General features: G+C 67.7%; 54 protein-coding genes and 2 tRNA genes (1 of these 56 cut by a window edge). 25 read left to right on the top strand and 31 right to left on the bottom strand.

The features are described 5' to 3' along the window. Positions 1 to 159 precede the first annotated feature (159 nt). A complete protein-coding gene (locus AC3A56_RS08505; RefSeq protein ID WP_487770038.1) occupies positions 160 to 1,407 on the bottom strand; it encodes an MFS transporter in 1,248 nt (415 codons plus the stop codon). 243 nt (positions 1,408 to 1,650) lie between these two features. On the opposite strand from AC3A56_RS08505, the gene ppk1 reads away from it, so the two are divergent. From ppk1 to AC3A56_RS08520, 3 genes are all read left to right on the top strand, one after another. Continuing rightward, complete coding sequence (ppk1, locus tag AC3A56_RS08510; protein WP_487770287.1) at positions 1,651 to 3,813, top strand: polyphosphate kinase 1; 2,163 nt, start codon at positions 1,651 to 1,653, stop codon at positions 3,811 to 3,813. A gap of 83 nt (positions 3,814 to 3,896) precedes the next feature. Next, positions 3,897 to 4,934, top strand: coding sequence for an alpha/beta hydrolase (locus AC3A56_RS08515; RefSeq protein ID WP_487770039.1), 1,038 nt, complete (start codon positions 3,897 to 3,899; stop codon positions 4,932 to 4,934). Continuing rightward, positions 4,931 to 5,134 carry a hypothetical protein gene (locus AC3A56_RS08520; protein ID WP_204108890.1) on the top strand — a complete coding sequence of 68 codons (204 nt, stop codon included), beginning with the start codon at positions 4,931 to 4,933 and terminating at the stop codon, positions 5,132 to 5,134. The genes AC3A56_RS08515 and AC3A56_RS08520 overlap by 4 nt, the downstream gene beginning before the upstream one ends. Positions 5,135 to 5,188: 54 nt before the next feature. Here AC3A56_RS08520 and AC3A56_RS08525 read toward each other — a convergent pair. Together AC3A56_RS08525 and AC3A56_RS08530 are read right to left on the bottom strand one after the other, a co-directional pair. Next, positions 5,189 to 5,264: transfer RNA gene (locus AC3A56_RS08525), tRNA-Ala, on the bottom strand. Between the two features lie 177 nt (positions 5,265 to 5,441). Further along, positions 5,442 to 6,557 (bottom strand): ribonuclease D, encoded by a 1,116-nt coding sequence (locus AC3A56_RS08530; RefSeq protein WP_487770040.1) that lies wholly within the window; start codon positions 6,555 to 6,557, stop codon positions 5,442 to 5,444. A 109-nt stretch (positions 6,558 to 6,666) separates the two neighbouring features. Here AC3A56_RS08530 and AC3A56_RS08535 point away from each other — a divergent pair, with 109 nt between their 5' ends. Next, positions 6,667 to 8,604, top strand: coding sequence for an SUMF1/EgtB/PvdO family nonheme iron enzyme (locus AC3A56_RS08535; protein WP_487770041.1), 1,938 nt, complete (start codon positions 6,667 to 6,669; stop codon positions 8,602 to 8,604). Between the two features lie 39 nt (positions 8,605 to 8,643). Here the strand turns inward: AC3A56_RS08535 and AC3A56_RS08540 are convergent. The 22 genes from AC3A56_RS08540 to AC3A56_RS08645 form a co-directional block, all read right to left on the bottom strand. Beyond that, positions 8,644 to 8,729: transfer RNA gene (locus AC3A56_RS08540), tRNA-Leu, on the bottom strand. Between the two features lie 27 nt (positions 8,730 to 8,756). Further along, positions 8,757 to 9,338, bottom strand: a complete 582-nt coding sequence (locus tag AC3A56_RS08545; protein WP_056714687.1) for a cysteine dioxygenase family protein — start codon at positions 9,336 to 9,338, stop codon at positions 8,757 to 8,759. Between the two features lie 47 nt (positions 9,339 to 9,385). Continuing rightward, on the bottom strand, positions 9,386 to 10,510 hold the full coding sequence (metX, locus tag AC3A56_RS08550; protein ID WP_487770042.1) for a homoserine O-acetyltransferase MetX: 1,125 nt from the start codon (positions 10,508 to 10,510) through the stop codon (positions 9,386 to 9,388). Between the two features lie 2 nt (positions 10,511 to 10,512). Next, the gene (locus AC3A56_RS08555) at positions 10,513 to 11,565 is read right to left on the bottom strand and encodes a tetratricopeptide repeat protein (protein ID WP_487770043.1); all 1,053 of its coding nucleotides are present in this window, start codon (positions 11,563 to 11,565) and stop codon (positions 10,513 to 10,515) included. Further along, on the bottom strand, positions 11,562 to 12,008 hold the full coding sequence (locus AC3A56_RS08560) for a cytochrome c-type biogenesis protein (protein ID WP_487770044.1): 447 nt from the start codon (positions 12,006 to 12,008) through the stop codon (positions 11,562 to 11,564). The genes AC3A56_RS08555 and AC3A56_RS08560 overlap by 4 nt, the downstream gene beginning before the upstream one ends. Then, positions 12,008 to 12,550 (bottom strand): DsbE family thiol:disulfide interchange protein, encoded by a 543-nt coding sequence (locus tag AC3A56_RS08565; RefSeq protein WP_487770045.1) that lies wholly within the window; start codon positions 12,548 to 12,550, stop codon positions 12,008 to 12,010. Before AC3A56_RS08565 ends, AC3A56_RS08560 begins: the two co-directional genes overlap by 1 nt. After that, positions 12,547 to 14,532: a heme lyase CcmF/NrfE family subunit gene (locus AC3A56_RS08570; protein ID WP_487770046.1), complete on the bottom strand. Its 1,986-nt coding sequence runs from the start codon at positions 14,530 to 14,532 to the stop codon at positions 12,547 to 12,549. The genes AC3A56_RS08565 and AC3A56_RS08570 overlap by 4 nt, the downstream gene beginning before the upstream one ends. Continuing rightward, the gene (gene ccmE, locus AC3A56_RS08575) at positions 14,529 to 15,014 is read right to left on the bottom strand and encodes a cytochrome c maturation protein CcmE (protein ID WP_200946173.1); all 486 of its coding nucleotides are present in this window, start codon (positions 15,012 to 15,014) and stop codon (positions 14,529 to 14,531) included. Before ccmE ends, AC3A56_RS08570 begins: the two co-directional genes overlap by 4 nt. 24 nt (positions 15,015 to 15,038) lie before the next feature. Beyond that, positions 15,039 to 15,245: a heme exporter protein CcmD gene (gene ccmD, locus AC3A56_RS08580; RefSeq protein ID WP_056766166.1), complete on the bottom strand. Its 207-nt coding sequence runs from the start codon at positions 15,243 to 15,245 to the stop codon at positions 15,039 to 15,041. Further along, complete coding sequence (locus AC3A56_RS08585; protein ID WP_487770047.1) at positions 15,242 to 16,000, bottom strand: heme ABC transporter permease; 759 nt, start codon at positions 15,998 to 16,000, stop codon at positions 15,242 to 15,244. Before AC3A56_RS08585 ends, ccmD begins: the two co-directional genes overlap by 4 nt. Before the next feature lie 9 nt (positions 16,001 to 16,009). After that, entirely contained in the window at positions 16,010 to 16,699 is a 690-nt protein-coding gene (ccmB, locus tag AC3A56_RS08590; RefSeq protein WP_487770048.1) for a heme exporter protein CcmB, read from the bottom strand. After that, positions 16,692 to 17,327, bottom strand: a complete 636-nt coding sequence (ccmA, locus tag AC3A56_RS08595) for a cytochrome c biogenesis heme-transporting ATPase CcmA (protein WP_056714660.1) — start codon at positions 17,325 to 17,327, stop codon at positions 16,692 to 16,694. The genes ccmB and ccmA overlap by 8 nt, the downstream gene beginning before the upstream one ends. Positions 17,328 to 17,386: 59 nt before the next feature. Next, on the bottom strand, positions 17,387 to 17,794 hold the full coding sequence (locus tag AC3A56_RS08600; RefSeq protein ID WP_056766159.1) for a DUF3293 domain-containing protein: 408 nt from the start codon (positions 17,792 to 17,794) through the stop codon (positions 17,387 to 17,389). After that, a complete protein-coding gene (locus tag AC3A56_RS08605; protein WP_487770049.1) occupies positions 17,787 to 19,190 on the bottom strand; it encodes an FAD-dependent oxidoreductase in 1,404 nt (467 codons plus the stop codon). Before AC3A56_RS08605 ends, AC3A56_RS08600 begins: the two co-directional genes overlap by 8 nt. 144 nt (positions 19,191 to 19,334) lie before the next feature. Then, positions 19,335 to 20,885 (bottom strand): M4 family metallopeptidase, encoded by a 1,551-nt coding sequence (locus AC3A56_RS08610; RefSeq protein WP_487770050.1) that lies wholly within the window; start codon positions 20,883 to 20,885, stop codon positions 19,335 to 19,337. A 230-nt stretch (positions 20,886 to 21,115) separates the two neighbouring features. Beyond that, on the bottom strand, positions 21,116 to 21,877 hold the full coding sequence (gene phbB / locus AC3A56_RS08615; RefSeq protein ID WP_487770051.1) for an acetoacetyl-CoA reductase: 762 nt from the start codon (positions 21,875 to 21,877) through the stop codon (positions 21,116 to 21,118). A 124-nt stretch (positions 21,878 to 22,001) separates the two neighbouring features. Beyond that, positions 22,002 to 22,499 (bottom strand): polyhydroxyalkanoate synthesis repressor PhaR, encoded by a 498-nt coding sequence (phaR, locus tag AC3A56_RS08620; protein ID WP_204108878.1) that lies wholly within the window; start codon positions 22,497 to 22,499, stop codon positions 22,002 to 22,004. 88 nt (positions 22,500 to 22,587) lie between these two features. Then, positions 22,588 to 24,141, bottom strand: coding sequence for a DHA2 family efflux MFS transporter permease subunit (locus AC3A56_RS08625; protein ID WP_056714642.1), 1,554 nt, complete (start codon positions 24,139 to 24,141; stop codon positions 22,588 to 22,590). Between the two features lie 14 nt (positions 24,142 to 24,155). Continuing rightward, a complete protein-coding gene (locus tag AC3A56_RS08630; protein ID WP_487770052.1) occupies positions 24,156 to 25,352 on the bottom strand; it encodes an EmrA/EmrK family multidrug efflux transporter periplasmic adaptor subunit in 1,197 nt (398 codons plus the stop codon). Then, the gene (locus AC3A56_RS08635) at positions 25,339 to 26,817 is read right to left on the bottom strand and encodes an efflux transporter outer membrane subunit (protein WP_487770053.1); all 1,479 of its coding nucleotides are present in this window, start codon (positions 26,815 to 26,817) and stop codon (positions 25,339 to 25,341) included. Before AC3A56_RS08635 ends, AC3A56_RS08630 begins: the two co-directional genes overlap by 14 nt. A gap of 11 nt (positions 26,818 to 26,828) precedes the next feature. Next, on the bottom strand, positions 26,829 to 27,353 hold the full coding sequence (locus AC3A56_RS08640) for a MarR family winged helix-turn-helix transcriptional regulator (protein WP_487770054.1): 525 nt from the start codon (positions 27,351 to 27,353) through the stop codon (positions 26,829 to 26,831). 66 nt (positions 27,354 to 27,419) lie between these two features. Continuing rightward, positions 27,420 to 28,187, bottom strand: coding sequence for a TatD family hydrolase (locus tag AC3A56_RS08645; RefSeq protein WP_487770055.1), 768 nt, complete (start codon positions 28,185 to 28,187; stop codon positions 27,420 to 27,422). Positions 28,188 to 28,362: 175 nt separating this feature from the next. Between AC3A56_RS08645 and AC3A56_RS08650 the strand changes: the two genes are divergently transcribed. Together AC3A56_RS08650 and AC3A56_RS08655 are read left to right on the top strand one after the other, a co-directional pair. Next, positions 28,363 to 28,950: a glycine zipper 2TM domain-containing protein gene (locus tag AC3A56_RS08650; RefSeq protein WP_056766146.1), complete on the top strand. Its 588-nt coding sequence runs from the start codon at positions 28,363 to 28,365 to the stop codon at positions 28,948 to 28,950. A gap of 35 nt (positions 28,951 to 28,985) precedes the next feature. Next, positions 28,986 to 29,483: an outer membrane lipoprotein gene (locus AC3A56_RS08655; protein ID WP_487770056.1), complete on the top strand. Its 498-nt coding sequence runs from the start codon at positions 28,986 to 28,988 to the stop codon at positions 29,481 to 29,483. A 119-nt stretch (positions 29,484 to 29,602) separates the two neighbouring features. Here the strand turns inward: AC3A56_RS08655 and AC3A56_RS08660 are convergent, their stop codons facing one another. Together AC3A56_RS08660 and ygfZ are read right to left on the bottom strand one after the other, a co-directional pair. Then, positions 29,603 to 30,037 (bottom strand): cell wall hydrolase, encoded by a 435-nt coding sequence (locus AC3A56_RS08660; protein WP_056718289.1) that lies wholly within the window; start codon positions 30,035 to 30,037, stop codon positions 29,603 to 29,605. 473 nt (positions 30,038 to 30,510) lie between these two features. Beyond that, positions 30,511 to 31,323: a CAF17-like 4Fe-4S cluster assembly/insertion protein YgfZ gene (gene ygfZ, locus AC3A56_RS08665; protein WP_487770057.1), complete on the bottom strand. Its 813-nt coding sequence runs from the start codon at positions 31,321 to 31,323 to the stop codon at positions 30,511 to 30,513. 119 nt (positions 31,324 to 31,442) lie between these two features. On the opposite strand from ygfZ, the gene AC3A56_RS08670 reads away from it, so the two are divergent. From AC3A56_RS08670 to lpxK, 14 genes are all read left to right on the top strand, one after another. Further along, complete coding sequence (locus tag AC3A56_RS08670; RefSeq protein ID WP_007808051.1) at positions 31,443 to 31,610, top strand: DUF1674 domain-containing protein; 168 nt, start codon at positions 31,443 to 31,445, stop codon at positions 31,608 to 31,610. Between the two features lie 86 nt (positions 31,611 to 31,696). Then, a complete protein-coding gene (gene sdhC, locus AC3A56_RS08675; RefSeq protein WP_204108870.1) occupies positions 31,697 to 32,092 on the top strand; it encodes a succinate dehydrogenase, cytochrome b556 subunit in 396 nt (131 codons plus the stop codon). Beyond that, on the top strand, positions 32,089 to 32,493 hold the full coding sequence (sdhD, locus tag AC3A56_RS08680) for a succinate dehydrogenase, hydrophobic membrane anchor protein (protein ID WP_040673274.1): 405 nt from the start codon (positions 32,089 to 32,091) through the stop codon (positions 32,491 to 32,493). Before sdhC ends, sdhD begins: the two co-directional genes overlap by 4 nt. A 19-nt stretch (positions 32,494 to 32,512) precedes the next feature. Next, entirely contained in the window at positions 32,513 to 34,300 is a 1,788-nt protein-coding gene (gene sdhA, locus AC3A56_RS08685) for a succinate dehydrogenase flavoprotein subunit (RefSeq protein ID WP_056718292.1), read from the top strand. 96 nt (positions 34,301 to 34,396) lie between these two features. Further along, positions 34,397 to 35,179 carry a succinate dehydrogenase iron-sulfur subunit gene (locus AC3A56_RS08690; protein WP_007808046.1) on the top strand — a complete coding sequence of 261 codons (783 nt, stop codon included), beginning with the start codon at positions 34,397 to 34,399 and terminating at the stop codon, positions 35,177 to 35,179. A 102-nt stretch (positions 35,180 to 35,281) separates the two neighbouring features. Further along, positions 35,282 to 35,530, top strand: coding sequence for an FAD assembly factor SdhE (locus AC3A56_RS08695; RefSeq protein ID WP_056718294.1), 249 nt, complete (start codon positions 35,282 to 35,284; stop codon positions 35,528 to 35,530). Next, positions 35,502 to 35,939, top strand: a complete 438-nt coding sequence (locus AC3A56_RS08700; RefSeq protein ID WP_007808041.1) for a protein YgfX — start codon at positions 35,502 to 35,504, stop codon at positions 35,937 to 35,939. Before AC3A56_RS08695 ends, AC3A56_RS08700 begins: the two co-directional genes overlap by 29 nt. Before the next feature lie 98 nt (positions 35,940 to 36,037). Continuing rightward, the gene (locus AC3A56_RS08705; RefSeq protein WP_007808039.1) at positions 36,038 to 37,279 is read left to right on the top strand and encodes a lipoprotein-releasing ABC transporter permease subunit; all 1,242 of its coding nucleotides are present in this window, start codon (positions 36,038 to 36,040) and stop codon (positions 37,277 to 37,279) included. Beyond that, positions 37,272 to 37,985 carry a lipoprotein-releasing ABC transporter ATP-binding protein LolD gene (gene lolD, locus AC3A56_RS08710; protein ID WP_425480512.1) on the top strand — a complete coding sequence of 238 codons (714 nt, stop codon included), beginning with the start codon at positions 37,272 to 37,274 and terminating at the stop codon, positions 37,983 to 37,985. The genes AC3A56_RS08705 and lolD overlap by 8 nt, the downstream gene beginning before the upstream one ends. 92 nt (positions 37,986 to 38,077) lie before the next feature. Next, on the top strand, positions 38,078 to 40,378 hold the full coding sequence (locus AC3A56_RS08715) for a DNA internalization-related competence protein ComEC/Rec2 (RefSeq protein ID WP_487770058.1): 2,301 nt from the start codon (positions 38,078 to 38,080) through the stop codon (positions 40,376 to 40,378). Positions 40,379 to 40,477: 99 nt separating this feature from the next. Further along, the gene (locus tag AC3A56_RS08720) at positions 40,478 to 41,143 is read left to right on the top strand and encodes a MotA/TolQ/ExbB proton channel family protein (RefSeq protein ID WP_007808032.1); all 666 of its coding nucleotides are present in this window, start codon (positions 40,478 to 40,480) and stop codon (positions 41,141 to 41,143) included. A 10-nt stretch (positions 41,144 to 41,153) separates the two neighbouring features. Then, positions 41,154 to 41,585: an ExbD/TolR family protein gene (locus AC3A56_RS08725; RefSeq protein WP_350015516.1), complete on the top strand. Its 432-nt coding sequence runs from the start codon at positions 41,154 to 41,156 to the stop codon at positions 41,583 to 41,585. Beyond that, on the top strand, positions 41,582 to 43,366 hold the full coding sequence (msbA, locus tag AC3A56_RS08730) for a lipid A export permease/ATP-binding protein MsbA (RefSeq protein WP_350015515.1): 1,785 nt from the start codon (positions 41,582 to 41,584) through the stop codon (positions 43,364 to 43,366). Before AC3A56_RS08725 ends, msbA begins: the two co-directional genes overlap by 4 nt. Before the next feature lie 9 nt (positions 43,367 to 43,375). Next, positions 43,376 to 44,362: a tetraacyldisaccharide 4'-kinase gene (gene lpxK, locus AC3A56_RS08735; RefSeq protein ID WP_487770059.1), complete on the top strand. Its 987-nt coding sequence runs from the start codon at positions 43,376 to 43,378 to the stop codon at positions 44,360 to 44,362. Here the strand turns inward: lpxK and hutI are convergent. From hutI to AC3A56_RS08750, 3 genes are all read right to left on the bottom strand, one after another. Beyond that, positions 44,348 to 45,577, bottom strand: coding sequence for an imidazolonepropionase (hutI, locus tag AC3A56_RS08740; protein WP_487770060.1), 1,230 nt, complete (start codon positions 45,575 to 45,577; stop codon positions 44,348 to 44,350). The two genes, lpxK and hutI, sit on opposite strands and share 15 nt — an antisense overlap. A 45-nt stretch (positions 45,578 to 45,622) precedes the next feature. After that, entirely contained in the window at positions 45,623 to 47,116 is a 1,494-nt protein-coding gene (locus AC3A56_RS08745; protein WP_487770061.1) for a chloride channel protein, read from the bottom strand. Positions 47,117 to 47,313: 197 nt separating this feature from the next. Continuing rightward, positions 47,314 to 48,873: a bifunctional GNAT family N-acetyltransferase/carbon-nitrogen hydrolase family protein gene (locus AC3A56_RS08750; protein WP_056766122.1), complete on the bottom strand. Its 1,560-nt coding sequence runs from the start codon at positions 48,871 to 48,873 to the stop codon at positions 47,314 to 47,316. A gap of 85 nt (positions 48,874 to 48,958) precedes the next feature. Here AC3A56_RS08750 and AC3A56_RS08755 point away from each other — a divergent pair, with 85 nt between their 5' ends. From AC3A56_RS08755 to AC3A56_RS08770, 4 genes are all read left to right on the top strand, one after another. Further along, complete coding sequence (locus tag AC3A56_RS08755) at positions 48,959 to 50,329, top strand: formimidoylglutamate deiminase (RefSeq protein WP_487770062.1); 1,371 nt, start codon at positions 48,959 to 48,961, stop codon at positions 50,327 to 50,329. A 107-nt stretch (positions 50,330 to 50,436) separates the two neighbouring features. Continuing rightward, the gene (locus AC3A56_RS08760) at positions 50,437 to 50,625 is read left to right on the top strand and encodes a hypothetical protein (protein WP_157599276.1); all 189 of its coding nucleotides are present in this window, start codon (positions 50,437 to 50,439) and stop codon (positions 50,623 to 50,625) included. A 96-nt stretch (positions 50,626 to 50,721) separates the two neighbouring features. Further along, a complete protein-coding gene (locus AC3A56_RS08765) occupies positions 50,722 to 51,708 on the top strand; it encodes a multidrug resistance efflux transporter family protein (RefSeq protein ID WP_487770063.1) in 987 nt (328 codons plus the stop codon). A gap of 48 nt (positions 51,709 to 51,756) precedes the next feature. Further along, positions 51,757 to 53,010 carry an MFS transporter gene (locus tag AC3A56_RS08770; RefSeq protein WP_487770064.1) on the top strand — a complete coding sequence of 418 codons (1,254 nt, stop codon included), beginning with the start codon at positions 51,757 to 51,759 and terminating at the stop codon, positions 53,008 to 53,010. A gap of 137 nt (positions 53,011 to 53,147) precedes the next feature. Here the strand turns inward: AC3A56_RS08770 and AC3A56_RS08775 are convergent, their stop codons facing one another. Then, complete coding sequence (locus AC3A56_RS08775; protein ID WP_487770065.1) at positions 53,148 to 54,431, bottom strand: alkaline phosphatase family protein; 1,284 nt, start codon at positions 54,429 to 54,431, stop codon at positions 53,148 to 53,150. Between the two features lie 52 nt (positions 54,432 to 54,483). On the opposite strand from AC3A56_RS08775, the gene AC3A56_RS08780 reads away from it, so the two are divergent. Continuing rightward, on the top strand, positions 54,484 to 54,856 hold the 5' portion of the coding sequence (locus AC3A56_RS08780) for a hypothetical protein (RefSeq protein ID WP_487770066.1). 47 nt of this gene lie beyond the right edge of the window; only the first 373 of its 420 coding nucleotides appear in the window; it begins with the start codon at positions 54,484 to 54,486; its stop codon lies off the right edge, out of view.

Raw genomic sequence — 54,856 nt, forward strand, 5'->3', positions numbered from 1 at the left:
TGGTTACTTTTCTCTTGGCCACGCAAGAGAAAAGTGACTCGGTCGCCGAAGGCGATCGACCGCTCTGCACTTGAGCTCTTGCTTCAGAAAATGAGGCTTATCCACTGCACGGAGGACGAACAGCTCTCCCGCTTTGAGCCAAAGCGCCCCGCGCGCGCATCAATCGCGAACCCGCTTCTCGATATTCGGCAGAAACACCGTGATCAGCCCCATCAGCGGCAGATACGCGCACAGGCCATAGACATATTCGATGCCGTGCGCGTCGGCCAGGCCACCGAGTATCGCGGCGCCGATGCCGCCCATGCCGAAGGCGAAGCCGAAAAACAGTCCCGAGATCATGCCGACGCGCCCGGGAATCAGCTCCTGCGCGTAGACCAGGATCGCCGAGAACGCCGAGGCCAGGATCAGGCCGATCACCACCGTGAGCACACCCGTCCACATCAGGTTCGCGTGGGGCAGCAACAGGGTGAACGGGGCCACACCGAGGATCGACACCCAGATCACCCACTTGCGTCCCACGCGGTCGCCCACCGGTCCGCCGATCAGCGAACCGGCGGCGACGGCGAACAGGAACACGAACAGGTGCACCTGGGCGCTCTGCACCGACACGCCGAACTTGTGGATCAGGTAGAAGGTGTAATAGCTGCTGAGGCTGGCCAGATAGAAATACTTGGAGAAGATCAGCAGGCCCAGGATCGCCAGCGCGCCGATGATCTGGTTGCGCGACAGGGTGATCACGTCCAGATGCCGCGATGGCGACTTGCTGCGTGCCACGTGATGGCGGCCGTACCAGCGCCCCACCTGCAGCAGCACCACGATGGCGAGCAGCGCGGCCAGCGAGAACCACGCCACGCTGCCGCGCCCGTGCGGCACGATGATCCACGCCGCCAGCAGCGGACCCAGCGACGAGCCGGTATTGCCGCCGACCTGGAACAGCGACTGCGCCAGGCCATGTCGACCACCGGAAGCCATCCGCGCCACCCGCGACGATTCCGGATGGAACACCGACGAACCGGTGCCGACCAGGGCCACGGCCAGCAGCAGCACGGGGAAATTCGGCGCGACCGCCAGCAACAGCAGGCCGCACAGGGTGAAGCCCATGCCGACCGGCAGCGAGTAAGGCATCGGTCGCTTGTCGGTGACCATGCCCACCAGCGGCTGCAGCAGCGAGGCGGTGAGCTGGAAGGTCAGGGTGATCAGGCCGACCTGGGCGAAGCTCAGGTGGAAGCTTCCCTTCAACAACGGATAGATCGCCAGGATCAGCGACTGGATCATGTCGTTGAGCATGTGCGCGAAGCTGATTCCGCCGAGCACGGCGAACTGGGTGGGTTCGCTGGCGGGGATGGAAGTCGTGGATGCGGGGATCGCGGAAGGGGAGAGCGGAGCGCTTTCGACGCGGGTCTGCATGGGCGGTGTTTGACTGGGTGGGGTACGACGCGGGGAGGCCCTACGTTAGGACAGTGGCGGCGAACCCGCATGTGCCAGGGGTACGGCGTCGTGCTTCCACCGGGCCGACTTGTCATCTGACCGTCAGGCGCGTGCGGCAGACTGAGCCGGGGATGACCCGTCGCGGCCGTCGTCACCCGGGCCTTGCCCCTGCCGCGCTACGATGTCCCGACGTATTCCTGCATGAGCCAAGCCGGTGTCACCATGAACAGCCGCCTGATCCACGAGAGCTCGCCGCCCGGCACCGCGACGCCGGCCGCCAACGATGCCTCGACGGCGATCGCGCCGGCGGTGGACCTCGGCGATCCCCGGCTGTTCATCCACCGCGAGTTGTCGCAGCTGCAGTTCAACATCCGCGTGCTGGACCAGGCGCTGGACGAGCGCACGCCGCTGCTGGAAAGGCTGAAGTTCCTGCTGATCTTCTCGCGCAATATGGACGAGTTCTTCGAGATCCGGGTGGCCGGGCTGAAGGGCCAGGTGGCGCTGGATCACGAGCTGATCGGCCCGGACGGGATTCCGCCGAAGCGTGCGCTATTGATGATCAGCGAGATCGCGCACCGGCAGATCGAGCGGCAGTACGCGATCCTCAACGAGCGCATCCTGCCGGAACTGGCCGCGCAAGGCATCCGCATCGTGCGGCGCCAGCAGTGGACGCAGAAGCAGAAGCTGTGGGTGCGCCGCCATTTCCGGGCGGAGGTGGCGCCGCTGGTGACGCCGATCGGACTGGACCCGACTCATCCGTTCCCGCTGCTGGTCAACAAGAGCCTCAACTTCATCGTGCGGCTGGATGGTGTCGATGCGTTCGGCCGCGACTCCGGCCTGGCCGTGGTGCCGGCGCCGCGCGTGTTGCCGCGGCTGATCCAGATGCCGGCGGAGATCTGCGAGGGCGGCGACAACTACGTGCTGCTGTCCTCGATCATCCATGCCCACGTGGACGAGCTGTTCCCCGGCATGGACGTGCTCGGCTGCTACCAGTTCCGGCTGACCCGCAACGCCGACCTCACGCTGGACCCGGAGGACGTCGAGGACCTGGCGCTGGCCTTGCGCGGCGAACTCTATTCGCGTCGCTTCGGCGATGCGGTGCGGCTGGAAGTCGCCGACAACTGTCCCAGGGACCTGGCCGAGCACCTGCTCAGGCAGTTCGGCCTGACCGAGTCGGAGCTGTACGAAGTGAATGGCCCGGTGAACCTGGCGCGGTTGTTCCGCATTGCCAGCCACGTGAACTACCCGCGCCTGCAGTACCCGCCGTTCACGCCTGCGCTGCCGAAGGAATTGCGCCACACCGACGACCTGTTCCAGGTGATCGGCAAGCAGGACGTGCTGCTGCTGCACCCGTACGAGTCGTTCGCGCCGGTGGTGGATCTGCTGCGCCAGGCCTCGGCCGACCCGCAGGTGCTGACGATCAAGCAGACGCTGTACCGCACCAACGCGAATTCCGAAATCGTCGACGCGCTGGTCGACGCGGCCCGCGCGGGCAAGGAAGTCACCGCGGTGGTCGAGCTGCGTGCGCGTTTCGACGAGGAGTCGAACCTGAGCCTGGCCTCGCGCCTGCAGCAGGCTGGCGCGATGGTGATCTACGGCGTGGTCGGCATCAAGACGCACGCGAAGATGATGCTGGTCCAGCGCCGCGAAGGCCGCGAGCTGGTGCGTTATGCCCACCTTGGCACCGGCAACTACCACAGCGGCAATGCGCGGCTGTACACCGACTACAGCCTGCTCACCTCCGACGAGGCGTTGTGCGAGGACGTGCACAAGCTGTTCAGCGAACTGACCGGCATGGGCACCGTGCTGCACATGAAGAAGCTGCTGCATGCGCCATTCACGCTGAAGCCCCGGCTGCTGGAAATGATCGCCGGTGAAGCGGCGCACGCCGCGGCAGGCCGGCCGGCGCGGATCATCCTCAAGCTCAACGCGCTGACCGAACCGAACGTCATCCGGGCGCTGTACCAGGCTGGCATGGCCGGCGTGCAGGTCGACCTGATCGTGCGCGGCATCTGCAGCCTGCGGCCGGGCATCGAGGGCGTGTCGGAGAACATCCGGGTGCGTTCGATCATCGGCCGCTTCCTCGAACACAGCCGCGTGTACTGGTTTGCCAACGACGGCGAGCCGCGACTGTATCTCTCCAGCGCGGACCTGATGGAGCGCAACCTCGATCGCCGCGTGGAGACGGCGTTCCCGATCGAGGGCAAGCGTATGCAACAGCGCATCCACGAGACACTGGAACTGTGCCTGGCCGACAACGTGGGCGCCTCCGTGTTGCAGGCCGACGGCGAATACCTGCGCCTGCCGCCGGCCGCGGGCGAACCCGTGCGCGACATGCAGGCCGGGTTGCTGGAGAAGATCTGCGGGGCTGTCACCGGCCGTTGACGCGCCCATCGCCGGCTTGTCCACCGTTTCCGTTCCATCGCGTTGCAGGAGTGTTTCGTCACCGACCTGCTGCGGGGTGCGCGATGTACCGACTGCCTTTCGGATGGATGCCTGCCATCGCCGCCGCGGCGCTGATCCTGCTCAGCGCCAGCCCGCCGGCCACAGCCGGCAACCTGCGTGATGCGCTGATGCAACGACGCGCGACGGCCGGGGCGTCCGTCCCGGTCGCGCTGCCGGCAGGCACCCGCGTGATCCACGACGTGGCCTACGGCGGCGACTCGCGCCAGCGCTTCGACGTCTACGCACCGCCGCATGCCCGGCGCGCACCGGTGATCCTGATGGTGCACGGCGGCGGCTGGCGTCGCGGCGACAAGGTGATGGCGAACGTGGTGGCGAACAAGCTCGCGCGCTGGTTGCCGCGCGGCTTCATCGTCATCTCGGTGAACTACCGCATGCGCCCGGATACCGCACCGCTGCAGCAGGCTACCGACGTGGCCCGCGCCCTGGCCAGCGCGCAACAGCAGGCACCGCAGTGGGGCGGCGATGCGCAACGCTTCATCCTGATGGGCCATTCTGCCGGCGCCCACCTGGTCGCCCTGATCGGCGCCGAACCCGGGCTGGCGCGGGCGCAGGGTGCGCAACCCTGGCTGGGCACGATCTCCCTGGATGGCGGCAGCCTGGACGTGGTGCAGACCATGCAGTCGCGCCATCTTCCATTGTTCGACGAGGCGTTCGGTGCCGATCACGCCGAGTGGCGCGCCGCGTCGCCCCTGCAGCGCCTGCGCGGCCGCATCGCGCCGTTCCTTGCCGTGTGCTCCAGCCGGCGGGTCGATTCGTGCGCGCAGTCGCACGCCTTCGTCGACAAGGCGCGCTCGTTCGGCAGCCACGCCAGCGTGCTGGAAGAAGACTTGTCCCATGCCGAGATCAACCGCCAATTGGGCCTGCCTTCGGATTACACGCTGGCCGTCGAGAGCTTCATGGCCACGCTCGATCCCGCGGTCGCGCGTCTGCTGGACGACCGCGCAGCGCGCGCCGCCGCGTTGCCGGTGATCATTGCTGAGTACACGGGTCGCCGGAGTACGATGCATCGGCACGGGATGAACGGTGGGGAGCTGCCTTGAACGCCTCGACGCTGTGGTGGGGTCTGCTGTTCGGCTCGATCGGGCTGGGCTTCTTCGTCTACGGCAGAAAGCAGCGCGCGATCGTGCCGCTGGTCTGCGGCATCGCCCTGATGGTGTTTCCGTATTTCGTCAGCGGTACCGCGTGGCTGATCATCGTCGGCGTGGTGTTGGTCGCGATTCCCCGGTTCGTCAGCCTGTGAGGCGAACGCCCAAGAAAAAAGCCCGCGGAAGCCGCGGGCTTTTCTGCAAATCCGTGGTGGAGCGGATGGGGATCGAACCCACGACCTCCACGATGCGAACGTGGCGCTCTCCCAGCTGAGCTACCGCCCCACGGAAGCCGCGAATATTAGCAGCGTGGGTGGGGTTCGCCAAGACCCCGGCTGGCGGATGGTGAAGCGCGGCGATCCATCGACCCTGTGCCGGAGGGGCTTGCGCGGACGGGTGAGCCTTTCGACTTCGCGCTGCGCGCCTGCGTCCCGGTCGAACGACGGACCAGGACGCAGGCGCTCAGTCCGGCAGCAGCCCGGGCAGGTCGTCGTGCAGCACCTCGCGGCGCCAGCCTTCGAGGAAGTCCGGCCATTCGGCGGTGACCACGTATTCCTCCAGCACCTTGCGCGGGCACAGCAGGCCGGGCGGCAGGTCTAGTTCGCCGGCGCGGATGTCGACCAGCTGCTTCATCTCGCCCAGCGCCTTCTTTGCCGCGCCCTGTGGGTGGGCCGGGATTTTTGCGGTCGTCGCGATTTCCTCGGCACTGACGGTGGGCGCAATCAGCTCGAACAGTTCGCTGCGTTGCGCCGAGCGCAGGGCGCGCTGGCCGCGGCTGCGCTGTTCCAGGTCGGCCAGATGGGTCGGCGGCAACTCGGCCAGGTTCAGTGCGAGATTGTCGTCGAGCAGCCAGGGGCGCGGCACGTCGAGTCGACGCGCGCTGCGGTCGCGCCACAGCAGCAGGCGGCGCAGCAGGGCCTGGCGTTCGGGTGACCATTCGGCAGCGCCACGCAGCGCACGTTGCGGCTGCGGGTCGCCGTCACGATGGCTGGCGCGCTGCTTCAGGCGGGCACAGTCTTCGGCGTGCCACGCGCTGCGGTCGCGCTGGCGCAGGCGTTCGTTCAATTGTTCGTGGATGGTTTTCAGATAGACCACGTCCAGCGCGGCATAGCTGCGCTGCGACGCGGTCAACGGACGCTGCAGCCAATCCGAGCGAGTCTCGCCCTTGTCCAGTTCGTCGCCGGCCAGTTCGGCCACCAGCGCCCGATAGCTGATGCCCAGGCCCATGCCGACAAAGGCGGCGGCGATCTGGGTGTCGAACAGTGTGTGCGGGCCATCGGGCAGCAGCGGCGAGAGGGTTTCCAGATCCTCGCTGGCACTGTGCATGATGGTGACGGCCGGACCAGCGCCCAGCAGCGGCTGCAACGCCGGGCCGATGTCGAAGGCCAGCGGGTCGACCAGGGCGTAGCGACCGTTCCAGCCCAGTTGCAGCAGGGCCAGCTGCGGATAGAACGTATTGCGCCGCATGAACTCGGTGTCCAGGCCCACGGCGGCGTCTGCCGGTATCGTGGCCAGCCATGCCTGCAGCGCGTCGAGCGTGTCGATCCAGTCGGCGGCAGGGGTTTCGGGCAATGACATCGGTACTCCTTGGAAGGCGGCGCGGTCACTCGCGCGGATTGCCCTGTCGGCGGTTTGTGCCTATGGTGAGCAGCGCACGATAACAGGCCGCGCCCAAGGACGCCCATCCATGCCGAACAACGCCAACCTGCAGCGTCAGCGTTTTCTCGGTGGTGCGCTGGGGGTGATCGTGCTGGGGTTTGCGCTGACCTATCACTTTTTTCCGCGCCTGTTCCACGTCGATCCGACCCAGGCGCCGCGGCGTTCGATGTCGCTGGGCACCGCGACGCCGGGCAGCGGCCTGCAGCCGGAGCGCGCAACGGCGATCAGCGAACTCAATGCCGGGCCGCCGCTGACCCTGGCGCCGGCCGCGGTGATCGCCGCGCGCAACAGCGCCAAGGCCGACCTGCCCAAACAGCTCAGCGCCGACCCGCCCGAAGTGGTGGCCCTGCTCGACAAGGCCACCAGGGCGCTGCATGCGGGCGCGCTGGCCGGCGGCGAGGACAGCGCTGCGGCCCTGTTCGAGCAGGCGTTGAAGCAGAAGCCCGACAGCCGCCGCGCCGTGCAGGGTCTGTTCGACGTGCGCGCGCGCCTGGTGGCGGAGATCGACCAGGACATCGCGGTGGGTGACGTGGACGCCGCGCATGACCTGCTCGACGCCTTGCGCACGCTGCCCAACGCCGAAGCCGAAGTGGCGCAACTGGAAACCGGCCTGCAGACGCTGGAGAAGGTGCGCCCGATGCTGGCCCGGGCAGCGGGCCTGCTGCAGCAGGGCAAGGCCGACCGCCCCGATGGTGGCAGCGCGCTGGACCTGTATCGCGACGTGCAGAAGCTGGACCCGCAGAATGCCGTTGCCGAGCAGGGCATCCTGCAGGTGCAGCGCGCCGTGCTGGACCGGGCGCTGGCGGCGGTGGCGCAGAACGATTTCGCCGGCGCCGACCGCGAACTGGCCAGGGCGCAACAGATCCGTCCAGGTACCCAGCAGATGCGCGACGTGCACCAGCGCGTGGACGACATGCGCGAGCAGCGTGCCCGCGGAATACTTGCCCAGGCGCATACCGCGCTGGATGCCGGCAACGTGACCCTGGCCATCAAGCTGGCCGGGCAGGTCCGCGCGATCGATCCGGACCTGACAGGGCTGCCGGCGCTCGACGAGCAACTGGTTAACGCGCGTCTCTACGCCAGCTACAAGCCCGGCCAGGCCTTTGCCGACCATTATGTCGACCTGCCGGGCAAGGCGCCCACCATGGTGGTGATTCCCACCGGCAGTTTCATGATGGGTGCATCGGCCAGCGACAGCGATCGGCTCGCCTCGTCCCAACCGCAACATGCGGTGACCATCGCCACCGGTTTCGCGATGGCGCGCAGCGCGGTGACGGTGGCCCAGTTCCGCGAGTTCGTGCGTGCCAGTGGCTACGTGCCCGATTCGATCCGGCTGGGTGGCGCCAGCGTGTACGACGAGCGCAGCGGCGTCCTGCGCGACGACAGCACCGCCACCTGGGAAGACGATTACGCCGGTCGCAAGGCCGAGGACAACCTGCCGGTGGTGAACGTGTCGTGGGCCGACGCCACGGCTTACGCGGCGTGGCTGCAGCAACGCACCGGCAAGACCTATCGACTGCCCAGCGAAGCGGAGTTCGAGTACGCGCTGCGCGGTGGCACGAAGACACGTTACTGGTGGGGCGACGGGGTGCCGTCGCACCCGGTGGAGAACCTGACCGGCTCCGCCGACCGCTCACGCAGTGGCCGACGCTGGAGCAACGCCTTCCGCGGCTATCGCGACGGCCACTGGGGGCCGGCGCCGGTGATGAGCTTCGCCGCCAACCCGTTCGGCCTGTTCGACATCGACGGCAACGTTTCCGAATGGGTGGTCGACTGCTGGCACGACAGCTACCTGCGTGCGCCCACCGACGGCAGTGCCTGGGTCAACCCCGGCTGCCGCGCCCACGTGCTGCGCGGCGGTTCCTGGGGCAGTTCGCCCGAACAGGTCGAATCGGCCTACCGCCAGGGCGCCAACGGCGACGCCCGCAGCGCTCGCGTGGGCTTCCGCGTGGTGCGCGAGCTGTAGGCATGAAAAACCCCGCGCGAGGCGGGGTTCTTCGAAAGCTGGTACCGGTGAGAGGACTCGAACCTCCACTGTGTCACCACAAGCGGATTTTGAGTCCGCCGCGTCTACCATTCCGCCACACCGGCATGTGTGAGCGGGGGATTATGCCGGGTTCAGTGCACGCGGTCGAGTCCCAGCTGGCGCACGTCGCGTCCGTACCAGCGGTCCTCGGGCAGGGGCTGGAACACCGAACAGCGGACCATCGGGCCGGAATAGATGTGCAGGCTGACGGTGACCGCGTCGTCGCTGGGGTTGCGGATGCTGTGGTATTCGTGCGGCGGGATCAGGCTGCCGGCCGAGCCGGCGCCGGCCTGGATCGAACCGACCGGCTGGAAGCAGTAGCGCTTGTCGTCGTGTTCCAGCAATTCGTATTGCACGATCTCCAGCGCACCGTTCCACACGCCCTCGACGCACCACATGCCGTCGTGGTCGTGGATCGGCGTGCCCTGGCCCGGGCCCCAGGTCATCGCCACCACGCAGTAGCCGTGCTCTTCGCTGCGGTACAGCTCGCGCCGCGCGTAGTGTTCGGCATTCGCCTCGAACACGCATTCCGGCAGGGTCACCGACTTGTCGCGGATCATCCTGCACAGGCTGTTGCGCAGGCTGTCGGTGAGCTCGTGGGTGGTCGACTTGGCCACGGCGGCGTCGATGGCGTCGATCAGGGTGCGGCTGCCGGGGAAATCCAGGGTAAGCATGGCGTTCTCGGGGAATGCGGGAGCTGTGTAGCTTAGCAGCGCGGCGATCAGCCGGCCGCCAGCCGGTTCAGGAAGCCGCCGATGGCGTGGCTGTAGTTTTCGATGTCGACCAGGAACGCGTCGTGGCCTTGCGGCGAATCCAGCGCCACGAACTCGACCCGGGCACCAGCGGCGTGCAGGCCTTCGGCGATCTGTTCCTGCTGCTGCAGCGGAAACAGGATGTCGGTGCTGACGCCGATCACCATGGCCTGTTCGACGTGGATGCGCTTGAGTCCTTCGTGCACGCTGCCGTGGCCGTATTCGGCGATGTCGAACCAGTCGCTGGCGCGCGACAGGTACAGGTAGCAGTTCGGGTCGAAGTTGCGCACGAAGCGCCGGGCGTGGCCTTCGAGGTAGGACTCCACCTGGAACTCGCGGCCGAACGGTTCGTCCTCGCGCTGCTCCGGATCGAGCCTGATGCGGGCGAAGCGGCCGTTCCACTCCATCGCCGAGCGATAGGTGATCACGCCGAGCTTGCGCGCGATGCTCATGCCCAAGTCGGGATAACTGCCGCCCTCCGTGGCATGGATGTCGTAGCGGCCGTCGTTGAACTGCGGATCGAGCCGGATCGCCTCGCGCTGCAGCGAGCGGATCGCGATCGCGAACGGCTGCGCCTGGGGCGCGGTGTCCACGCTGATGTGGGTGCGCACGCTGCCCGGGTGCAGCAGCATGTAGGCCAGCGCGCTCATGCCGCCCATCGAGCAGCCGATCAGGCAGGCCAGTTGCGTGATGCCCAGGCTGTCGACCACGGCGTGCGCCGCGTTGGCCACGTCTTCCAGCGCCAGTTCGGGGAAGCTCAGCCGATAGGCTTCGCCGGTGGCCGGGTCGTTCGAGGCGGGGCAGGTGGAGCCCTTGTCGCTCCCCAGCGAGTTCACGCAGATCACGAACCAGCGCCCGGTGTCGATCGCCTTGCCGGGGCCGGCCATGTCCTGCCACCAGCCGGGCGTCGGGTCCTCGTCGCATGAGGTCATGTGTGCGCTGGGCGACAGGCCGGTCAGCACCAGCACGGCATTGTCGCGGGCCGCGTTCAGCGTGCCCCAGGTTTCGTAGGCGACGTGCGCGCCGTGCAGTTCGCCGCCGCGCTTCATCGGGAAGGGCGAGGACAGGGCGAGGTAACGGCGCGCGTCGCCCATCGTCAATGCACCTTGTCGATGCTGATCTTGATCGGCGTCGTGCTGTCCACCGCGACCACCCCGGCGTCGCCTTCCAGGTCGCCGGGCCGGGCCTCGGGCTGGCCGCCGTGGCTGATCCGCGCGCCGACGAAGACCCGCGCAACCGAGGACAGCTTGAACGCCGGCGTCATCGCCATCGCGTCGGTCAGCGTGACCGTGGCGGGCAGGCTGGCGGGATCGAGTTTCGCCACCGCCAGCGGCATCGGCGGGCCATCCGGCGAGCGGGCGTAGACGAACAGCACGTCGCCCGCGGCCAGCTTGCCTTTCAGCGCCGGCGCCAGCGCGACCTGCACCTGCAGCGCGGCGCCTTGCGGGGCGCTGGCGGCGGCGCTCGACGATGCGCCGGCCGGTGCGCCGCCGGCGCGGGCATCGGCCACGGCGATCTGTTCGGCGACGGATTTGGCCACGTTCGAGCCCGGTTCCAGCTGCGGTTGCAGCAAACGCCAGGTGGCGGCGGCGTCGCGGTAGTCGCCGTTCTGGAAATCGCTGATGCCGAGCAGCCACAGGCCGCGCTGGCTGTCCGGATGCAGCTTCACCGCCTGCACGAGAAGCTCGCGCGCGCGACCCTCGATGCGATGGTCGGCCCGCGTCATCGAATCATTTTCGGCCCAGCCGATCATCGCCTCGGCGTTGTTCGGGTCCAGTTTCAGTGCGTGCCCGAAGGCGTCGCGCGCATCCGCCGGCTGGCGCAGCATGCTGCTGGTCTGGGCCAGCAGCATCCAGCCCTGCAGGTCGTCCGGTTGTTGTTGCAGATGGGTGCGCAGTTCGGTCAGCGCCTGGTCCATGGTCAGCGAGGGCGGTGCCTGCTTGCTGGCCGGGTTCAACGCGTTGGGCGTGCCCACCAGCAGGTACAGCGTGCCGGTGCCCAGCGGCAACACCAGGGCGATCAGCAGGGCCAGCGCGAACACGCTGCGCGGGCGGCCGGCTTCACGGCCCTGGCGCAGCAGCGGCAACAGCAACAAGGCCAGCGCCGCCGCGACCATCGCGGCGGCAATCACGACAAAAGCGATCTTCACCAGTCGTCCCCGGAATCGGTTGGTGTTTCATCCATGGTGCGGGCGGCACGACTGCGCTGGCGGATCAGCACCAGCACCACGCCGGCGCCGCCCAGCAGGATCAGCAGCGGGCCGAACCACAGCAACGAAGTGCCGACGGTCAGCGGCGGGTCGTACAGCACGAACTCGGAGTAGCGGGCGACCAGGTATTGCCTGATCTCGTCGTCGCTCTTGCCTTCCTGCATCATCCTGAAAATCTGGTTGCGCAGGTCGCGGGCGATCGGCGCGTTGGAGTCGGCCAGCGTCTCGTTCTGGCACATCGGGCAGCGCAGCTGATGGGTGAGGTGCTGGAAGCGCAGTTCCTGCGCGTGATCCTTGAACGGCATCGGCTCGATCGCCTGCGCGTAAGCGAAGCCGCCCACCAGCAGCGAAGCGACGAGGAACACCCGCAGCAACCGGCGCATCACGGCGCCTCCTTCAGCATCGCCGCGATCGCCGGCTTCAGTTCCTTCGCCATCACCTCGGCCGTGATCGGGCCGATGTGCTTGTAGCGGATCACGCCCTTCGCATCGATCAGGAAGCTTTCCGGCGCGCCGTACACGCCGAAGTCGATCGCGGTGTTGCCCGGTTCGTCGGCGATCAGCAGGGCGTACGGATTGCCGTGCTTGGCCAGCCAGTTCTTCGCGTCCGCCGGCGGGTCCTTGTAGTTGTAGCCGACCAGCTGCACGCCCAGGGTCGGCGCCTCGGCGCTCAGCACCGGGTGCTCCACGCCGCATTCGATGCACCAGCTGGCGAACACGTTGAGCAGGTAGGGCTTGCCCAGCAGGTCGGCCTTGCTGACCTTCTGCGCCGGCTCGTACAGCTTGGGCAGGTTGAACTCCGGCGCCGGCTTGTTCAGCAGCGGCGTGGGGATCGCGTTCGGATCGTGCTGGGTGTTCCACCAGATGCCGAAGCCGAACAGGCCGACCAGCAGCATGAAGCCGATGAAAGGAAGCAGGCGGTTCATGCGCGGCTTTCCCCGACCTGCAGCGTGGCGCCGGCATCGACGACGCCTTCAGCCTTCGCCGCCCGCTTGAGGCGGAAGCGCTTGTCGGTGGCGCAGACCACGCCGCCCAGCATCATCAGCAGGCCGCCACCCCAGATCCAGCGGATGAACGGCTTGGTGTAGAGCCGCAGCGCCCACGCGCCTTCGAGGTTGTTCGCGTCCATCGGCTCGCCCAGCGCCACGTAGAGATCGCGGGTGACGCCGGCATCGACGGCTGATTCGGTCTGTACCTGGCCACGCGGGTAGGTGCGTTTCTGCGGGTGCATCACGGCGATCTGTTTGTCGCCCCGGGTGACCGTGACGGTACCCTGGTCGGCGGTCCAGTTCGGGCCGGTGGTGTGGTGCACGCCGTCGAAGCGGAAATCGTAGCTGCCGATGTGCTGGGTTTCGCCGGGCGCCATGCGCACGTCGCGCGTCACGCTGAGCGATTCGGACAGCAGCACGCCGATCACGAAGATGCCCACGCCCAGATGCGCCAGCAGCATGCCGGCCATCTCGCCCGGATAGCGCCGGCCACGCGGTGCCTCACGCCAGCGCTTGAGCGTATACAGCAGCACGCCGACGACCACCCACACGCCTGCGGCGACGCCGACGATCGCCTTGAGGTTGCCGTCGACCAGGAAGGCCGCGACGATCGCGCAGGCCAGCGCGGCGACGAGCACCCGCAGCAGCAGTCCCTTCAGCACCGGCGCGTCGCCCTTGCCCCAGCGCAGGAACGGGCCGAACGGCATCAGCAGCACCACCGGCGCCATCAGCAGCGGAAACAGGAAGCCGAAGTAGGGCGGGCCCACCGAGATCCGGCCCAGGTTCAGCGCATCGCCGATCAGCGGGAACAGCGTGCCCAGCAGCACCATCGCCGCCGCCACGGCAAACATCAGGTTGCCGATCAGCAACACCGTTTCGCGCGACACCACGTTGAACGCCTTGCCGCCCAGCACCTTCGGTGCACGCAGCGCGTACAGCAGCAGCGAGCCGCCGACCACGATGGTGAGGAAGGCCAGGATGAACACGCCGCGGCGCGGATCGGAGGCGAACGCATGCACCGAAGTGAGCACGCCCGAGCGGACCAGGAAGGTGCCGAGCAGGGACAGCGAGAACGCGAAGATCGACAGCAGGATGGTCCATGCACGCAGCGAGCCCCGCTTCTCGGTGACCGCCTGCGCATGGATCAGCGCGGCGCCGACCAGCCACGGCATGAAGCTGGCGTTCTCCACCGGGTCCCAGAACCACCAGCCGCCCCAGCCCAGTTCGGCATACGCCCACCAGCTGCCGGCGACGATGCCGCAGGTGAGGAAGGCCCAGGCCATGTTGGTCCACGGCCGCGCCCAGCGCACCCAGGCCTGTTCCAGCTCGCCGCCGAGCAGGGCGGCGATCGAGAACGCGAACGCCACCGAGAAGCCGACGTAGCCCATGTACAGCATCGGCGGGTGGAAGGTCATGCCCGGGTCCTGCAGCACCGGGTTCAGGTCCGCGCCGTCGCCCGGCATCGGCAACAGCCGTCCAAACGGGTTCGACGTGAAGATGATGAAGGCGAGGAAGCCGACCGCGATCAGGCCCATCACCGCGATCACCCGCGAAGCGAACACCTCAGGCAGCTTCTGGCTCAGCGCCACCAGGGCGATCGTCCACACGTTGAGGATCAGGATCCACAGCAGCAGCGAGCCCTCGTGCGCGCCCCATACCGCGGCGATGCGGTAATACCACGGCAGCGCCAGGTTCGAATTGTCGGCCACGTACTGCACCGAGAAGTCGAAGCGCAGGAACGCCCAGGCCAGGATGCCGAACGCCATCGCCACGAACACCGCCTGACCGGCCGCGGCCGGGCGCGCCACCGCCATCAGCGCACGATTGCCGCGCCACGCGCCGACGAGCGGCAGGATGCTCTGCGCCAGCGCCAGCAGCAGGGCGAGGATCAGCGCGAGTTGGCCGAGTTCGGGGGTCATGGCTTGGGGTTTCCTTGCATGGCGTCCTGAGCTGCAGCGCCTTCTTCGACCTTCTTGCCTTCGTGCGCCTTGGCCATCGCGTCCTTCAGCTCCTTCGGCATGTACGTCTCGTCATGCTTGGCCAGCACTTCGGTGGCGACGAAGCGGGCGTTGTCCATGTGGCCGGTGGCGATCACCGACTGGTTGTCGCGGAACAGGTCGGGCAGGATGCCGGTGTACTCCACCGGCATCGCGCCGCCGGCGTCGACCACGGTGAAGGTGACCTTGAGCGAGTCGCTGGCGCGCTGGATCGAGCCGGCCTTGACCATGCCGCCGAGGCGGAAGGTCTTGTAGCTGGCCGCCTCGCCCGACTGCACCTGGCTCGGCGTCAGCAGGTAGTTCATGTTGTTCTGCAGCGCCAGCACGACCAGCACGGCGGCGACGACGGCCGCGGCGAGGATCGACAGCACGATGGTGAGTCGGCGCTTGCGGGTGGGGTTCATGGGCATGGTCAAAAACCGCCCCGGTCAGGGGGATGCTGGAGTGGAAGGGGGTTTGCGTTCCTGACGCACGCTCTGACGCGCCAGCCGTGCGCGAAGTTCCCGCAGCACACGGTGGCGGCGCAGGCGCGGCGCGACGGTGTCGGCAATCAGCACGACGAAGAACAGCGCATAGGCCGGCCACACATAGGCGGCGTAACCGCCCATCGCCAGGAAATGCTGCAGGGCGTTCATCGGTCGGCCTCGCTTTCGGCGATCTGGCGCACCCAGTCCTTGCCGCCTTCCAGCTCGAGCAGGTCGGTGCGCACGCGGCGGAACAGGCTGGCGGCGTAGTAGCACTTGGTGGCCAGCATCATCGTCAGCAGCGGCCACAGCATGTCCCAGGACATGGTGGATTTGCCGAACACGTTGACCGTGCTGCCCTGGTGCAAGGTGTTCCACCAGTTCACCGAGAAATGCACGATCGGCACGTTGATGACGCCGATGATGGCGAGGAAGGCGGCGGCGCGGGCGCCCTGGCGGCGATCCTCGAAAGCGTGGTACAGGCCGATCACGCCCAGGAACAGGAACAGCAGCACCAGTTCGGAGGTAAGCCGCGCATCCCAGGTCCACCAAGTGCCCCACATCGGTTTGCCCCACAGCGAACCGGTGACCAGGGTGATGAAGGTGAACGCCGCGCCGATCGGCGCCGATTGCATCGCCACGACCTCGGCCAGCTTGATTCGCCAGACCAGCGCGATGAAGCCGGCCACGCCCATCACCGCGTAGATGAACATGCCCATCCACGCGCTGGGCACGTGGATGAAGATGATCCGGTAGGCATCGCCTTGCTGGTAATCGGCCGGGGCCAGCACCAGGCCGCCGTACAGGGCCACCGCACCCAGCAACAGGGCCAGCGTCATCGCCCATGGCTGCAGCGTTCCGGCGAAGCGGTAGAAGGTTGGCGGCGAGCTCAGCCGGTGCAACCAGAGCGGAATCCAGTTAGACATGGTGAATCGTCATGCGTCCAGGGCAATACGGAGGGCGGCGGCGCAGGCCAGCGGCGCCAGCACCACGGCCAGCACCAGCGAGGCAGCGAGCCAGGCGATCGGTGCAAGCCACGGCAGACCCTGTTGGGCCGCCGCCACGGCGCCGGCGGCGAAGATCACGGCCGGTACGCACAAAGGCAGCAACATCAAGGCCAGCAGCATACCAGAGCGCCGGGTGCCGGCCGTCAGCGCCACCAGCACCGCGCCCAGCAGACTCAGCAGCGGCGTGGCCAGCAGCAGGGCCAGCAACAGCACGGGAATCACCGCGCCGGGCAGGTGCAGCATCGCGGCCATCAGCGGCGCAATCACGATCAGCGGCAGCGCGGTGGTGATCCAGTGCGCAAGGATTTTCATGCCCAGCATCAGCGCCAGCGGCTGCGGCGCCAGCACCAGTTGCTCCAGCGAACCGTCCTCGATGTCGCTGGAGAACATCGCATCCAGCGCCAGCAGCATCGCCAGCAGCACGGTGACCAGGATCACGCCGCTGGCGATCCGTTGCAGCAAGGTGTCTTCCGGCCCCAGCGCGAACGGGAACAGCATGGTCACGATCAGCGCGTACAGCACCGGCATCGCGATGTCGCCGCGCCGACGCCAGGCCAGGGTGAGGTCGCGCCGCAGCATCGCGGCGCAGGCGGTGGCAAGGCCGGGATGCTTAGCCATGCATGCGGATCCGTCGCGGCTCGCCGCCGTGGAAGCTCACCGTGCCGTGGCTGGTGACCATCGCCGCGCCGCCGGCGTCGGTATGTTTCTCCAGCAAATGGTTCACCAGGGCGATGCCGATGCGGTCCAGGTTCGCGTACGGCTCGTCGAGCAGCCACAGCGTGGCCGGCAGCAGGACCAGCCGGGCGAGCGCCGCGCGTTTCTTCTGGCCGGCCGACAGGCGGCGCACCGGCTCGTCCTCGTAACCGCGCAGGCCGATGTCGGCCAGCACGGAAGCCATGCCCAGGCCTTCGCGGGTGCCGTGCAGGCCAGCGGCGATGCGCAGGTTTTCGCGGGGACTCAGGTCCGCCTTGAGGCCGAGCTGGTGACCGAGGAACAGGATCTGGCCTGCGCACTGGTCGCGCTGCAGCGCCTCACCGCGCCAGAGCAGTTCGCCTTCGCCGCGGTGGAGCAGGCCGGCCAGCATGCGCAGCAAGGTGGTCTTGCCGCTGCCGTTGTCGCCCTCGACCAGGGCCAGTTCGCCCGCGTGCAGCTGAAAATCCAGCGGCGCGAACACCGGTTCGTCCTGGCGATGGAAACTCAGGGCCCGCGCTTCGAGCAGGGGCACGGCGGTGCTGGCGGCAGTCATTCCCGCGATTGTCCGCAATGGCGTCGATGCTGTCCATGCGGCGCACTGCCGCTGAAGCTTCAGGCCACGGTGCGCAGCAGGGCGGCGCCGGCGGCCTCGCCGTGCACATAGGCCAGCTGCCCGTGCGTCCTCGCCAGTGCATCGAGGATGGCCAGGTCCGGACCGATGGCGAACAGGCTGGGTTCGCTCCAGCCGCTGCTGCCCACCCCGATCGCCGGCAGCACGATGGCGCCGGGCTGCGCCTGCAGAGCGCCCAGCAAGGCGTGCTGGGCGGCCAGGTTCTCGGCCGGTGCGCGGCGGCGTGCCTGCGGATTCCAGGCGGTGATGAAGGCCCACGAGCGGCCGCCGACCACCTCGGCCAATGCGGCGGGCAAGGGCAGGTCGACCCGGATCGTGGCCCAGTTCACCGTGTCGATGCACACGTGGTACGCGGTCGAGCGGAACGCTTCGAGCAGGGCCTCATCCATGACGCAGCGCCGGCAGCGGAGGCAGGGTGGAGACAAACAACGCTGCCGCCGCGTCGATATCGATCGTCGCCACGTTCGGATTCTCGCGCAGCAGTTGTTCCAGCAATTGATCCTGGGCGCGGCCGCGTTCCAGCGCATAGGCATAGGGCAGGTGGGTGAAGGTGACCATGCGGTAGCGCGCCATGTAATGGGCGGGGATGCGGGCGGCCAGCAGCGCGCCCAGTTCGCGCTTGGCCAGGTAGTGCGGGTCGGCCACCGAGTCGCGCATTTCCACGTAGTTTTCCAGCGCCATCGCGGCGATCGCGTCGGCGTTGGGTTGGCGTACGCGCTGGAACTCGGCGAACACCTCGGCGCTGTCGGCGGGCGCCGCGGCCAGCAGGTTCGCCAGCACCACGGTGTCCTCGAAGCCGCAGTTCATGCCCTGGCCGTGGAACGGCACGATGGCATGTGCCGCATCGCCGACCAGCAGCGCGCGGCCGTCCAGATGCCAGCGGTCGATGTACAGGGTGGACAGCGTGCCGACCGGGTTGTGGTCGAAGTCTTCGGCGAAGCGCGGGATCAGCGACAGCAGGCCGGGGAATTGTTCGCTGAAGAACGCTGCCGCTGCGGTCGAGTCGGGCAAGGTGGCGAAGCTGGGCGCCGCGCCTTGCGCGGGCAGGAACAGGGTGACCGTGAAACTGCCTTCCGTGTTCGGCAGCGCGATGCACATGTAGCCGCCGCGCGGCCAGATGTGCAGCGCATGCGGCTCCAGCGCGTACTGGTCGCGACCGCCGCCGAGTTGCTGCAGCGTGGTTGCGAGCTCATGGGCGGGCGGAATTTCCAGCTCCTTGTAGCCGTGGCCCAGCGCTTCGATCCGCTCGCCCAGCGGCGCATGGGCGTTCATCGCCGCGCGCAAGGCCGAGCCGGCGCCATCGGCACCGATCAGCAGGCCCACCGCCTGTTCGCGTTCCACGCCCGCGTCGTCCGCCAGCCGGATGCGCTGCTGCCCGAAATCGGCGGCGACCAGGCTCTGGCCGAAGTGAAAGGTGACCCCCGCCGCCTCGGCCGCATCCAGCAGCAGCATGTTCAAGGCGCCGCGCGAGACCGACCAGATCACCTCGCTGTCGTCCACGCCGTAGCGCTGCAGCGCGCTGTGGCCGTCGCGATCGTGCACCATGCGGCCGCGCATCATCACCGCCCGTTGCAGCACGTCGTCGGCCAGCCCGGCGCTGCGCAAGGCCTGCAGGCCGCGCTCGGCCAGCGCCAGGTTGATCGAGCGGCCACCGAGAAAGCCGGCCAGCCGCGGATCGGGCCGCTTCTCGAACACCTCGACCGCAAAGCCGCGTTGCGCCAGCTGCTGCGCCAGCAACGCGCCGACCAGGCCGCCGCCGATGAGGGTGATGGGTTGCTGCGCCATGCTGCGATCCGTCGATGAAGTTCGCCCACTGTTCCGCAAGCAGGGCGGGACTGCAATCCCGGGTGACTTTCATGCGGCCGGAGGCACAGAAAAAGGGCCGACCCTGGCGGGCCGGCCCTTTCCGGTCATGCGTTTGCCGATGGCTTACTGGCAGGTCACGCCGACCGCGTTGAACGCCGCCACCACGTCGCTACGCGAGTAGCCGTAGTCGTCCGCGGCGTTTTCCACGCCACAGGCGCCCGAGTTGAACGTGGAAGTGGCCGTCCAGTACATCTCGTTGGCACGCGCGAAGACCTCGAAGGCCTTCTTCGTGTTCCAGTTGGACGACTTGGCCAGCGTGCAGAACGCCTTGTTGTAGACGCCACTGGAATAGTGCACGTCCAGGCCGCTGTAGTAATCCGCCGCGTTGCCGATCGAGTCGCCGTCCAGCGTGGGCGTGCACATCCAGCGCAGCGCGGTGCCGTTCTTGATGATCTCGGCGCCGACCAGCCAGTCGTTGCTGCCGCGGTCGAAGTACTCGGCCGCTTCGCCCGCCATGTCCGAGAACGCCTCGTTCATGCCGCCGGACTGGCCGGAGTACTGCAGGTTGGAGTTCTGTTCGGTGAAGCCGTGGCTGATCTCGTGGCTGGTCACGTCCAGCGAGGTCAGTGGGTAGAAGTAGCTGGCGCCGTCGCCGAAGTTCATCGACGAGCCGTTCCAGAACGCGTTCTCGTAGTTGCGGCCGTAGTGCACGTTCATCACCAGCTGGAAGTTCAGCGGCGGTGCGCCCAGCCAGTCGTTGTACATGTCGTGCACGACGCTGCCGAAGTGGTGCGCGTCGTTGATCGGCGAGTAGGCGCCGTTCACGGCATCGCCGCTGCTGTTCGGGCAGATGAAGCTCCACAGCGTGCCACGGCGTGTACTGCCGGCCATGTTGTTGGTCTTCACGTCCGGGTTCTGCATGGTGCAGGTGGAGCCGGACTGTGTGACCGCCAGCGCGGCGTAGTCGGTACCGTAGAAGTACTGGCCGGTCTTCTGGTTGCCGCCGGCACCAGTGGCGAGCGCCGGCGTGCCGGTGGTGCCACCACCGCCGCCAGGCTTGCCCTTGGTGGTGAGGCCTTCCCAGGACTCGATCACTTCCCCGGTGTTGGCGTCGATGATCGCCATCGGGCGCGTCGGCGTACCGTTGCGATCGACGAAGAACGAGGTGAGGTAGGCGAGGCGGGCGCGGTTGCCCTCGGCGTAGACGTACAGGTCGCTTTTCGCATTCTGGATGTCGCTTTCCCGCACGCCGTTGACGCCAATGCCGAAGGGCAGCAGGCCGGCATGTGAACGCAGGAGGGCAACGGCGCGGGCACCGCTGAGGACCGGCGCGACCGAGGCGATGTCGTGATCGAGGCCGCGGGAAACTTCGCCGCTGATACCGAGGACGTTGCCGCTGTGGTCGTGTTCCACCACGACGTTGCGACCGTACACGGGCACGCCGCGGAAGGTCTGTTGTTCACGGGTTTTCAGGGTGCCGTGGGCGGTGCGTGCCTGGCGGCGCGGTGACAGCGCGGCGTCGGCGTCCAGGCCGATGCGGTTGGCGAGCGCGGCGGGTGCGATCATTCCCATGGATTGGGCCTGGACGCGGGTGTGCGTGGCGGCCCCGGCGTCGGACATGGCTGCCAGGCCGATGGCTCCCAACAACGCAACGACAAGTGGTTTGTGCATCATCAGTGTTCCCCTCCCAAAGCGTGACTGGACAGACGCACTCGGCCGGCTCTTCCGGTCATGGCGCGTCTTGCGGTCCGGACGCAGGCAGTCCCCCCGAACAGATCGGCGGCCGGATCGCTGGACGCTACGGCGGTCCGCGGCTACCGGTCAATAAGAACATTTCACAGCGTGATGCCGTTTGTGAAGCCGGTGTGGAGACCTGGTTGGATGAGCTCCTCGGCAAGCCGCCTTCAGAAGCTCATGAAATACCCGCCGTTGACGGGCAGGTTGGCGCCGGTGATGTAGCCGGCTTCGTCGGCGGCGAGGAAGGCCACGGCACGGGCGATGTCGGCGGGCGAACCAAGCCGGCCGACCGGAATGCCGGCGATGATCTGCGCGCGGATCTCTTCGGATACCGCGGCCACCATCGGCGTGTCGCAATAGCCCGGCGAGACGGTGTTGACGGTGACGCCCTTGCGCGCGGTCTCGCGCGCCAGCGCCATGGTGAAGCCGTGCACGCCGGCCTTGGCCGCGGAGTAGTTGGTCTGACCGAACTGGCCGGTCTGGCCGTTGACCGAGCTGATGTTGACGATGCGGCCGAAGCCGCGGGCGGTCATGCCGTCGACGACGTGACGACACAGGTTGAATACGCCGTCGAGGTTCACGTGCATCAGCTCATGCCATTGCTGCGCGGTCATCTTGCGCAGGCTGGCATCGCGGGTGATGCCGGCGGCGTTGACCACGATGTCGACGCTGCCGTGCTGCTGCTCGATGCGTTCGATCACCGCGCGGCAGTCGTCGAAGTCGCTGACGTCAACCGGCGCGAAGCTGATCGCTCCATCGAACGCGGCCACTTCGTCGTGGAACGCGGCCACGCGCTCTTCGCGCGGGGCAAGGTCGAGCGCGATCACCCGACGTCCCGCGCCGGCCAGCTGGCGACAGATTTCCGTACCCAGGCCGCCGATGCCGCCGGTGACCAGTGCAATGCGTTGGGGAAGGGTGGCTGGGCTCATCGCAGTGCGTCCATGGGAGGATCATGGCGCAAGGCAGCACGTGCTGTGCTGCAACGGCCGAATCAGAAAAGGTGGGGCTGACAAACGGACGGCGCGTCGATGCGCGCCGTCGATCGGGTCCGGATCAGCCGGACTTCTTGCCGCCGCGGGTGCCGCCGGGCGGCGTCGGCATGACCTGGGCGGCGGTGTCCATCAGCCCGCGCTGCATCGCCTGGAACGCGGCCATGTTGCGCTCGGTCAGGTCGTTCAGCGTGTTCCAGGGAGTCTGGCCCATCAGGCTGTTGAGCTGGCTGCGGAACTGCGTCTGCTGGTCGAGGAACACCTGCAGGCTGCGCTCCAGGTAAGGCCCCATGAAGCCCTGCAGCGAATCGCCGTAGAAGCGGATGATCTGGCTGAGCAGCTGCGGCGACAGCATCGGCTGCCCCTTGTCCTCGTGCTCGGAGATGATCTGCAGCAATACCGAACGGGTCAGGTCTTCGCCGCTCTTGGCGTCGCGAACCTCGAAATCCTCGTTGTCCAAAACCAGCTGGCGGACTTCCTCCAGCGTGATGTAGCTGGAGATTTCCGTGTCGTAAAGACGCCGGTTCGGGTACTTCTTGATGGTGCGCTTGGTTTGTGCCATGCGTCACAAGCTAGCAGAAGATATTGCGTCGCACCAGTCGCACCGCTCCATTCATGCTGCAGTGCAAGGCTGCAGCATTTTCGGCGGCTCAGTGTCCGACGGCGCCACCGGTATTGCCGAACGGTGGCCGGGCGAACCAGATCAGTGGAATCAGCGCCAGGAACATCACGCCGCAGACGATGTACACGTCGTTCACTGCCAGGGTCAGTGCCTCGCGGGTGATCAACTGGTCGACGATGCCCAGGCTCTGGGTGGAAGAAAAGCCGCCATGCTGGAGTTGCTGCAGGAAGTGTGTCGCCGCCGGCGCGGCCGCGTTGACGTGCTCGGTCTGCACCGCATGGTGATATTCGCCGCGGTGCTGCCACAGCGTCACGGTGGCGGCGGTGGAAATGCTCGAACCCAGCGTGCGGCAGAAGTTGGCCAGTCCCGACGCGCTGGCCACCTGATCCGCGGGCAGGCCGGACAGATACATCTGGTTGAGCGGAATGAAGAAACAGGCGATGCCGATACCCATCACGAAGCGCGGCAGCACCAGGGTGCTGAACGACGCCGAGCTGTCGAAGCCGGCGAACCAGAACGAGGTGACCGCGAACACGATGAAGGCAAACGTCACCACCGCGCGCAGTTCCAGTCGCTGGATGTTGGCGCCGATGATCGGCGCCATCACGAACGCCAGCACGCCCACCGGCGCGCTGGCCAGGCCGGCCCAAGTGGCGGTGTAGCCCAAGGTGATCTGCAGCCACAGCGGGAACACCACGTTGATGCCGAAGAACGCCATCATGCCCAGCGACAGCGCGATGACCGCCACGGTGAAGTTGCGCGACTTGAACAGCGACAGGTCGATCACCGGGTGCTTGGCGAACAGCTCCCACACGATCAGGAAGGTCAGGCAGACCAGCGCGACGATGCCCAGGGTCAGGATCATCGGCGAGGAAAACCAGTCGTTGTCGTTGCCGTTGTCCAGCATGAATTGCAGCGCGCCCACGCCGACCACCAGCAGGGTCAGCCCGATCACGTCGATCGGCGCCTTGAAGGTCTTCGTCTCGCGCTTGCGCAGCAGCGCCCAGGTGATGATCGCGGCCAGCGCGCCGACCGGCACGTTGATGTAGAAGATCCACGGCCATGACAGGTTGTCGGTGAGCCAGCCGCCCAGGATCGGTCCGAAGATCGGCGCCACCACCACGGTCATCGCCCACAGCGCCAGCGCGATGCCCTGTTTCGCCTTGGGATAGCTGGACAGCAGCAAGGCCAGCGACAGCGCCACCATCGGGCCGGAACCGGCGCCCTGCAGCAGGCGACAGATCACCAGCATCGGCATGCTGGTGGCCATGCCGCACAGCATCGAGAACAGCACGAACAACCCCACCGAAGCGATAAAGGTACGCACCTCGCCGAAACGGCGGGCCAGCCAGCCGGTGAGTGGCTGCATGATCGCGCTGGCCAGCGCGTACGAGCTGATCGTCCAGGTGCCTTCGCTGGGACTGACGCCGAGGCTGCCGGCGATATGTGGTACCGAGACGTTGACGATCGTCATGTCCAGCACCTCCATGAAGGTGCTGAAGGCGACAGCGATGGTCAGCAGGACCAGCGCGCCGCCCTGCAGCGGCTTCAACGGCGTGGCGTCGTTCGGGGTGGCGGCCATCGGCGGGGTCCGGCTCAGTGGGCGGCGTGGGGGAGGTTGGCGCGGATGATCTGCGTGGCTTGCGCGTCCGCCTTGCTGGCCATCTGCTCGTACACGTCGGTTTGCGCCACCGGCTGCGTTGCCGGCGCGGTCGCCAGCACGTTGCCCTTGTCATGGGTGATGTCGATGGTGGTTTCGGTGGACAGGCCGATCCGTAGCGGGTGCTTGTCCAGCTCCTTGTTGTCCAGCGAAATGCGCACCGGCACGCGCTGCACCACCTTGATCCAGTTGCCGGTGGCGTTCTGCGCGGGCAGCAGCGAGAACACGCTGCCGGTACCGGCGCCCAGGCCGATCACCTTGCCGTGGTATTCGGCATCGTCGCCGTAGACATCGGAGACGATCTTCACTGGCTGGCCGATGCGGATGTGGCGCAGCTGGCTCTCCTTGAAGTTCGCATCCACCCACAGGTCATGCAGCGGCACCACGGTCATCAGCTGCTGTCCGGCGGCCACGCTGTTGCCCAGCTGCACGCTGCGCTGGGCCACGTAACCGGAGACTGGCGCGTAGATCGCGTTGCGCTGCGCGGCGACCCATGCCGCGCGGAAATTCGCGCGCGCCTGCAGTACGGACGGGTTCTGCGCCACATCAGTGCCTTCGGTGGCCGCGTGCGCGGCGGCAGCCTGGGCTTCGGCCGCTTCCAGCGCAGCCTGCGCCTGCGCCACGCCATCGCGCAGATGTTGCACGATCTCTGGCGATTCGGCCTGGGCAGCGATCAGCGGCAGGCGGCGCTGCAGGTCGGCCTGGGCCTTTTTCAGTGCGAGCCTGGCCGTGGCGACCTGGGCATCCGCGCCGGTGGCCGAACTGGTCTGCTGGCGCACGCCGCGCACGGCCTGGGCCAGCGCGCTGCGAGCCTGCTCCAGCCGCGTTTCGGCATCCGTGCCGTCCAGCTTCACCAGCACCTGGCCGGCTTCCACGCGCTGCGTGTCGTCGGCGAGGATGGCCACCACGGTGCCGGGCACCTGGGCGGAAATCGCCACCTGGTTGCCGCCGACGTAGGCATTGTCGGTTTTCACGCGGGTGGAAAACACGAACAGCCACAGCAGGAACCAGATCAGTCCGGCAAGGATGAACACCGCGGCGACGATCAGCAGGGCGCGCCGGCGCTTGGCCGGATTCTTCGCGGCCATGCCGCTGTCATTGCTGTCGACAATTTCGGATTCAGTGGCGCTCATGGTCGGAAGCTCCGGCATTGACAGAAGGGGAAGGGGAGGTGGCATCGTCGGCGCTGCGATAACCGCCGCCGAGCGCCTTGATCAGGGCGAGATCCGTGCTCAGCGCCTGTGCCTGCAACTGGGTGGCGGCATCGCGCTGTTGCAGCAGGGTCGCCTTGGCGCCAAGGCTTTCACGCAGGTCGCGCACGCCCTGGCGGGCACGCGCCTGCGCATTGGCCAGCAGGACCTTGTCGGCATCCAGCTGGGCCTGTTGTTCGCGCAGGCGGGCCGCGACCTGTTCGGCGCTCAGCGACTGGGTGGCCACTTCGCGGGCGGCGGTCAGCACCGCGCTGTCGTACTGGGCGACAGCGGCATCGAGCTGGGCCTTGCTGACGCCGTAGTTGGCCTCGAGCGTGCCGCCGTTGAAGATCGGCAGATGCAGCGCGGGCGTCACCGCGAAGGTGCGACTGCCCGCGGTGAGCAGCTTGCCCATGTCGATGCTGGACAGGCCGGCCAGCGCCTTGATGCTGAAGTCGGGAAAGAACTGGGCACGGGCGGCATCGGTCTGCTTCAGTGCCGCCTCGACCTGCCAGCGGCTGGCCGCGATGTCGGGACGCCGGGCCAGCAGGTCCAGGCTGGCATCCGCCGGTACGCCGCCGTTGATCACGGGCAGCGGGCTGGCGTGCAGCTCCGGCAGTTCGGCCGGTGCCACGCCGAGCAGGGAGGCCAGTGCCACGCGACGGATCTTCGCCGAGCCGTCCAGTGCCACCCGCATCTCGCGCACCGCCGCCAGCTGCGCACGGGCTTTCTGCGCCTCGTCGGGCAGGTCCACGCCCTGTTTCACGCGCAGATCGGCGATGTGGGCGAACTGCTGTTGCGTGGCCAGCAGGTGATCGGCCAGCTGCAGCCGCGCCTGGTCGGCCTGCCAGCCAAAGTAGGTGTCGGCCACGGCGTACTGGATCGCCAGTGCGGCGGCGCTGCGCTGGGCCTGGGCGGCGCGCGCCTGGTCCAGCGCGGCTTCCATGGTGGCGCGCTTCTTGCCCCACCAGTCGAAATCGTATTCCAGCTGCACGCCGAGATCGGCCTGGTTGTACCAGCTGAAGCCCAGGAACTTGCTGGGAATCAGGCCGTGGTCGCTCATCCGCGTGCGCGACACCTGCGCGCTGCCGTTGACCGACAGGCCGAGTTGGGCCGCCGCGAGCTTCGCCGACTGTTCGGCGTTCTCCACGCGGCTGCGTGCCAGCGCCAGGTCCGGCGACTGCTGCATCGCGCGGCCCATCAGGTCGTCCAGTTGCGGATCGTTGTACTGCCGCCACCATTCGGCGCTGGGCCAGCCGGGGCGAACGGCCGTCTGCAGGCCGGCTAAGGGCGCCTCGTCGCGCAGCGCGGGCGCGTCCAGCTTGGCCGGGGCGCGGGCACAGCCGGCCAGCATCAGCACGATGGCGGCGACAAGCACGGTGCGACCGCAATGCGGGGCATGCTTCATCGGGGTTTCCTTCATGGGTGGCGGCTTTCGCCCAGTTGGTCGAGGTTGCCGGCCAGTTTGCGCAGCAGACGGTCAAGTTGACGTTTGTCAGTGACGCTGAAGCCGGCGAACATGTTGGCAAGGCGGGGAAACATCGGCGGCAGCATTTTCTGCACCAGCCGCCGGCCTGCCGCAGTGATGCGGATCACCACCTTGCGCCGGTCGCTGGCGCCGGCACCGCGGCTGATCAGGCCGCGCTTGACCAGCGCGTTGCCGATGCGGGTCATGTTGGTCGCGCCCTGGTTGGTGTAATCGCACAGCTCGCCGGGCGTGGAGATCCCGTCGGGGCGGCTGTACAGGATCATCAGGGTGAGAAATTCGCTGTGATTGAGCTTGTTGGGCTTCAACTCGGACTCGAGTTCCTCCTCGATGTCCTGCCCAAGCATCAGCATCAGGCGGCACAGGCGTGCCTCGGCCGCAGGCATTTGCGGAATGATCCCGCTCACTCGCCCGATGCCCTCGTCCATCATCGCGATGCACTGCTTCAGTTGCGCCATTTCACTGATTCATATTTCACCAGTGAAGTAAAATATCAGCAGGTGGCCTACGCCTGCAAGTATCCGTCAGTGGATGCCGAACAGGCGCCGGGTGTTGGCGCGTGTCAGGTCGGCGACATGCTGTTCCGATTCCCCGCGCAGGCTGGCCACGCAGCGCAAGACCTCGACCACCCGGGCCGGCTCGTTGCGCTCACCGCGGTGGAAGGCATCCGGCTGGTCCGGCGCGTCGCTTTCCAGCAGCAGGAATTCGAGCGGCATGCCCGCCACGATGCGGCGCAGTCGCTGCGCGCGTTCGTAGGTCACCGGGCCGCCGATGCCCAGGTGAAAACCCATGTCCCACAGTTGGCGGGCCTGCTGCTCGCTGCCGGAAAAGCTGTGCACCACGCCACGCAACCCGCCCTGGCGCCGCAGGGTGAGGATGACTTCCTCCAGCGCGTTGCGGGCGTGCACGATCACCGGGAGTTCGTGTTCGCGTGCCAGTTCCAGCTGGCGCAGGAAGTACTCGCGCTGCATGTCCGCGTCCAGGTCCTCGCGATGGAAGTCCAGCCCGATCTCGCCGACCGCCACCGGTCTGCTGTCGTTCAGCAGCGAAGACAGCGCCTGCACATTCGCGGGAACATGATTCGACAGGAATACCGGGTGGAGACCCCACGCCGGATGCAATGCAGGATGACGACCGCAAAGCTCGCCGATAACCGGCCAGCTGGCGGCATCCACGGACGGCACGACCATGGTGTCCACGCCAGCCTCGAGTGCCCGTGCAATCACCTGGTCGCCGTCGTCCCGGAAAGCGGAGTCATTGAGATGCACGTGGCTGTCGGCGATCTTGCGCATGGTCGATTTTCGTGTCGTGGCCGAGAGAAATGTCGTGATGGCGTGAAGATAATGTAGCCGGACCGAGCTAACTCCGATTCAGTTGGAGCAAGGTTCAATGAACTCGCATGTTATTGCGCTCGCACCCGGCAATGCAGCCAGCCACAAAACAAAACAAAACAGAGGAGAGGTTGTTATGAACAGATTGACGATCAACGTGCTCAATATCGCGATCGCTGCGGTACTGGCGACCGGCATTTCCGCCTGCAATCGCAACGCCGACGCGGGCGTCTCCAACGGTACGGCCGACGCCGGCAGCACGGATGCCGGCGGCGCCGCCGTGAAGTATGCCAAGGTCGTCAGCGTCGATCCGGTGCGCTCCACGGTGAACAACCCCAAGCAGGTCTGTCACGACGAAACCGTAACGCACACCGCTCCCCCGAAGGATGAGCACCGCATTGCCGGCACCGCGATCGGCGCGGTGGTGGGCGGGCTGGTCGGCAACCAGGTGGGCGGCGGCAAGGGCAAGACCCTGGCAACCGTGGCTGGTGCCGTCGGTGGCGGTTATGCCGGCAACCGCATCCAGGCCAGCAAGCAGCATGGGCAGGTGACCTCGACGGTCGAGCGCAAGTGCGAGACCGTGAACAACAGCACCACCAAGATTGTCGGCTACGACGTGCGCTACGAGTACAACGGCGTGACCCGTACCGTGCGCATGGATCACGATCCGGGCGACCGCGTGCAGGTGCAGGAAGGTGTCACCGCCGTGTCGGACGCCCACTGAAACCCCTCTCCCTCCCCGTAACAAGGAACTGACCCATGAATGCACTCACCAGCAAGTTGGCACTCGTTGCGGCAATGACCGGCGGGCTGGCCCTGGCCGGCTGCGCCACGACGCCCTACGGCAACAACGGCGGCTATAACGGCGGCTACCAGTCGCAGCAAGGCAGCTACGGCAACCGCAACGTCCGTTGCCAGTCTTGCGGCGTGGTGCAGGAAGTGCAGCAGGTCTATACGGATGGCAGCAGCGGCAACGGCGGCACGCTGGGAGCGATCATCGGTGCGGTTGCCGGTGGCGTGCTGGGCAACCAGGTGGGCAAGGGTGACGGTCGCAAGGCTGCCACCGTTGCCGGCGCGGTCGCTGGTGGCGTGGTCGGCAACCAGGTAGGCAAGCGTAACAGTGGCAGCGATGTCGCCTGGCGCGTCGTGGTTCGACTGGACAATGGCCAGTACGCCATGGTCACCCAGCGCGAGAACCCCGGCGTTCGCAATGGTGATTATGTCGAGGTGCGTGGCGACCACGTCTACGCGCGCTGATGCATATCGCGTAGTTTGATATTTGGACGTCTGGACGTCCAAATAAAAAGGCCCTCGAAAGAGGGCCTTTTTTCTTGTCGCTTGGTGCGTTCATGGATGACCGCAAATGTATTTCCGCTTCAATTCACCGCGTAGAAGGCGTGTTCGCCGATCGTCACGCTGGGGCGGTTGTGCGACCACGCGGGCGAGATGGCGGTGGTGGCGAAGTGATCGGCGCGCGGGACCACCATGCGACGTTCTGCCACGGGCAACTGCCAGTTGTGCAGCGACATGCCAGCGATCTGCCATGCCTTGTTGAACGCTTCGAGGTTGGTGATCTCGAACGAACCGGGCGTGGTCGTCGTGGCGAACTGGTGCGGTGCCGTCACCACCTTGCAGACGGTGTCGCCCCAGCGACCGCGATCGCGACGGCGCAATGCCACTTCGGCGACCGCCAGCTGGCCATTGATCGGCTCGCTGCGTGCTTCGAGATACACCGTGGTGGCCAGACAGGCCTGATCGGCGACGGGTTGTGGCATCAACGTGGTCAGCCACAACAGCATGGAAAGTTTCATGTTCTGCCTCCAGCGTGCTGTACGCGCGAAGCAGAAGCAGCTTCACGTGCCGTTGCGGTGGACGGGCGGGCAGGCCGTTCCACCTGGATCTGTCGTCATGGCCGAAACTTGTGGCCATGGCGCTTTGCCACGGGATTGTGGCGGTCGAACGACGGTCAGGCCGTTCGGGGGACTGGTTTCGGTCGGGCGTTGCGCGGCGCTATGGGCCGTATTGCCTGCGACTTGTACGCACTCGTTGGCTGCGAGGCGTTGTTCCATCCGGCGATGTGGCTGCCGGGTCGCGCCGATTCGGAATTCATCCGGTTCGTCGCGTCAATCGACACCCCGTGTTACGGGTGCCGCGATATTCGATCGGCGGAGCCTAGTGGCGGAAATCGCCGCTGGCAAGTGCCGGGGTGCCGAAGTTTAACCGGCACTCACGATGGGTTGACAAGTGCCATCGCGAATCTCGTTGTTATCACGAACTATTGTGTTCACGACGGCCACGACGAAAGCAGGGTCATTGCGACATCGTCGTCGAGGATCAGCGTGTTCCCGTCGTTCGCTTCGGCGACAAGTTCGTCATTCAATATCGCGAGTGCCTCGAACGTCCCGTCGGTTGCAATCACGTCAAGCACGCGCCCGATGTCGCGCTCTTCCTTTCGCAGCACGTCGCCCGCATCTGCAGCTTGCGACAATGTGACGCGATGCAGGTGTCGCTTGTGGCCGCCACGAAAATGCAGGCGCGCCACGATTTCCTGGCCGGGATAGCAACCCTTGTCGACCACCACGGCCTGCAGGCGTTGCAGCGAGATTGCCGGCGGCAACAGTTCGCCCAGGCACGATTCCGGCAACCACGGCCAGCCGTCGCGCAATTGCGGCAATCGCCAGGCGTCGTCGCCGACGCTGGTGATGCGCAGGCTGTGCGAGTCGCAACCGAACGAAACATCGCCGTCGTCATCGCCGGTCGGTCCGGTCACCAGCGATCCCTGCGCCAGCGCAGGTCCGCTGGCGAGATGCCGCGGTGGCAATGCGGTGATGCGCACTTTCGAACGGAACACGAAACGGCGCAGCGCCTCGGCCATCACCGCGGCGCTGCCGCCACGCAACAGCAGCAGGTAGCGATCATCGGCGAGACGCGCCAGATGAAAGAGCGCCAGCACGCGACCTCGTGGATCGAGCCAGGCGCTGAATTGCCATCGATCGACCGCCAGCGATTTCACGGCGCTGCTGAACTGGGCGTGCGCGAACGCGGGCGCGTCGGCACCTTCGAGCAGCAATGTTTCGGCGGGCAGGGGCAGGTTCATGGGAATGGCGGAGTTGGGGACGGAGGGCTGCAGACACAAGGGCACGGACGCCATGGCACGAGCCTGCATGGTTGTACTGCACTGCCGCAAGTATTAACCTTTGTCGGCTTACAAAAACCATGTCCAATACCACGACTCCCGCCGAATCCCATCCTGCTTCCGTTCCTGCGGAAACGACTGCCGTGCCTGCGGGCAAGCCATCGGAAAAGGATTCCACGGAGCGAGCGGTTCCCGATCCCACGCGTTATGGTGACTGGGAAAAGAACGGACGCTGCATCGACTTCTGAACGTTCGCGCCGGCGCTCGTCGCCGTCGTGCAAGGGGCAGGACAGAGGCGGCATGGACATCAGCGATTCCACACAGGATAGCCGCCATGGCAGATACGCAACGACCGCTCTCACCGCACCTGCAGATCTACAAGAAGCAGGTGCAGATGATGACCTCCATCACGCACCGCGCCACCGGCATCGCGCTGGCCGTCGGCAGCCTGCTCGTCGTCTGCGGCCTGATGCACCTGGCCACTGGTGAGGAAAGCTTCAACCACTTCAAGGGTGTGCTGGGCAGTCCGGTCGGCATGATCCTGATGCTGGGCTGGAGCTGGTCGCTTTTCTATCATCTTTGCAACGGCATCCGGCACCTGCTGCAGGACGCCGGCCTCGGTTATTCGATTCCCCAGTTCGTGCGTTCCAGCTGGCTGTCGGTCATCGGCAGCATCGTGCTGACGGTCGTGGTGTGGGCTTACGTGTTGATGGCCGGGGGTGCGGCATGAGTGCGAAGGATGTCGCCGTGAAGGATCGGCGCAACCCGTTGAAGACGGCTCGCGGCCTGGGTTCCGCCCAGTCCGGCGTGGAGCACTGGTGGACCCAGCGGGTTACCGCGGTGGCGCTGGTGCTGCTGGGCCTGTGGTTCGTGGTCACCGTGCTGTGCCTGCTGCACGCCGATTACGCCACCGCCCGCGCCACCGTGGCCAAGCCGTGGAATGCACTGCTGCTGATCGCTTTCGTGCTCACCATGTTCTGGCATGCCGTGCTCGGTCTGCAGGTGGTGATCGAGGATTACGTGCATACCCGCTGGAAGGAAGTGGTCCTGATGGTGGCGATCAGGTTCCTCGCGGTGCTGGGCGCGCTGGCTGGCGTGCTGGCCGTGCTGCGCATTGCGCTGACCCCATAAGACGCGAGGAAAAGGTTTCATGGAAAGCTACAAGATCCAGCAGCACCTGTATGACGTGATCGTGGTCGGCGCCGGCGGCGCGGGTCTGCGCGCCACCTTCGGCCTGGCCGAGAAGGGGCTCAAGGCCGCCTGCATCACCAAGGTCTTCCCGACCCGCTCGCACACCGTGGCGGCGCAGGGCGGCATCTCCGCCGCGCTGGGCAACATGGGCGAGGACGACTGGCGCTTCCATTTCTACGACACCGTCAAGGGTTCCGACTGGCTCGGTGACCAGGACGCGATCGAGTACATGTGCCGCGAGGCGATCCCCTCGATCATCGAGCTGGAACACTACGGCGTGCCGTTCTCGCGCACCGACGAGGGCAAGATCTACCAGCGCCCGTTCGGCGGCATGACCACGCATTACGGCAAGGGCACCGCGCAGCGCACCTGCGCCGCGGCCGACCGCACCGGCCACGCGATCCTGCACACGCTGTACCAGCAGGCGCTGGCGCATGACGCCACGTTCTTCATCGAATACTTCGCGATCGACCTGATCTTCGACGCGGAAGGCGTCTGCCGCGGCGTGCTCGCGCTCGACATGAACGAGGGCACCCTGCATTTCTTCCGCGGCCATGCCGTGGTGATGGCCACCGGCGGTTATGGTCGCGCCTACTTCAGCGCCACTTCGGCTCATACCTGCACCGGCGACGGCGGCGGCATGGTGCTGCGCGCGGGCCTCGCCCTGCAGGACATGGAGTTCGTGCAGTTCCATCCCACCGGCATCTACGGCGCCGGCTGCCTGATCACCGAAGGCGTGCGTGGCGAAGGCGGTTACCTCACCAACTCCGAGGGCGAGCGCTTCATGGAGCGCTATGCGCCCAGCGCGAAGGACCTGGCCTCACGCGACGTGGTCAGCCGCGCGATGACGTTGGAGATCCGCGAGGGTCGCGGCGTCGGCGAGCACAAGGACCACATCTTCATCAACCTGATGCACCTCGGTCCCGAGGTGATCCACGAGCGGCTGCCGGGCATTGCCGAATCGGCGCGCATCTTCGCCGGCGTCGACGTGACCAAGGAGCCGATCCCGGTCATCCCGACCGTGCACTACAACATGGGCGGCATCCCGACCAACTATCACGGCGAAGTCGTGCAGAAGCGCGGCGACGATGTCGACGCGGTGGTGCCGGGCCTGTTCGCGATCGGCGAAGCGGCCTGCGTGTCGGTGCATGGCGCGAACCGTCTGGGCTCCAATTCGCTGCTCGACCTGGTGGTGTTCGGTCGCGCCGTGGCACATCGCTGCGCCGAGCTGATCAAGCCGGAAACCGCGCACAAGGATCTTCCGGCTAACGTGCTGGACAAGGCGCTGGAGCGTTTCGACGGCCTGCGCAACGCGAACGGCAGCAAGCCGACCGCGCAGATCCGTCTGGAGATGCAGCGCACCATGCAGAGCGATGCGGCGGTGTTCCGCACCGGCAAGACGCTGAAGGAAGGCTGCGAAAAGATCTCCGCCGTGCGCGACTCGTTCAAGGACGTGCGCGTCAGCGATCGTTCGCTGGTGTGGAACTCCGACCTGATCGAGACGCTGGAGCTGGCCAACCTGCTGGATCAGGCGGTCGCCACGATGTACGGCGCCGCGCAGCGCGAGGAAAGCCGCGGTGGCCATGCGCGCGAGGACTTCCCCGAGCGCGACGACGTCAACTGGATGAAGCACACCCTGGCGTGGGTCGACGAGACGGGCAAGCCGCGGTTCGATTCCCGCCCCGTGCACATGAATCCGATGACCGACGAGGTCAAAGCCGTGCCGCCGGCGAAACGCGTTTACTGATGCCGCCAGGCGGCTGCGGCCGCCTCGTGGCATGGACATCATTGGTTGTACGGTCGGGGCGCAAGCCCTCCTGCAGAAAGTCGAAGGGTTCAGCACATGGCAGAGTTTTCGCTACCGAAGAATTCGAAGATCCAGCCGGGCAAGCATTACCCGGCCAAGGATGCGAAGAAGCCGCGCACTTTCCGTATCTATCGCTGGTCGCCGGATGACGGGCAGAACCCGCGCATCGATACCTATGAGGTCGACCTGGCCGCCTGCGGTCCGATGGTTCTGGACGCGCTGCTGAAGATCAAGAACGAGATCGATCCCACGCTGACCCTGCGTCGCTCCTGTCGCGAAGGCATCTGCGGTTCGTGCGCGATGAACATCGACGGCACCAACACGCTGGCCTGCACCAAGGCGATCGGCGAATGCGATGCGGGCGACGTGAAGATCTACCCGCTGCCGCACATGCCGGTGGTGAAGGACCTGATCCCGGACCTGACCCACTTCTACGCCCAGTTCGCCTCGATCAAGCCGTGGCTGCGCACGCAGAGCCCGGCGCCGGATCGCGAGCGCCTGCAGTCGCCGGAAGAGCGCAAGAAGCTCGACGGCCTGTACGAATGCATCCTGTGCGCCTGCTGCTCGACCAGCTGCCCGAGCTACTGGTGGAACGGCGACAAGTACCTTGGCCCGGCGATCCTGCTGCAGGCGTACCGCTGGATCGTCGACAGCCGTGACGAAGCCACCGGCGAGCGCCTGGACGACCTGGAAGACCCGTTCAAGCTGTACCGCTGCCACACCATCATGAACTGCACGCGCACCTGCCCCAAGGGTCTCAACCCGGCCAAGGCGATTGCCGAGATCAAGAAGCTGATGGTGGAGCGGCGTTCAGCCTGATCGCGCCGCGAGTCATTCACGACGACAGGCCGCCGCGTGCGGCCTGTCGCGTTCCAGCGCAACGGTTACACTGCGCATTCATGGATACGACCGAGCCCCGTGATGGATGAAGCCCGCATCAAGCGCCTGCGCTGGCGCGCCCGCCGCGGCACGCGCGAGCTGGACGCGCTGTTCGGCGGCTGGCTGGACGAGTGCTTCGCCGGCGCGGACGAAGCGCAGCGGCAGGCGTTCGACCAGTTGCTCGACGTGCAGGACCCCGACCTGTGGGACTGGGTGATGGGCCATGCCCGCCCCGAGCGCGCGGACTGGCAGGCGATCATCGATGACATCCGCGCCCGCCATCGGCTTTGAATACCGACCTTCGCGGCTGCTGCGGGCGGCGCTGCTGCTGATCGCCGGGGCCGCGCTGCTGGCCACGCTGCTGTGCATGATTCCGTGGTGGTCGAAGCTGCTGCTGGCGGCGATCGTGCTGCTGTCGGCGGCTCTCGTGCTGCGACGACTGGCCAGCGGCCCCGTGGCGGCGGCGGGCTGGAGTGCCGACCAGGCATGGACCTTGCGCCTGCACGACCACGAGGACGTGCCGGCCACGCTGAGTTCGTTCCGTGTGCTTGGCGAAATGATCCTGCTGCGCCTGCGCACCGACGCGCACGGGACGCAGATGCTGCTGATCGCCACGGACAACAGTGACGCAGACACCCGTCGCCGGCTGCGCATGCGGCTGGCCACGATCCAGGCTGCCGACGCCTTGCCCCGCCTGTGACTGAACCGCAACTTCCGGCGCGCGGCAGGGTCTCAGCGAATACCTGATAATGGATGACCGGGCGGCCCGCCCTGCAACTCCCCACAAGCGACCCGCCCATGTTCCGACCGCTCGAACTTTTCATCGGCCTGCGCTACACCCGCGCCAAGCGGCGCAACCAGTTCATCTCCTTCATCTCCACCGTGTCGATCGTGTGCATCGCGATCAGCGTGATCGCGCTGATCACGGTGATGTCGGTGATGAACGGCTTCGACTACCAGATGCGCTCGCGCATCCTCGGGGCGATTTCGCACGCCACGGTTTCCGGCGTGGGCGAGAGCGTGCAGGAATGGCCGCGCGCGCTGAAGGTGGCCGAGGCCAACCCGCACGTGCTGGGCGCCGCACCCTATGTGGAGATGGAGGCGTATCTCAACGCCCGCCGTTCCAGCGGGGCGCTGGTGCGTGGCGTCGAGCCGGCGCAGGAACCGAAGGTGGTCGACATCGACAAGCACATGCTCGAGGGCAAGCTTGACCAGCTGACCCCGGGCAGCTGGAACATCGTGCTGGGTCGCGAGCTGGCGATGACACTGGGCGTGGGCGTCGGCGACCGGGTAACCATGGTGGTGCAGCAACTGCGTGCCACGCCGATGGGCAGCGTGCCGCGGATGCGCAGTTTCCACGTGGTCGGCACGTTCGAACTGGGCATGGAGCAGTTCGATTCCGGCCTGGCCCTGGTCAACATGAGCGATGCCGAGAAGCTCGGCGACCTCGCCGGTCCGACCGGCATCCGGCTGAAGCTCGACGACCTGTTCAACGCCCGCCCGGTCGCGCGCGAACTGGCCGACCAGCTGGGCCAGGTCTACCGGGTGCAGACCTGGATGGATACCAACGCGAACCTGTTCGCCGCGCTGTCGATGGAAAAGATGGTGATGTTCATCATCCTGTCGCTGATCATCCTGGTGGCGGTGATCAACCTGATCTCGATGCTGATGATGCTGGTCACCGACAAGCAGGCCGACATCGCGATCCTGCGCACGCTGGGCGCCACCCCGCGCAGCATCATGGGCATGTTCATGGTGCAGGGCGTGCTGGTGGGTTTCGTGGGCATCGGCTTCGGCGTGGGCCTCGGTTCGCTGCTGTCGTGGAAGCTGCCCGGCATCATCAAGTGGATCGAGCACACCTTCCACGTGACCTTCCTGTCGCCGGACGTCTACTACATCAGCGAGGTGCCGAGCCGGCTCGACTGGCACGACGTGGGCTGGACCGCGTTGCTGACCTTCGCGTTCTCGCTGCTGGCCACCCTCTATCCCGCGTGGCGCGCCTCGCGCACGCAGCCGGCGCAGGCGCTGCGCTATGAATAAGACCGTCATGACCGAGAAGACCGAAAACGTGCTGCGCGCCACCGGCGTGGCCAAGACCTATGCCGAAGGCGGCCTGCGCACCGACGTGCTGAGCGACGTCAGCTTCACCCTGAAGCGCGGGCAGACCATGGCGATCGTCGGCGCGTCTGGCTCGGGCAAGAGCACGCTGCTGCACATCATCGGCGGGCTCGACACGCTGACCACCGGCGAGGTGGAGGTGGACGGCCGCGTGCTGTCGAAACTGTCCGACGCCGAGCGCGGCCGCGTGCGCAACCGCTCGCTGGGTTTCATCTACCAGTTCCACCACCTGCTGCCCGAGTTCACCGCGCTGGAGAACGTGTGCATGCCGCTGCTGATCCGCGGCACCGCGATCGCCGAAGCGGAAAAGCAGGCGATGGTGCTGCTGGAGCGGGTCGGCCTCGGCGGACGCACGCATCACAAGCCGTCCGAGTTGTCCGGTGGCGAGCGCCAGCGCTGCGCCGTGGCCCGGGCGCTGGTGACCCGGCCGGCCTGCGTGCTGGGCGACGAACCCACCGGCAACCTCGACGAGGCCAATGCGGCGCAGGTCTACGAATTGATGCTGGAGCTCAACCGCGAGATCGGCACCAGCTTCGTGCTGGTCACCCATGATCCGCATCTGGCCGCGAAGATGGATCGCACCCTGGTGCTGCACAACGGCAGGCTGCAGGAAGCTCCACGGGACTGACGTCCCGGCGAAGACCTACACGCATTTCATCTGCGCCCCGGCTCGAGCCGCGCTAGTCTCGGCTTCTTCCAGGATGGAACGGGGCGCGCGGCATGGGGCGACTGACGGCGATCACCGCGGCGCTGGCCTTGCTGCTCGGGGTCCTGCTGGTGCAATGGTTGCCGCGGCTGCCGCCGCATGCGTGGCTGCCGTGCCTGGTGCCGGTGATCGTCCTGCTCGCCTGGCGCTGGCCGCGTTGTCACTGGCTGGCCTGCCTGCTGTTCGGCGCGGCGTGGGCGGCGTGGCATGGCGCAGCGGCAATGGATGCAAGGCTGCCGCGCGCGCTGGAAGGCGTCGACCTGGCCGTGGTCGGCAGCATCGCCGATCTGCCGCTGATCCATCCCGACGCGAGTCGTTTCAGTCTGCGCGTGGAGCAGGCCACCGCCGACGGAAAGCCCGTCGCGCTGCATGGGCGGGTCACCGTGTCGTGGTACGAGGATGCACCACCGCTGCAGCCATGTTCGCGCTGGCATCTGCTGCTGCGCCTGAAGCGGCCCCGCGGCCTGCTGGACCCGGGTGCGGCCGACAGCGAACGTTCCGCGCTGGAGCGCGGCATCGTCGCCACCGGCTACGTGCGGGATGACCCGGACAACCGCTCGCTCGGCGAGCGACGCTGGTGCGTCAACGCGATCCGCGATGCGGTCGCCCGCGGCATCGCCGCACGGGTCGGCGACCACCATGACGCCGCCTTGCTGCAGGCATTCACCGTGGGCGACACCCGCGGCCTGCAGCCGCAGGACTGGGCGGTGGCGCGCGCCAACGGGGTCTCGCACCTGATCGCGATTTCCGGCTTCCATGTCGGCGTGGCCGCGGTGTTCGGCGTGTGGCTGGCGTGGCTGTCGTATGCGTTGTGGCCGGGGCTGGGTCTGCGCCTGCCGCGGCCGCAAGCCCAGGCGGCCGCGGCCTTGCTGGTGGCGACGATGTACAGCGCGCTGGCCGGCTTCGGCCTGCCGACGGTGCGCACCCTGCTGATGATCGCCGTGGTGACGCTGGCGCGTTGCAGCCGGCGTGGCAGCGGCGGCGCCCAGTCGCTGGCGCTGGCGATGATCGCGATCCTGCTGTTCGACCCGCTGGCGGTGCTGGCGGCGGGATTCTGGCTGTCCTTCGTCGGCGTGGGCTTCCTCATGCTGTGCCTGCAATCGCGCGGGCGCGGCCTGCGCGCGTTCCTGCACGAGCTGACCGCAGGGCAGCTGGTGATGACGGTGGCCCTGCTGCCGCTGACGATGTGGTTCTTCGGCCAGGCTTCGCTGGTCGGCGCCTTGTCGAACCTGATCGCGGTGCCGCTGGTCAGCTTCGTGATCGTGCCATGCGCGCTGGGCGGCATGCTGATGCTGGGCCTGTGCCCGCCGCTGGCCGGGCCGGTGTTGTGGCTGGCCGCACGGATGGCCCACGCGCAATGGTGGTTGCTGGAGCAGATGGCGACCTGGCCGGGTGCGCACTGGTATCTGCCCACCGTGCAGCCCTGGGCGCTGCTGCTCGCGGTGCTGGGCGCGCTGTGGCTGTTCATGCCGCGCGGGATGCCGCTGCGCTGGCTGGGCCTGCTGCTGTTCCTGCCCCTGCTGCGGCCACCGCTGTCCACGCCGCCGGAAGGCGCGTTCCAGGCGTGGGTGCTCGACGTGGGGCAGGGCCTGTCGGTGTTGCTCCGCACGCACGACCACGTGCTGGTCTACGACGCCGGCGCACGCTATCCATCGGGCTTCGACCTCGGCGAAGCGGTGGTGTTGCCCGCCTTGCATGCGCTGGGCGTGGGCCGGCTCGACCTGCTGATGATCAGCCACGGCGACAACGATCACGCCGGCGGCGCGCGGGTCGTTGCCGAGGCGTTTCCGGGCGCACCGCGCTACGCAGGCGAACCGGCGCGGATGCGCCTGCCGATGCGCCAGTGCGTGGCTGGACAGGCGTGGACCTGGGATGGCGTGCGCTTCCGCGTCCTGAATCCTCCGGCGGGTGCGGCTGACCGCGACAACGACAGCTCCTGCGTGCTGCTGGTGGAGAACCGTTCCGGCCGGTTGCTGCTCAGCGGCGACATCAGTTCCGCGGTGGAGCCGCCGGTGGCGGCGAGTCTCGGAGCGGGGCCGCCCGTCGTGCTGCTGGTGCCCCACCATGGCAGCAAGACCTCGTCCGGCGCGGGCTTCATCGCCGCGGTGCAGCCGTCGGTGGCGATCGTGTCGGCCGGCTGGCGCAACCGCTTCGGTCATCCGAAGCCCGAGGTGCTGGCGCGCTACGCGGCAGCCGGGGTGCCGGTGTTCAATACCGCGGTGCAGGGCGCCATCGCGCTGGATTTCCCGGTCGATGCCCCGCCACGGCGCGAAGCCGGCTGGCGCCAGCGGCAACCGCGTTACTGGCGCGAGTGAGGAATGCCACACCCGCCGCAGTACGGCCGGGCCAGACTGCTATCATGCGCGCTTCCAAGTCGGGTCGCATGTTGGGGTCGAAAAGTGCTGGAAATTCTGATGGCTGGCGGCTGGGCGATGGTGCCCATCCTGATCTGTTCGGCGATCGCCCTGGCGATCGTGCTGGAACGTTGCTGGACGCTGCGCCGGCAATCCGTGTTGCCGCCCGGCCTGGGCGACGAAGTGCGCCAGTGGGCACGCTCGGGTCAACTCGATCCCAAGCACCTGGACACGCTGGCCAGCGGCTCGCCGCTGGGCGAATTGCTGGCCGCCGCGTTGACCGTGCGCCGGCAGCCCCGCGAGATCATCAAGGAGCGCATCGAGGACACCGGCCGGCACGTCATCCACCGGATGGAGCGCTACCTCAACACGCTGGGCACGATCGCCCTGATCGGCCCGCTGCTGGGCCTGTTCGGCACGGTGATCGGCCTGATCCGCATGTTCATGGAGGTGATGGCCGGCGGCATCGGCGATCCGGCAAAGATGGCCGGCGGCATCGGCGAAGCGCTGATCTGTACAGCGTCGGGCCTGACCGTGGCGATTCCCGCCTATGTGCTGCATCGCTACTTCCGTTCGCGCGTGGCCGGTTACTGCGTGGAGATGGAAAAGCAGGCCACCGCACTGCTCGACGAGCTGACCCTGTCGCCGGCGGCCGCCACGGCCGCGGCCAGCGCGGCGGCACGACCGCGCCGGACGCCAGCGCCGACCGCGCCAGGCGCAGGCTGAGCGCACACCGATGCGTATCAGCAACGACCGCCGGGGCGACGACTTCGAGATCAACGTGATTCCGTTGATCGACGTGCTGCTGACCCTGCTGATGTTCTTCGTGCTCACCAGCACCTTCATCCAGCACTCGCGCATGCAGGTGACCCTGCCGCAGGCCAGCACCCAGGATCGCGACCTGAACACCCAGGTGCTGACCATCATGATCGACCGCGACGGCCGTTTCTTCGTGGGCAGCGACGAGGTGATGGGCGAGGGCATCGAGGCGCTGAAGCAGACCATCGCGCGCAACGCCGGTGACGACCGCGACCGCCCGGTGACGATCCGGGCCGATGCGATGACGCCGAACCAGAACGTGGTCACCGCGATGGACGCGCTGGGCCAGCTCGGCTTCACCCGGCTGTCGATCGCCACCACGCCGACCAAGCCGGGCGCGGCGCAGTGAGCAAGCGCAAGGGCGGGGCGTGGGATGCCGACAGCCGGCGCGTCTATGGGCGGCTGCTCGGCTATACCCGGCGCTACTGGGCGGTGGGCCTGGTGGCGATCCTCGGCATGGCGGTGGATGGTGGCGGGTTGGCGATGTTCACCAACCTGCTCAGGCCGATGTTCGACGACCTGTTCCTCGACAAGGACCCGTACCTGATCTTCTGGATGCCGATCTGGATCATCGCGATCTTCGGTATCCGTGGCCTGGGCACCTTCGTCAGCAATTACGGCATTGCCTACATCGGACGCAACATCGTGCAGGCGATGCAGCACGACGTGTTCGCTTCCTACCTGCGCCTGCCGGCGACCTTCTTCGGCCGCGAACCATCGGGCCAGCAGATCTCGCGCATCACCTACACCAGCGAACAGGTGGCCTCGGCCTCGACCGATGCGGTGAAGGTGGCGGTGACCGAAGGCGTCACCGTGATCGGCATGTTCTACGTGATGCTGCACAACAGCGCCTACCTCACGCTGACCCTGTTGGTGATGATTCCGCCGATCGTGCTGATCGCCACCGTGGTCAGCCGCCGCTACCGGCTGATCAGCCGGCGCATCCAGGGCATGATGGGTTCGGTGACCGGCACGGTGGAGGAATCGGTTGGTGCGCATCGTGAAGTGCGCATCTACGGCGGCCAGCAGCACGAGGCCGCGCGCTTCGACCAGGTCACCCACCAGGCCCGCCGTTTGAACCTGAAGATCGCCGCGACCAGCGCGACGTCCAGCACGGCGATCCAGACCGTCGCCGCATTTGCGCTCGCGGCACTGGTCTTTCTGGGTACCCGGCCGGGCGTGATCGACCATATTTCCTCGGGCGTGTTCATTGCGGTGCTGACCGCGATGGGCGCGATGATGCCGTCGCTGAAGCGGCTGACCCAGGTGCAGGCGAACATCCAGCGCGGCCTGTCGGCGGCGGAGGATCTGTTCGAGGTCATCGACCTGCCGCCCGAAGTCGACCACGGCACGCGCGAGCTGGCGCGTACCCGTGGCGACCTGCGTTTCGAGGGCGTGCGGCTGACTTATCCGAACAGCGACTACGAAGCGTTGCGTGGCGTCGACCTGGCCTGCGCGCCGGGCACGGTCACCGCCCTGGTCGGCCGTTCGGGCAGCGGCAAGAGCAGCCTGGTCAGCCTGCTGCCGCGCTTCTACGAGCCGGGTGCGGGGCGCATCGTGCTCGATGACGCGGACTACCAGGAATACACGCTGCCGTCGCTGCGCCGGCAGATCGCCTGGGTCGGCCAGAGCGTGGTGCTGTTCGACGACACCGTGGCCAACAACATCGCCTACGGCGAGCTGGCCGGCGCCAGCGAGGCCGACATCGTCGCGGCGGCCGAGGCGGCCAACGCGATGGAGTTCATCGCGCGCCTGCCCGACGGCATCCACACCCGCATCGGGCAGAGCGGCAACACGCTGTCCGGCGGCCAGCGCCAGCGCATCGCGATCGCCCGCGCCATCCTCAAGAACGCGCCGATCCTGGTGCTGGACGAAGCCACCAGCGCGCTCGACACCGAATCCGAACAGCTGATCCAGCAGGCCCTGCAACGGCTGATGCGCGACCGCACCACCCTGGTGATCGCCCACCGCCTGTCCACCGTCGAAGGCGCCGACCAGATCGCGGTGATGGATCAGGGCCGCATCATCGAGCGGGGCAGGCATGCCGAACTGATCGCGCTGGACGGCCAGTACGCCGCGCTGCATCGCATGCAGTTCCATGACCATGCGGCCGACCAGGCCGGCGACTGAGGAGCGGCCGTGGCGCTGATCGACACGCTCGAATCAGCCTGGTATCGCGGCGCCCCGGCGCCGTGGTGGACGGCGCCGCTGGCGCTGCTGTACGGCGCCGTCACCCGCACCCGCGGCCTGCTGTTCCGGCGCGGCGTGCTGCGCAGCGTGCGACTGGCCGCGCCAGTGGTGGTGATCGGCAACCTCAGCGTGGGCGGCACCGGCAAGACGCCGTTGACGATCGCCGTGGTCGAAGCCCTGCGCGAACGCGGTCATCGTCCCGGCGTGGTCAGCCGCGGCCATGGCGGAACCCAGCGCGAACCGCTGCTGCTCGGCGCTGGGCCCGACCCGGCGCGGGTCGGCGACGAGCCCTGCCTGATCCACGCCAGCGGCGTGCCGGTGGCGATCGGTCGCGATCGTCCCGCCGCGGCGCAGTTGCTGCTGGACGCCGGCTGCGACGTGGTGCTCGCCGATGACGGCTTGCAGCACTACCGGCTGGCGCGCGACGTGGAGATCTGCGTGATCGACGGCGTGCGCCGGTTCGGCAATCGCCGCCTGCTGCCCGCCGGTCCCTTGCGCGAACCGCTCACCCGGCTGCAGCGCGTCGACCTGCGCGTATGCAATGGTGGCGTCGCCGAGCCCGGCGAGTATCCGATGCAGTTGCACGGCGGCGACGTCGTCGCCCTGGCCGACGGGCGGCGGCAGTCGCTGGCGACCTTCCGTGGCCAGCGCGTGCATGCCGTCGCCGCGATCGGCAACCCGCAGCGATTCTTCGACAGTCTGCGCGACGCGGGCATCGAGGTGATCGGACACCCGTTTGCCGACCACCATGCGTTTGTCCCGGGCGATCTCGCCTTCGGTGACCAGCTGCCGCTGCTGATGACCGACAAGGACGCGGTGAAGTGCGCCGGCTTCGCCCGCCCGGACTGGTTCCGGGTGCCGGTGCGGGCGCAGTTGCCGCTGGCGTTCTTCGATGCGCTGACCGCCCGCGTCGAGGCGGCGCTACGCCGGCACTGATTCGCCCCCGATCCACAGCCCGCGCAGCAGCTGTCCGCCGATCCAGTAGCACAGTTCCGCCGGCTGCTTCGCCTGCCACACCGCCAGGTCGGCGCGCTGGCCGACCTCCAGCGTGCCGCGATCGCGCAGGCCCAGCGCACGTGCCGCATGCACCGTGACGCCGCGCAATGCCTCTTCCGGCGTCAGGCGGAACAGCGTGCAGGCCATGCCGGCGGCCAGGCGCAGCGACAGCAGCGGCGAGGTGCCGGGGTTGCAGTCGGTGGCGATCGCGATCGGCACGGCGTGCTCGCGCAGGCGTTCGATCGGCGGCAGTTTCGTTTCGCGCAACGCGTAGAACGCGCCCGGCAGCAGCACTGCCACGGTGCCGGTCGCGGCCATCGCGCGGGTGCCGCCGTCGCCGAGGTGTTCCAGGTGATCGGCCGACAGGCCGCCGTACTCGGCGACCAGGGCGGCGCCATCCAGGTCGGAAAGCTGTTCGGCGTGCAGCTTCACCGGCAGGCCGAGCTGCTTCGCCCGTTCGAACACGCGGCGCGTCTCCTCGCGACTGAAGCCGATGCCTTCGCAGAAGGCGTCCACCGCATCGACCAGGCCCTCGGCGGCCAGCGCGGGCAGCATCTCGTCGCAGGCCAGGGCCACGTAATCGTCGCGTCGATCCTTGTATTCCGGCGGCAGCGCGTGCAGGCCCAGGAAACTGGTGCGCACGCCGATGCCCAGTTCGCGCCCGATCCGGCGCGCCACGCGCAGCATGCGCCGCTCGCTGTCCAGGTCCAGCCCGTAGCCGGACTTGATCTCCAGCGTGGTCACGCCATCGGCCAGCAGCGCGCGGGCGCGTGGCAGCGATTGCGCCAGCAACTGTTCCTCGCTGGCGGCGCGGGTGGCGGTGACGCTGGAGGCGATGCCGCCGCCGGCGCGGGCGATCTCCTCGTAGCTGGCGCCGTTCAGGCGCAGGTCGAACTCGTGGGCGCGGTCGCCGCCGAAGACCAGGTGGGTATGGCAGTCGATCAGTCCCGGCGTGACCAGCGCGCCATCCAGCGAGCGGAGCGTGTCGGCCAGCGATGCGGGTTCGCCGGGCAGCTCGTCCATGCGGCCGAGCCAGGCGATGCGGCCGTGATGCATCGCGATCGCCCCGTGTTCGATCAGCCCGTACGGCACTTCACCCGCGAACGTGGCCAGCGTCGCGTTGATCAGCAAGGTGTCCCAGCGAGGATGGCTCATGTCGATCGGGTTCCGGCGAAGGTCAGGAGGGGCAGGGCGGAGGAATCAGGGTTGTGCAGGCGGCGGCGGGTCGGCCGGCGTGGCCGGCTCGTCGAACGCGGTGGTGCGCACCGCGGCCGGCGCGGCGTCACCGGTCTCGTCGGGCGAATCGTCGGCCAGCTCGTAGACCACGTCCTGGCTCTGGCGCTGGCTGGCCTGCTGCCGCTCGAAGTCCTGCACCATGCGCTCGGCGAAATCGCGGTAGACCGGCGTGGGGCAGAACAGCGAGGCGGCGGCGCGGGCCAGCAGGCAGGCGGCCATGATCGGGATCACCATGTCCTGGTTGTCGGTCAGCTCCATCGCGATCACCGCCGAGGTCAGCGGTGCACCGGTGACGCCTGCCAGGTAGGCGCTCATGCCCAGCAGCACCACCGCGGCGGCGGGCACGCCGGGCAACAGGTGCGCGATGTTCTGGCCCAGACCCGCGCCGACCGCCAGCGCCGGCGAGAAGATGCCGCCGGGAATGCCGGCCCAGTACGAGACCACGTTGGCCAGCAGCTTGGCGATGCCGAAGCCCTGGTCGGGCATGTTCGCGGCGCCCTGCACGATCGCCCGCGCCTGGTCGTAGCCGGTGCCGTAGATGCTGTTGTGGGTGCACACGCCGAGCACGGCGAGGGTGAGCCCGCAGCCTGCCGCGAACGCCACCGGCCAGCGCGCGCGCAGGCGACCGACCCGGGCCAGCGGGCCGCGCTGGCTCAGCAGGATCAGGCGCGCGAACAGGCCGCCCAGCAGGCCGCAGATCACGCCGGTCAGCAACACCGCCAGCCAGGCGTGGCCCAGTGGCAGGCTGGCCTCGACCTCGCCGAAGTACGAGTAGTTGCCCATGATGCCCAGCGAGACCACGCCGCCGATGATCACCGCGGTCAGCAACAGGCCGCTGAAACGGTGCTCGAAGGTGCCGGCCAGCTCCTCGATCGCGAACACCACGCCGGCCAGCGGCGTGTTGAACGCGGCCGCGATGCCGGCCGCGCCACCGGCCAGGATGAAGCGCGAAGCGGCCTTGGGATCATTGAAGCCGAAGCGCCGGCCCAGCGAGTAGAACAGGCCCGCACCCACGTGCACGGTCGGTCCCTCGCGGCCGATCGACGCGCCCACGGCCAGCGCGATCAGGGTCAGCGCCATCTTGCCCGCGGCGATCGGCAGCGCCAGCATCCGCGCGCGAAAGCCTTCATCCTCGATGTGCAGCGTGCCGATCACCTGGGGAATGCCGCTGCCCCGCGTCGCGCGGAAGCTGCCCTCGGTGACCCGGGCGAGCAGGGCGAACACGATCGGGGTGAGGATCAGCGGAATCCAGACGCCGTGGTCGAGGATGCGCAGGAACAGCTGGTACGACCACACGCTGGCCTTGGCAAACAGGATCGCCGCCAGCGCCACCAGCACCGCGCCGAACCACAGCACCAGCCGGCGTTTCCAGTGATGCGGCGCGAAGAACTCGTGCCCGAGCAGCGCCCGCAGGCGCGGGTTCGATGAGGTTGAAGCGGGTCTGGAAGGCTCGGACATGATCGCGATTATCGCAGAGCGGTGGCTGGCGATGGGTTCGAGCCTGTCGTCCCCCACCCGCCCTGCGGGCACCTTCCCCCGTTTTACGGGGGAAGCAAGCGTGCCGCGTCGAGGCTCGTCGCTTCCTTCCCCCGCCTGCGGGGGAAGGTGCCCGCAGGGCGGATGGGGGTGCGCTCCTGCTCTCGCTCTGTCTTCCCTCAGCGTGGCCGCCAGCGCGTTTCGTACAGGTCGAAGCGCCGGTCCTTGAGGTTGGTCACCGCGCCGGCATTGCGGGCGCGGGCCAGGCTTTCCAGGCGCAGGTCGGCGAACAGCACGGTCTCGATGTTCGGCGTGGAGTCGGCCGCGATGCCGTCGCGGGCGAACGGGAAGTCGCTGGGCGTGAGGATGCAGCTCTGGCCGTACTGGATGTCGAAGTTGTTGACGCCGGGCAGGTTGCCCACGTTGCCGGACAGCACCACGTAGCACTGGTTCTCGATCGCCCGTGCCTGCGAGCAGTAGCGCACGCGCAGATAGCCTTCGCGCACGTCGGTGCAGAACGGCACGAACAGGATCAGCGCGCCCTGGTCGGTCAGGTGGCGGGCCACCTCGGGGAATTCGGAGTCGTAGCAGATCATCACGCCGATCGGGCCGCAGTCGGTGAGGATCGTCGCGGCGCTGTCGCCGCCGGAGATGTTCCACACGTTGCGCTCGCTGGGCGTGGGATGCAGCTTCTCGCGCTCGTGCAGCGAACCGTCGCGCAGGCACACGTAGCAGACGTTGTGGATGTCGCCGTTGGCCTGCTCGGTGGGGTGCGTGCCGGCGATGATGTTGATGTTGTAATGGACGGCCAGACGGCTGAACAGCTCCTTCACCTGGGGCGTGTACTGGCTCAGCTTGCGGATCGACTCGAATGGCGACAGCTCGGTGTTCTCGATCGACAGCAGCTGCAGGGTGATCAGCTCGGGAAAGGTGACGAAGTCCGCGTTGTAGTCGGCGGCGATGTCGGTGAAGTATTCGACCTGGGTGGCGAACTCCTCGAACGAGGTGATCCTGCGCTGCTGGTACTGCACCGAGGCCACCCGCACCGAATCGGGCAGGCGCCGGGGCGAGGGGATCGGCGGCATGTCCGGCTGGTCGAGCAGGCGCGGGTTGCGCCAGACCAGGTGCACCGCATAGCCCAGCGAATCGTGGTCCGACGGCACGTATGCCCGCAGCAGGCCGATCACCTCGAAGTCGTTGTTGAGCTGGAAGCTCAGGGTGAGGTCGCGGCGCTTGCCTTCCGCCACCGCCTGCACATACGCCTCGGCGCTGCCGTAGCGCTGGATGTTCCTGGCCAGCCCGGGGATGCGCCCGCCGAACACGATGCCGCGCAGCTTCAGGTCGGTGCACAGGCGCTTGCGCGCGTGGTACAGCCGCTGGCCGATGCGCATGCCGCGATAGTCCGGGTGCACCACCACTTCCATGCCGTACAGCCAGTTGCCGTCGGGCTTGTGGCGCGAACCCATGCCGCCGCCGGTGATCTGCGACCAGGTATGCGGGGCCAGCGCGGTTTCCTCGTCGATGCGGAAGGTGGCGCAGTAGCCGACCACCTTGCCCTCGTATTCGACCACGAACTGGCCTTCGGGAAAGTGCGTCTGCTGGGAGCGCAGCATCTCCGGCGAGTGGCCCCACTCGGCGGTGTAGATGCGCGCGGTCAGCTCGGCCAGTTGCGGCACGTCGTCCAGCCGGGCCTGGCGCAACAGCAGTTTCGGGGTGTTTTCGCTGGTTTTCTTGCTCATGGGCCTGTGCACGGTCGGTTTGCGCTCGGGTGAAGACGGAGCGGGGCGCCGGTTACACTGCACCATTCGGTGCGGAGCAAGCGTGATGAGCGAGTGGGCGAGTCCTTCGGGTTTCGAAGCCGGCCAGCTTTGGCGTGGCGACGGCTGGCTGGCCGATGGCCGGTTCGGGTTGTCGCCCGACGGTGCGCTGCTCGTCCCATCGACCGGGCCGCAGGCCCCGATCGGCTCGTGGGTGTTGCCGGGCATGCCGAACCTGCATTCGCACGCGTTCCAGCGAGCGATGGCCGGCCTGGCCGAACGTCGCAGCAAGGCCGACGACAGCTTCTGGAGCTGGCGCGAGACGATGTACGCGTTCGCCGCGGCGATCACGCCGGAGCAGCTGAAGGCGATCGCCAGCCAGCTCTACGTCGAGATGCTGAAGTCCGGTTACACCCGGGTCTGCGAATTCCACTACCTGCACCACCAGCCGGACGGCACGCCGTACGCGCAGCCCGAGGCGATGTCGCTGGCGCTGATCGAGGCGGCGCGCGAGGCCGGCATCGGGCTGACCCTGCTGCCGGTGCTGTACATGAGCGGCGGTTTCGATGGCCGGGCGCTCACCGCGCGGCAGCGCCGCTTCGGCCATTCGGTGGACGGCTATCTGCGCCTGCTGGAAAGCCTGCGCGCGCACGAAGACGACGCGGTGCGCGTGGGCATCGCGCTGCACTCGCTGCGCGCAGTGCCGGAACAGGCGCTCGCCGAGGTGCTGGCCAGTCCGCTGGCCCGCACCGGTCCGATCCACATCCACATCGCCGAGCAGATCGGCGAAGTGCAGGATTGCCTGGCCACCCGCGGCGCCCGTCCGGTCGAGTGGCTGTTCGAACATGCCGACGTCGACGAACGCTGGTGCCTGGTGCACGCCACCCATCTGACCGAGGCGGAAGCCGCGCAGCTGGCGCGCAGCGGCGCCGTCGCCGGCCTGTGTCCCACCACCGAGGCGAACCTGGGCGATGGCCTGTTTCCGCTGGCCGACTTCCTCGACGCCGGCGGCACGCTCGGCGTCGGTTCGGATTCGCACATCTCGATCTCGCCGGTGGAAGAGCTGCGCTGGCTGGAATACGGCCAGCGCCTGGCCACCCGCCACCGCAACATCGCGGCGCGCCGGCAGGGCGACAGCGTGGGCGAGACCTTGTGGCGGGCCGCCCTCGCCGGCGGTGCCCGGGCCAGCGGCGCGTCGGTCGGCGAACTGCGCGCCGGTGCCCGCGCCGACCTGATCGTGCTGGATGACGCCTCGCCGCTGCTGGCCGCCCGCGACACGCGGTCGCTGATCGACAGCTTCCTGTTTTCCGGCAACACGCCGCTGGTGCGCGACGTGATGGTCGGCGGCCGCTGGCAGGTGCGCGATTTCCGGCATCGCGACGAGGCCGCCATCGCGGCACGCTACCGCGCCGCGGTGGGCGCACTGGCGGCGCGCTGAGGCAGCACGGCGGAAGATGAATGCCGGCCATCGACTGATCGCCCCGGCGTCATCGGCGTGGACGACAGCGGCGTTCTGACGGACACCTGCCACGAATGGAGTGTCCCATGCGTCGAATCACCTCCTGTCTTGCCCTCGGCGTGCTGCTGGCGGGCAGCGCCTCGCTCACCGGCTGCATCGTGGCGGCGCCACGTCCGGTCGCCCACGTGAGGGTGGTGGAGCCTGTCCACGCCCGGGTCTGGGTGCCCGGTCATTGGGGCCCCCGCCGCGTCTGGGTCGGCGGCTACTGGCGCTGACGCCTCCGAGGTCAGCGCCGCCGGCATCGGCGGCGCTGGCCCCTACGCACGACCGACGCGATTTGCCACACTCCGTTTTTCTGTCGGCGTGCCTGCATGCGTTCGAATGCCTTGCTCGCGGTGGGACTGGCGTTGTGCTCGGCGCTGTTCTTCACGCTCACCTACGTGCTCAACCGCAGCCTGGTCGCCGGTGGCGGGCATTGGGCGTGGGCGGTGATCCTGCGCTACCTGCTGACCTTGCCGATGCTGGCCGTGGTGCTGCCGTTCCAGGGCGGGCTCGGTGAACTGCCGGGGGAATTGCGCCGGCATGCGCGGCCGTGGTTGCTGTGGAGCGGCGTGGGTTTCGTGCTGTTCGGCGTGCCGTTGACCTGGGCGGCGAGCAGCGGGCCGTCGTGGCTGATCGCCGGCAGTTTCCAGACCACCGTGCTGGCCGGCCCCTTGCTGGCGCCGCTGATCTATCGCGACGAACGGGCGCGCCTGGCCTGGCGCACGCTGGCGATCGGCGCGCTGATCGTGGCCGGCGTGTTCGCGCTGCAATGGGGTCACGCCCAGGGCCAGCTGCATGCCGGCGACTGGCTGGCGATCGGCGCGGTGGTGCTTTCCGCATTCGCCTATCCGTTGGGCAATCGGCAACTGTTGTTGCATCTGGAGCAGGGGCCGACGCAGCTGAACGCGGTGCAGCGCGTGTTCGGCATGACGCTGTGCAGCTGGCCGCTGTGGCTGCTGTTCGCGGTGATCGCGTGGTTCACCGTCGGCCCGCCGAGCTTGCGCGAGGCGCTGCTGGCCGGCGGCGTGGCGCTGTCCTCGGGCACCATCGCCACCATCCTGTTCTTCCGCGCCACCGACATGGTGCGCAGCGAACCGACCGCGCTGGCCGCGGTGGAGGCGATGCAGGCCGCCGAGCTGCTGTTCGCCACCGTGCTCGGCGTGCTGTTCCTCGGCGAGGCGTGGCCGCGCGGCTACGCGCTGTTCGGCGCGCTGGCGATCATCGTCGGCATCGCGCTGTTCGGCTGGGTCAGCGGCCGTGGCGCGGCGGGCGACGACGAGGCCGTGCGTGCATTGCGCGGTGATCGCAGCGCCTGAGCGGCTTATGCTTGCGCGATGCCCACGTCCCCAGGCAAGACAGACACCATGAACCACGAAGCGGAGCCGGCTCCGTACATCCACCACGGCACGCCCGCGTTCCGTCACACCAACCTCGCCCTGTTCGCCGCCGGCTTCGCCACGTTCGGACTGCTGTACTGCGTGCAGCCGCTGATGCCGGAGTTCAGCCGCCACTACGGCGTCAGCGAGGCCGGCGCGGCGATGTCGCTGTCGTTGACCACCGGCGTGCTGGCGTTCGCGATGCTGTTCGCCGGCGGCTTGTCCGATGCGTGGGGACGCAAGTCGATCATGGTGGCCTCGTTGCTGGCCTCGGCCGTGCTGGTGCTGGTCACCGCGCTGATGCCGGACTGGAACGCGCTGCTGCTCGTGCGCAGCCTGCTCGGCCTGACCCTGAGCGGTTTGCCGGCGGTGGCGATGACTTACGTCAGCGAGGAGATGCACCCGGAATCGGTTGGCTTGGGCATGGGCCTGTACATCAGCGGCAGCGCGGTGGGCGGCATGGGCGGGCGGCTGATCTCCGGCGTGCTGGCGGACTTCTTCGGCTGGCGCGTGGGCGTGGCGACGGTGGGCCTGGTCGGCGTGCTGGCGGCGCTGATCTTCTGGCGCGTGTTGCCGCCGTCGCAGCACTTCGTGCGGCAGCCGCTGCGCTGGCGCAGCCTGCTGGCCCGCTTCGGCGGCATGTTCCACGACCGCGGCCTGCCATGGCTGTTCGTCGAGGGCTTCCTGCTGCTCGGCGCCTTCGTCACCGTCTACAACTATCTCGGCTACCGCCTGCTGGCGCCACCGTACAACCTCAGCCAGACCGTGGTCGGACTGATCTTTGGCATCTACCTGATCGGCACCTTCAGCTCGGCGTGGATGGGACACCTGGCCGGCAAGCTGGGCCGGCGCAAGGTGTTGTGGACCGCGTTCGCGCTGATGCTGCTGGGCGTGGCGCTGACCATGACCACGCCGCTGCTGCTGGTGATGCTGGGCATCGTGGCGATCACGTTCGGCTTCTTCGGTGGCCACTCCATCGTCAGCAGCTGGGTCGGCCGCCGCGCCGGCGCGGCGAAGGCGCAGGCCGCTTCGGTCTACCTGTTCTGCTACTACATGGGCTCCAGCATCGCCGGCGCCAGCGGCGGGCTGTTCTACGCCGCGCACGGCTGGAACGGCGTGGCGCTGTTCGTCGGCGCGCTGGTGCTGGCGGGGCTGCTGATTTCGCTGTGGCTGTTCCGCCTGACGCCGCTGGTCAACGTGGCGACGCCGCCCACGCCGATGAGCAAGGGCGCGATGGGGTAGGGCCTGCGTTGCGCTTGCCTGGCTCTTTCACCTGCGTGCAGGGGAAGCCGGGAAGGGTGCTTTTGATGTTGCGGGACTGGCGGGAAGAGCGAACCCCACCCCAACCCTCCCCTGCGTGCAGGGGAGGGGGGGGAGGCTCAGCGCGACGCAGGCTTGAGCATGTCCTTCACCGCGTCGTAGCTGCCGTCGTTCGCCGCGGCGGGAATCCCCAGCAGATGGGTCATCAGCGGATAGACGTCCAGGTTCGGGAACGCGGGCACCTTCGCGCCGACGCGGAACGCCGGGCCGTGGGCCACGAAGATTGCTTGCATCAGCGGTTCGGCATTGTCGAAGCCGTGCTCGCCCAGGCTCACCCGGCCCTTGCGCTTGGCCGCGTAGTCGGTGGTGGTGATGCGCCAGTGCACGTTCGCCAGGCACAGCAGTTGCGGCACGCGTGCGTTGTGGCCGTAGGCCAGTCGCGCCGGCACGCGGGTCTTGTCCCAGCACTGCATGTGCGCCTGCGGCTGCTCCAGGGTCTGTTCGATCTGGCGGAACGCGGCGCGGTCCCCGGCGCTGTCCGACTTCGGATTGAACCCGGCCAGGATGCCCAGGCTCACCGCGTGGACCTGGTCCAGCGGGATCAGCGTGTCGATCATCACGTTGTTCGCTTCGGGCACGGTGGCCATGCCGTGGTCAGACACCACGATCAGGTTGATCCGCTCGAACAGGCCGCGCTGCTTCAATCCGCTCACCAGCTGCGCCAGCGCCGCGTCGGTTTCGCGCAGCGCCTCGTTCACCTGGGGTGTATCGGGGCCGTAGACGTGGCCGGCGTGATCGACCCCGTCGAAGTACAGCGTGAGGAAGCTGGGCCGCTCGGCGACAGGCAGGTCCAGCCACGCCAGCACCTGGTCGACCCGCTGGGCCGGCGTGACCGCACCGTCGTAGGCCAGCCAGTGATCGGGGCGATGGCCGTGGATATCCGCTTCCGAACCGGGCCAGAACATCGTGGCCGTGCGCAGCCCATGCTGGTCGGCGGTTTCCCAGATCGGCGTGCCCTCGGCCCACCAGCGACCGTCGCTGATCGCCTTGCGGCTGCTCAGCGAGAACTTGCCCAGCTGCGGGTCGAACATCGTGTTGTTGACCACGCCGTGGTGGTCCGGGGTCAGGCCGGTGACCAGGGTGTAGTGGTTCGGGAACGTCAGCGACGGGAACGCCGGCTGCATCGAGGCGGCCTGCACGCCACCGCGGGCGAGCATCGCCAGGGTCGGGCTGAGCCCGCGCTGCATGTAGTCGTGCCGATAGCCGTCGATGGAAATCAGCAGCACGGGCGCGGGCTTGCCCGCCGCGTCGGCGATGGCAGGTGTGGCTGCGGGGCGCTGCGTGGCGCAACCGAAGCTGAATGCTGCCAGGGAGCAGAGCAGCAGGCGAAACAGGATTTTCATACGGACAACCTTACGATGCATTGAAACCAACTGCACATGATCGCGCACCCTCATGACCAATACACGTCTTGATCGACATTCCTGGACGAAACGCTTGCTGATGGCCGGCCTGGTGGCGCTCGTTCCGCTGGGCACGGCGGCGGCCTGGCAGTCCACCGCGCAGCCGGTGATCCGGCCGGTGTCGCCCAGTGTGCGGTTCCAGCAGGCTGCGCAGCAGCAGAAGACGCGCGACGACCTGCAGCAGAGCCAACTGCAGCAGCAGTTGCACAATGCCGTGCAGGACACCGCGAAGCGTCCGTCCGCGAATGACCCGCGCGCACTCGAGCAACTGGACAAGGCCCAGCAGGCGCAGCGCGACCGTGACCGCGCCGCGCAACAGGATCTGCTCGATCGCCAGCGCGACCAGCAGAACGTGCAGCCCTTGC

The sequence above is a fragment of the Rhodanobacter sp. Soil_C_14 genome (assembly GCF_057657335.1).

Bases quoted from the DNA above. Each gene is read 5' to 3' on its own strand.
- AC3A56_RS08505 (WP_487770038.1), bottom strand. From the start codon at position 1,407: ATGCAGACCCGCGTCGAAAGCGCTCCGCTCTCCCCTTCCGCGATCCCC.
- ppk1 (WP_487770287.1), top strand. From the start codon at position 1,651: ATGAACAGCCGCCTGATCCACGAGAGCTCGCCGCCCGGCACCGCGACG.
- AC3A56_RS08515 (WP_487770039.1), top strand. From the start codon at position 3,897: ATGTACCGACTGCCTTTCGGATGGATGCCTGCCATCGCCGCCGCGGCG.
- AC3A56_RS08530 (WP_487770040.1), bottom strand. From the start codon at position 6,557: ATGTCATTGCCCGAAACCCCTGCCGCCGACTGGATCGACACGCTCGAC.
- AC3A56_RS08535 (WP_487770041.1), top strand. From the start codon at position 6,667: ATGCCGAACAACGCCAACCTGCAGCGTCAGCGTTTTCTCGGTGGTGCG.
- AC3A56_RS08545 (WP_056714687.1), bottom strand. From the start codon at position 9,338: ATGCTTACCCTGGATTTCCCCGGCAGCCGCACCCTGATCGACGCCATC.
- metX (WP_487770042.1), bottom strand. From the start codon at position 10,510: ATGGGCGACGCGCGCCGTTACCTCGCCCTGTCCTCGCCCTTCCCGATG.
- AC3A56_RS08560 (WP_487770044.1), bottom strand. From the start codon at position 12,008: ATGCGCCGGTTGCTGCGGGTGTTCCTCGTCGCTTCGCTGCTGGTGGGC.
- AC3A56_RS08565 (WP_487770045.1), bottom strand. From the start codon at position 12,550: ATGAACCGCCTGCTTCCTTTCATCGGCTTCATGCTGCTGGTCGGCCTG.
- AC3A56_RS08570 (WP_487770046.1), bottom strand. From the start codon at position 14,532: ATGACCCCCGAACTCGGCCAACTCGCGCTGATCCTCGCCCTGCTGCTG.
- ccmE (WP_200946173.1), bottom strand. From the start codon at position 15,014: ATGAACCCCACCCGCAAGCGCCGACTCACCATCGTGCTGTCGATCCTC.
- ccmD (WP_056766166.1), bottom strand. From the start codon at position 15,245: ATGAACGCCCTGCAGCATTTCCTGGCGATGGGCGGTTACGCCGCCTAT.
- AC3A56_RS08585 (WP_487770047.1), bottom strand. From the start codon at position 16,000: ATGTCTAACTGGATTCCGCTCTGGTTGCACCGGCTGAGCTCGCCGCCA.
- ccmB (WP_487770048.1), bottom strand. From the start codon at position 16,699: ATGGCTAAGCATCCCGGCCTTGCCACCGCCTGCGCCGCGATGCTGCGG.
- ccmA (WP_056714660.1), bottom strand. From the start codon at position 17,327: ATGACTGCCGCCAGCACCGCCGTGCCCCTGCTCGAAGCGCGGGCCCTG.
- AC3A56_RS08600 (WP_056766159.1), bottom strand. From the start codon at position 17,794: ATGGATGAGGCCCTGCTCGAAGCGTTCCGCTCGACCGCGTACCACGTG.
- AC3A56_RS08605 (WP_487770049.1), bottom strand. From the start codon at position 19,190: ATGGCGCAGCAACCCATCACCCTCATCGGCGGCGGCCTGGTCGGCGCG.
- AC3A56_RS08610 (WP_487770050.1), bottom strand. From the start codon at position 20,885: ATGATGCACAAACCACTTGTCGTTGCGTTGTTGGGAGCCATCGGCCTG.
- phbB (WP_487770051.1), bottom strand. From the start codon at position 21,877: ATGAGCCCAGCCACCCTTCCCCAACGCATTGCACTGGTCACCGGCGGC.
- phaR (WP_204108878.1), bottom strand. From the start codon at position 22,499: ATGGCACAAACCAAGCGCACCATCAAGAAGTACCCGAACCGGCGTCTT.
- AC3A56_RS08625 (WP_056714642.1), bottom strand. From the start codon at position 24,141: ATGGCCGCCACCCCGAACGACGCCACGCCGTTGAAGCCGCTGCAGGGC.
- AC3A56_RS08630 (WP_487770052.1), bottom strand. From the start codon at position 25,352: ATGAGCGCCACTGAATCCGAAATTGTCGACAGCAATGACAGCGGCATG.
- AC3A56_RS08635 (WP_487770053.1), bottom strand. From the start codon at position 26,817: ATGAAGCATGCCCCGCATTGCGGTCGCACCGTGCTTGTCGCCGCCATC.
- AC3A56_RS08640 (WP_487770054.1), bottom strand. From the start codon at position 27,353: ATGGCGCAACTGAAGCAGTGCATCGCGATGATGGACGAGGGCATCGGG.
- AC3A56_RS08645 (WP_487770055.1), bottom strand. From the start codon at position 28,187: ATGCGCAAGATCGCCGACAGCCACGTGCATCTCAATGACTCCGCTTTC.
- AC3A56_RS08650 (WP_056766146.1), top strand. From the start codon at position 28,363: ATGAACAGATTGACGATCAACGTGCTCAATATCGCGATCGCTGCGGTA.
- AC3A56_RS08655 (WP_487770056.1), top strand. From the start codon at position 28,986: ATGAATGCACTCACCAGCAAGTTGGCACTCGTTGCGGCAATGACCGGC.
- AC3A56_RS08660 (WP_056718289.1), bottom strand. From the start codon at position 30,037: ATGAAACTTTCCATGCTGTTGTGGCTGACCACGTTGATGCCACAACCC.
- ygfZ (WP_487770057.1), bottom strand. From the start codon at position 31,323: ATGAACCTGCCCCTGCCCGCCGAAACATTGCTGCTCGAAGGTGCCGAC.
- AC3A56_RS08670 (WP_007808051.1), top strand. From the start codon at position 31,443: ATGTCCAATACCACGACTCCCGCCGAATCCCATCCTGCTTCCGTTCCT.
- sdhC (WP_204108870.1), top strand. From the start codon at position 31,697: ATGGCAGATACGCAACGACCGCTCTCACCGCACCTGCAGATCTACAAG.
- sdhD (WP_040673274.1), top strand. From the start codon at position 32,089: ATGAGTGCGAAGGATGTCGCCGTGAAGGATCGGCGCAACCCGTTGAAG.
- sdhA (WP_056718292.1), top strand. From the start codon at position 32,513: ATGGAAAGCTACAAGATCCAGCAGCACCTGTATGACGTGATCGTGGTC.
- AC3A56_RS08690 (WP_007808046.1), top strand. From the start codon at position 34,397: ATGGCAGAGTTTTCGCTACCGAAGAATTCGAAGATCCAGCCGGGCAAG.
- AC3A56_RS08695 (WP_056718294.1), top strand. From the start codon at position 35,282: ATGGATGAAGCCCGCATCAAGCGCCTGCGCTGGCGCGCCCGCCGCGGC.
- AC3A56_RS08700 (WP_007808041.1), top strand. From the start codon at position 35,502: ATGACATCCGCGCCCGCCATCGGCTTTGAATACCGACCTTCGCGGCTG.
- AC3A56_RS08705 (WP_007808039.1), top strand. From the start codon at position 36,038: ATGTTCCGACCGCTCGAACTTTTCATCGGCCTGCGCTACACCCGCGCC.
- lolD (WP_425480512.1), top strand. From the start codon at position 37,272: ATGAATAAGACCGTCATGACCGAGAAGACCGAAAACGTGCTGCGCGCC.
- AC3A56_RS08715 (WP_487770058.1), top strand. From the start codon at position 38,078: ATGGGGCGACTGACGGCGATCACCGCGGCGCTGGCCTTGCTGCTCGGG.
- AC3A56_RS08720 (WP_007808032.1), top strand. From the start codon at position 40,478: ATGGCTGGCGGCTGGGCGATGGTGCCCATCCTGATCTGTTCGGCGATC.
- AC3A56_RS08725 (WP_350015516.1), top strand. From the start codon at position 41,154: ATGCGTATCAGCAACGACCGCCGGGGCGACGACTTCGAGATCAACGTG.
- hutI (WP_487770060.1), bottom strand. From the start codon at position 45,577: ATGAGCCATCCTCGCTGGGACACCTTGCTGATCAACGCGACGCTGGCC.
- AC3A56_RS08745 (WP_487770061.1), bottom strand. From the start codon at position 47,116: ATGTCCGAGCCTTCCAGACCCGCTTCAACCTCATCGAACCCGCGCCTG.
- AC3A56_RS08750 (WP_056766122.1), bottom strand. From the start codon at position 48,873: ATGAGCAAGAAAACCAGCGAAAACACCCCGAAACTGCTGTTGCGCCAG.
- AC3A56_RS08755 (WP_487770062.1), top strand. From the start codon at position 48,959: ATGAGCGAGTGGGCGAGTCCTTCGGGTTTCGAAGCCGGCCAGCTTTGG.
- AC3A56_RS08760 (WP_157599276.1), top strand. From the start codon at position 50,437: ATGCGTCGAATCACCTCCTGTCTTGCCCTCGGCGTGCTGCTGGCGGGC.
- AC3A56_RS08765 (WP_487770063.1), top strand. From the start codon at position 50,722: ATGCGTTCGAATGCCTTGCTCGCGGTGGGACTGGCGTTGTGCTCGGCG.
- AC3A56_RS08770 (WP_487770064.1), top strand. From the start codon at position 51,757: ATGAACCACGAAGCGGAGCCGGCTCCGTACATCCACCACGGCACGCCC.
- AC3A56_RS08775 (WP_487770065.1), bottom strand. From the start codon at position 54,431: ATGAAAATCCTGTTTCGCCTGCTGCTCTGCTCCCTGGCAGCATTCAGC.